A 57,671-nucleotide genomic window follows, 5' to 3' on the forward strand; every position below is an offset into this window, starting at 1 on the left:
GCCGCTCGTGTACCCCGAAGGGCCTTACCGCTCGACTTGCATGTGTTAAGCACGCCGCCAGCGTTCGTCCTGAGCCAGGATCAAACTCTCCGTTGAAGACTCTAGATTTCACAGGCGAACCTGCTAATCAGTCATAGACATCGAGTCAAATCACTAGCATTCAAAAACTCAAACTAGCTTCAAACACTGACCCCTCTCCGACGGAAGAAGGAAAAGAGCCAGCAAATACCCACACCAAATGGTGTGGAGTACCAAAATTTGGCACTGACATTCATCGGCACACTGTTGAGTTCTCAAAGAACACGCACACACCATCACCACCGAGAAACTCGTTCTCGGCCGCTCCGGGGCAACTGTTCCAGCCTATCTCATCGAGCAGACCCGGTCAAAACCGGCCCCGCCACAGTAAGAAGGCAGTGAAGCGCAACCGATCGAAACCGGCTACAACTCCTAGGATTGTCTGGCGCCTACGTCCAACCTCGTGTCCCGCGCCTCTCGGCCGGGTCGGTGTCCGTGTCGCTCTGACTCGACAAAAGTTACGCGAACAAGAACACAGCGTCAAATCCCCAGGTCAGCTGCGCGTGTCGCGGAACTCCCGCAGGTCGCGGGCCGCGCGCACCGCCCTGGGGGCGCGAATCCATCGAATCACATCGATGTGACCCGCGCCACCCCTGACGATCGACTCAGGCGGGCAGTACCTGGATGCCGGCGAAGTTCCGCTTGCCGCGACGGATGACCAGCCACTGTCCGTGCAGCAGATCGGTGGCCTGCGGCTCCCACTCCTCGGCGCTGATCCGCTGGTTGTTCACCGAGGCACCACCCTCCTTGATGGTGCGTCGCGCCGCACCCTTGCTCTCACAGAGACCGCTGGTCACCAGCAGGTCGACGATGGTCGTCGCGTCGCCCGGCCGCACCTGCGCGACGGCCGCCTCGGTCAGCGCCGCGGCGAGGGTCGACTCGTCCAGCTCGGCCAGCTCGGCCTTGCCGAACAGCGCCTGGCTGGCGTGCTCGACGGCGGCGGTGTTGTGCTCGCCATGCACCAGGGTCGTCATCTCGGCCGCGAGCCGGCGCTGTGCCGCCCGGGCCTGCGGCCGCGCGAGCGTCTCCTGCTCAAGCTCGGCGAGCTCCTCCTGGGTGAGGAAGGTGAACCAGCGCAGGTACCGGACGACGTCCGCGTCCGCGGTGTTCACGAAGTACTGGTACCAGGCGTAGGGACTGGTCATCTCCGGGTCGAGCCACAGGCTGCCGCCACCGGTCGACTTGCCGAACTTCTTGCCGTCGGCCGAGGTGACCAGCGGGACCGTGAGCGCGTGCACCGACTCCCCGTCGACCCGTCGATTGAGCTCGACGCCCGCGATGATGTTGCCCCACTGATCGGACCCGCCGACCTGGAGCGTGCAGCCGTACTCGCGGCGGAGCTGCAGGTAGTCGTTCGCCTGCAACAGCATGTAGCTGAACTCGGTGTACGACATGCCGTCCGAGTCGAGCCTGCGCTTGACCGTGTCCCTGGCCAGCATGACGTTGACCGAGAAGTGCTTGCCGATATCGCGTAGGAAGTCGATGGCGGTCAGCTTGCCGGTCCAGTTCATGTTGTTCTCGATCACGGCTGCACCGGGACCCTCGAACTCGACGAAGCGCTCGAGCTGGGCGCGGATGCGGCCGGCCCACTCGGCGACGGTGTCGGCGGAGTTCATGGTGCGCTCCCCCACGTCGCGCGGATCGCCGATCAGTCCGGTCGCACCGCCTGCGAGCACAATCGGCCGATGGCCGGCCATCTGGAATCGCTTCAGCGCCAGCAGCGGCACCAGGTGCCCGGCGTGCAGGCTTGGACCGGTCGGGTCGAAGCCGGCATAGAGCGTGACCGGACCGGCATCGGCGTCGCGGCGCAGCGCGTCGAGATCCGTGGATTGCTGGATGAGGCCACGCCAGTGGAGTTCGTCGATGATGTTCTCAGTCACGTCCTCGATTCTCCCGTACCAGGGACGACGGACGCACGCGGGCTGCGGCGGTACGCGGAAACCGCTGACGAGGTGGGATCCCACAGTCGCCAGGGCCACTCGGCCGCCCGGCTCACCCCGACGCGTGGCCCCTCCTCATGATCGAGCAGCGGATCGAGCCGCAACCTGATCGCGGACCCTCTGGCGAAAAGGTCGGTTCCGTTGTCCGCCAGGGTGATTCCGAGCGCCTGCCCGAGGTTTCCCGGTCCCCTTGCCAGGTCGCGATGGCGCTTGTCCGGACCACGGCGCCGCCGCACGATGTCCTCGCCGTCGATCACCTCGGCCGCCCTGAGCAGGACAGCGCCCGCGGTGCCGACGCCCGCGCAGGAGACGTTCATGCACAGATGAAGGCCGTGACTGAGGTAGACGTACAGCCTGCCCGCAGGCCCGAACATCACGGCATTGCGTTGAGTCGGCCCTGGATAGGAATGCGCGGCCGGATCCGGCCACGGCCCCGCCGGGTCACTGCCGTACGCCTCGACCTCCACGACTCGCATCGTGACCCCGCCCGCGCTGAGTCGGGCCCCGAGCACCAGACGTGCCGCCGTGAGGGGATCCGCGGCGGCCAGCTCTCGCTCCGACATCTCGCCGATTGTGCCTCGAAGTCGTGCCCACCGGGGTGTTGACACCCACCCACCATGGGCAGAGAATTCATCCAAGGATGATTTCATCACTCGATGAAATGAGGCTTCGATGCCCGGATCGACGACCCGCCCAGCGATCGAGATCTCCGATCTCGTCATCCGGCGAGGCAGAAACGAAGTGCTGCACACGCTGAACCTGAGCGTCAAGAGCGGATCCATCACCGGGCTGCTCGGCCCATCGGGCTGCGGAAAGACGACACTGATGCGGGCGATCGTGGGGACCCAGATCGTCGAATCGGGCTCGGTCACCGTGCTCGGCGAACCCGCCGGATCGGCCTCGCTGCGCCACCGGGTCGGGTACGTCACCCAGTCCCCCACCGTCTACCTCGACCTCTCGGTCCGCGACAACGTCCGGTACTTCGCCGCCCTGTACGGCCGCCCGGCGGCCGCCGCGGCCGAGGCCATCGACGCGGTGGCGCTCGGCGGCTACTCGGACCAACAGGCCGGACAGCTCTCCGGCGGCCAGCGCGCCCGCGTGTCCCTCGCCTGCGCACTGGTCGGGAACCCCGAACTGCTGATCCTGGACGAGCCGACCGTCGGGCTCGATCCGGTGCTGCGCGCCGACCTGTGGGATCAGTTCGCCGACCTGGCTGCCGCGGGCACCACGCTGCTCGTCTCCAGCCACGTGATGGACGAGGCCGAGCACTGCCCGGAGCTGCTGCTCATGCGCGAGGGCAGCCTGATCGCCCAGCTCAGCCCCGACGAACTGCGTACCGAGACCGGGCAATCGAGCCTCGAGCACGCATTCCTCACCCTGATCCGCACCCGCACCGTAGGAGCGCAGCAGTCATGAACGCGCGGATCTACACCGCCAGCACCGGACGGATTCTCCGCCAGCTCCGTGCCGACCACCGGACGGTCGCGATGATCCTGCTGGTCCCCGCACTGCTGATGACGCTGCTCTACTTCCTGTACGTGAACGTGCCGACGCCACCCGGCCAGCAGCCGTTGTTCGATCGGATCGCGGTCACCATGCTCGGGATCCTTCCGTTCGTGGTGATGTTCCTGGTCACCTCCATCGCGATGCAGCGCGAACGGAGCTCGGGCACCCTCGAACGACTCCTCACCACGCCAATGTCCAAGCTGGACCTGCTCGGCGGCTACGGCACCGCGTTCTCGCTGGCCGCCGCGGCGCAGGCGATCGTCGCCTGCCTGGTGACGTTCGGGCTGCTCGGCCTGACCACCTCGGGGAGCGTCGGGCTGGTCGTGCTGATCGCGGTGCTCGACGCGACCCTCGGCGTCGCGCTCGGTCTGCTCTGCAGCGCCTTCGCCCGGACCGAGTTCCAGGCGGTCCAGTTCATGCCGGTGATCGTGATCCCGCAGCTGTTCCTGTGCGGCCTGCTGGTGCCCCGCGACCAGTTGCCGCAGTGGCTGGAATGGATCTCGAACGTGATGCCGCTGAGCTATGCCGTCGAGGCTTTGCAGCAGGTCGCGCGGTACCCCGGCAGCACCGCGGTGATGTGGCGCGACCTCGGCGTTGTCGCCGGCTTCGCGGTCGTGGCCCTGTGCCTCGCCGCGGCGACGCTGCGCAGGCGAACGCCATGACCTCTCGCGGCCCCGCCACGACGGCGGCGCGGTCCGGACGCAGGCCCGGTAACCCGGACACCAAGGAACTCATCCTCACAGCTGCCCGGAATCAGTTCGCGGACAGCGGTTTCGAGAGGACCTCTGTGCGCGCGATCGCCGCGGAGGCCGGTGTCGACTCGGCGCTGGTGCACCACTACTTCGGCACCAAGCGCGCGCTGTTCCTCGCCGCGGTCGACATGCCGGTGGATCCCCAGGTGATCCTGGGCGCGGTGCTCGACGCCCCGATCGAGGAGATCGGCGAGCTCCTGCTGCGCGGCGTCCTCGGGGTATGGGAGTCGCCGCAGGGCACCGCCGTGCTGGCCGCCTTCCGCGCCGCCATCTCCGGCGAGTCGACCGGCCTGGTGAGCAACTTCCTCACCGAGGTCATCCTGCGCGAGCTCGTCGGGCGGTTCGACGACCCACCGGGAAGCGGCCCGCTGCGGGCCACCCTTGTCGCATCGCAACTGTCCGGACTGCTGATCACCCGGTATCTGCTCCGGCTCGAACCGATCGCCTCGCTGTCCGTCGACGAGGTGGTCGTCCTGATCGGACCGACGGTGCAGCGCTACCTGACCGGAGCGGTGACCTGACCTAGTCGGTGGCAGGTCCGGTGGCGCGCGCGAGCAACGCCTCGTGCTCGTCGTCGCCCACCGTCCGCGCCTCGTCCACCAGCAGGACCGGGATGCCGTCCTCGATGGGGTAGGCGCGGTGCAGCCGAGGGTTGTAGAGCAACTCGTCGTCGACGAGCAGCAGGGGACCCTTGTCCTGCGGGCAGGCCAGGATGCTCAGCAGGGTGGGATCAAGCGCCACGGAAAGGTCCTCTCGAGCGTGCGAAGGGCGGGGGTCGGCCACAGCCGATGTCGTCGGTAACGCTACCCGGCTATCCGGTCAGTGCCCGACTCCCCTGCTCCTTCAGCTCCGCGATCACCGCCCGGGTCAGGCGGCGATAGCCGTCCTTCTCCGGGTCGTAGTACCACGAGCGCACACCGGGCTTGGGCAGTCCGGCCGCCTTGAGGGCGCTGCGCCTGGGCCGGTACGAATTGCTGATTGCGATCTCCGGGACGACGTGGATCAGGTCCGGGCGCTGCGCGGGTTCGAGATCGGCCAGGGCATCCGCCAGATCGACTGCGCTGAGCGAACTGTCGGGGAGCAGCGTCAGCGCGGCCACCGCCAGCTCCTCGTCCCCGACGGCGACCCCGTAGGCCACCGCGTTGTCCACGCGCTCGATCCCGCCGAGGGCGTCGACGATCGGCTGCCCGAACACCGGCCCGCGCTTGGCCCGGACCACGGCGTCCTTCTCGTCCATCATCCAGTAGTCGCCGTCGGCGTCCATGGTGAACAGGTGCTCGGTCGGCACCCAGGCATCGCCTGCGCCGAACACCCCGCGCATGGCGCCGCTGATCGCCTCGTTGTGGGTCGCGTGACCGAGCAGCAGCCCGACCTCCCCGACACCGCACTCACGAACCAGCCCCTGCTCGTCGACCAGGTATTCGCCCCGGATCGGGTCGTACGCGGCGATCCGGACCGGGGTGCTGCCGGGCAGCGGGCGTCCCTTCGAGCCCGGCTTGGCACCCGAGACGTTCGCGAGGACCACCGCGCCCTCGGTGGAGGCATAGAACTCGAGCACCTGAGCCGGCTCGAATCGCTCCATCGTCCGCAGCCACAGCCCGCGCGGCATGCCCGAACCGATGAACAACCGGATCGGGTGCCCGGGGCCGATGGGCAGGTCCTCGCAGTTCACCAGCTCACGCATCATCGTCCACGTGTAGGCGACCACGGTCACGCCGTAGCGGTGCACCTCGGCGGCGAACTGCGCGGGATCGAGTCCCCTGGTGAGCGCGATCCTGGATCCACCGGCGATCGCGCCGCCGAGCGTGGCCAGGAGTACGGACGAATGGTAAAGCGGGGCAATCGAATACACCGTGTCACCACGGCCCAGGTTCGCCGCGGTCGCGGTGCCGAAGGCGGACAGCGCCCAGCGGTGATTGGTGATGTGCTTCGCCTCGAGATGGCCGCCGGACCGGCTCAGCAACACGAAGGCGAGCTCCTGTGCGCGTCCGGGATTCGGTCGGTACCACGCGGGCAGCTTCACCTTCGACGGGTCGATCTTCTCCAGATCGATTGTGGCCGAGTCCGGTTCGGTGTCCAGGACCCGTGACTCGCCACCGCCGAGGACCAGCACGTCGACCCCGAGCGAGGTCGCGGAACGCAGATTGTCCGGGTCCGTGATGATCGTCTGGACCCCGCCGAGGCGCACCGACGCGGACAGGTCGGCGGTCGGCGGCAGCATGACGACGACGGCGCCGATCCGCGACAGCGCCGCGATCGCGATGAGCGCGCTCGGCCTGGTCTCCATGAGCACGCCGATGCGCTCCGCGGGACGGACACCCGTCGAGATCAGCCCCCGCACCACGTTGTCGATCCGGGTGTTGACGGCCTCGTTGGTGTACACGCGATCGTCGAACAGGAAGCATTCGCCCTTGGGCGACTTGGCGCCGGCCTCGGCCAGCAGCTTGCCGAGCGAGATCGTCGTGTGCGGCTGGATCTGCCCGAGCCGGGCCAACCGGGGCAGCACCCGGATCGCCTCGGCGGACAATTCCCTTGTCCCACGCATCGTGTGCGAGGTGATGTCCAGCACGCCCCTGGTGATCCCGACGCCCACCTCGGCGATGGACGCCCCGGTGTGCAGGATCCGGTCACTCACCGAGACCCCGGTCTCCGTCGCCGGCTGATCCTCATAGGTCATCTCGTCGACGGTCTCGGGGCGGGGGCCGAGCCCCTCCCGCCAGCGCACCCATTCGCCCGCCGTCGGCCAGGTCTGGGTGGCCGCGGCGGACCCGACGACGAGCCCGAAGTGGCCTGCACGCAAGGTGGACTCGAAGACCTCGGCACGCGGTGCCGCCTTCCTGATCCCGCGCACCGCCACCGGCTGGCCGATGTCGTCGACCTCACCCACGAAGGCCAGGATCGGGCAGCTCAGCTCCGCGAGGGTGACCAGTCGCTCCTGGATCACGAAGCCACCGGACATCATCCGGTTGTGCACGATGAACTGCTTGAGCAGTTCCGCGACGGCCGGGCCCGACCAGGCGACCCATCCCTCCGTGGCAAGGAAGCGCCGCTGCTGCTCGCGCGGCAGCAGGGCCTCCCGATCGTGCAGCTGACGCAGGAAGTCGAGCCTGGACTTCGCGGTCTTGACGGGGTCGAGCAACTGAAAGCCCGTGCGCGCCATCCATCCCGCGATCGAGAGCCGGGTGAACACGTGATCGGCGAGGAAGTCGGCGGCCCTGGTCGCGACGCCCTCGGGGATGCCGAGCGGGAGCGCCGCGAGCGTGTCGACGGGCGCCCCGAAGGTGATCACACTGGCCAGGTTCTTGCACCGCCGATAGGCCGCGGCCTGGTAGCAGAACATTCCGCCCTGGGAGTATCCGGCGAGGTGCACGTCCCGGCCGGTGTGCTCGTGCACCCGGTCGATGATGTCGCTGATGGCGACGACGTGGTCGGCCAGTGTGCGGTTCCAGCCGCCGTCCTCGCTGTCCGGCGACCCGAAGTCGACCACCCACGGATCGAGACCCATCGCATGCAGGACTCCGACCGCGCCCTGGTCCTGCGCGACGTCGTACACGTCCGCCGACATCATCATCGGCGGCACGAGCACGATCGGCGGCCGCGAGCCGTCGGTGGCCTCGTCCGCGAAGTACCGGCGCAGCCGGAACATCGGCTCCCGTTCGACCACCCGGAACTGCGAGGGACGGGCTTCCGTCTCCAGGCCACCCAGCCGAATCACCTCGAGGCCGTTCTGAGCGGTGGCCACGACACGACGCACCGAGCCGTTCAGAACCTCTGGATACCAACTCACTTCTGCGTCCCCCAAGGGATGATCGATGGTGACTCAGGTCACACTATATTCCCCGCGCGCAGCCGGTGAACGCACCCCGCCGCACGCTCTCCTTCGGGGTCACCTACCTGTCGATCCAGGCACGCCGCACGCGCGAGGACTCGCGGACGCCGCCGAGCTGACGGGCGACCTGTACACCGGCGGTTCCACCCCGCGCGTTACGTGAGGCAATCGAACCGGCGACCGTGAGGACCTCCCGCACCGCGGGGTCAGCGCCGGATCCACTGCCGCCAACTCCTCGTCGGTCAGCTCCTCGAGCCCGACTCCCCTGCCCTCGGCCACCCGGACGCAGGCACCGGCCGCCTCGTGCGCGACCCGGAACGGAACCCCCTGCCGCACCATCCATTCCGCGATGTCGGTGGCGAGCGTGAACCCGGCCGGGGCCAGCTCCGCCATCCGGTCGGTGTGGAACTCGAGGGTCGAGACCAGTCCGGTGATCGCGGGCAGCAACAGCTCGAGCTGCGCCACCGAGTCGAACACCGGCTCCTTGTCCTCCTGCAGATCCCGGTTGTACGCCAGCGGCTGAGCCTTGAGCGTCGCCAGCAGGCCGGTCATGTTTCCGATCAGTCGGCCCGCCTTGCCGCGCGTCAGTTCCGACACGTCCGGGTTCTTCTTCTGCGGCATGATCGACGAACCGGTCGACCAGGCGTCGGCGAGCGTGATGTAGCCGAACTCAGGGGTGCTCCAGATGATGACCTCCTCGGCCATCCTGGAGAGGTCGACCGCGATCATCGCGAACACGAACGCCGCCTCCGCCGCGAAGTCCCGCGACGAGGTGGCATCGATGGAGTTCTCCGCGGAGGAGTCGAAGTTCAGCTCCGCCGCGATGGCCTCCGGATCGAGCCCGAGCGACGAACCCGCCAGTGCCCCCGAGCCGTACGGGGACACCGCCGCCCGCTTGTCGAAGTCCTCCAGGCGCTGCACGTCGCGCAGGAGCGGGTGCGCGTGCGCCAGCAGGTGGTGCGCGAGCAACACCGGCTGCGCGGCCTGCAGGTGCGTCTTGCCGGGCATCACCGCGTCGGGATGCGCGGCCGCCTGGGTGGCGAGGGCGTCGACAACGTCGAGCACCCCCGCCGCCACCCGGCGGGCCGCGTCGCGCAGCCACATCCTGAACAGGGTGGCCACCTGGTCGTTGCGGGAACGGCCCGCGCGCAGGCGTCCCCCGACCTCGGTGCCCACCCGTTCGATCAGGCCACGCTCGAGGGCGCCGTGCACGTCCTCGTCTGAGTCCGCAGGCACGAACGCCCCGCTGGCCACGTCGTCCGCCAGACGGGTCAGCCCGTCGAGCATCGTCGCGAGGTCGGCGTCACTGAGCAGGCCGGCCTTGTGCAGCACCCGGGCGTGCGCCTGCGAGGCGCGCACATCGTAGGGCGCGAGCACCCAGTCGAAGTGCGTCGACTTGCTCAGCGCGGCCATGGCCTCGGCCGGACCGGAGGCGAACCGGCCGCCCCACAGGGCGCCTTCATTCGTACCGTGCGAACTCTCCGACATGCCTACAGACCCAGGTCCCGCTTGGCCGCGACCTTCGAGGACAGGCCGTGGATGTTGACGAAGCCCTTGGCGTAGGACTGGTCGAACGAATCGCCCTCGTCGTAGGTGGCGAGGTTGAAGTCGTAGAGCGACTCCGGGCTGCGACGTCCGTTGACGGTGATCGCGCCACCGTGCAGGAACAGCCGGATGTCACCGGTGACCCGCTCCTGGGTCTTGGCGACGAACGAGTCCAGCGCGTCCTTGAGCGGGGAGAACCACAGGCCGTCGTAGACCAGCTCGGACCAGCGCTGCTCCATCTGACGCTTGTAGCGACCGAGCTCGCGCTCGAGGGTGACGTGCTCGAGCTCCTGGTGGGCGGTGATGAGCACCATCGCGCCGGGAGCCTCGTAGATCTCGCGGCTCTTGATGCCGACGAGACGGTCCTCGACCACGTCGAGGCGGCCGACGCCCTGGGCGCCCGCGCGCTTGTTGAGCTCCTGGATCGCCTCGAGCACGGTGACCGGCTTGCCGTCGATCGCGACGGGCTTGCCCGCCTCGAAGCTGATGATCAGCTCGTCGGGTGCGTTCCAGTTGACCGTGGGGTCCTGGGTGTAGTCGTAGACGTCCTTGGTCGGGGCGTTCCACAGGTCCTCGAGGAACCCGGTCTCCACGGCGCGGCCCCAGACGTTCTGGTCAATCGAGAACGGCGACTTCTTGGAGACGTTGATCGGGATGTTGTTCTCTTCGGCGAACTTGATCGCCTTCTCGCGGGTCCACGCGTAGTCGCGGACCGGCGCGATGACCTCGAGGTCGGGCGCGAGGGCGCCGAAGCCGACCTCGAACCGGACCTGGTCGTTGCCCTTGCCGGTGCAGCCGTGCGAGACGACGGTGCCACCGTGGGCGCGCGCGGCCTCGACGATGTGCTTGACGATCAGCGGCCGGCTGATGGCCGAGACCAGCGGGTACCGGTCCATGTACAGCGCGTTGGCCTGGATCGTCGGCAGGCAGTACTCGTTCGCGAACTCGTCGCGGGCGTCGACCACGACGGACTCCACCGCGCCGCAGTCGAGGGCACGCTGACGCACGACCTCCATGTCCTCGCCGCCCTGGCCGAGATCGATGGCGACGGCGACGACCTCTTTGCCCGTCTCCTTGCCGATCCAGCTGATGGCCACTGAGGTGTCCAGCCCGCCCGAGTAGGCGAGTACGACGCGTTCAGCCATGGTCTTTGTGCTCCTTCAGGTTGTAACTCTTCACAAGATCTTCAGTTGTCAGCCGGCGGATTCGAACCCGTCAGGCGAGTTTCTCGATCATCTCCGCCAGCTGTGCGCCGGTGAGTGGTTCGCGGGCGATAACAAGAATGGTGTCATCCCCGGCAATGGTTCCGACAACCTCGGGCAGCGAAGCCCGGTCGAGGGCGCTCGCGAGGTAGTGCGCGGCGCCCGGCGGCGTCCGCAAGACCGCCAGGTTTCCACTGGCATCGGTGGAGACAAGCAGCTCGCCGAGCAGCCGCGAGAGCCGGTCGGTACCCCCGGACACCCCGCGGACCGGACTGCCGTCCTCGGGCACGACGTAGACACCCGCGCCCCCGTCCGCGGCCCGCAGCTTCACGGCCCCGAGCTCCTCGAGGTCGCGCGACAGCGTGGCGTTGGAGACCTCGATGCCCTCGGCCGCGAGCAGCGCCGAGAGCTCCGGCTGGCTGCGCACCTCGTGCACCGACAGCAGCGCGGTGATCCGGGCCTGCCTGCCCGCTCGGGTCGGCGCGACGGCGACCTTCGCCGACGCGACCGCCATCGGCTTGGCGGTGGTCACGGCCGGTTCCCCGGTCCACCCTGCTGCTCGAGCAGCCACACCAGTAGCGCCTTCTGCGCGTGCAGCCGGTTCTCCGCCTCGTCCCAGACCGCGCTCTGCGGCCCGTCGATCACCTCGTCGGTGATCTCCTCGCCGCGGTGCGCCGGCAGGCAGTGCAGCACCGTCGCGTCCGGGGCCGCGTGCGCCAGCAGCGCGGCGTTGATCTGGAACGGCCGGAACGGTCCGACCCGGTCGAGGCCGTCGTTCTCCTGGCCCATCGACGTCCACGTGTCGGTGACCAGGGCGTCGGCACCCTTGGCGCCCGCGACCGGGTCGTCGGTCAGCGTGATCGTCGCGCCGGTCTGCCCGGCGCGGGACCTGGCCGCCTCGACGATGTAGTCGAGCGGCGCGAAGCCGGCAGGCGCGGCGATCGTGACGTCGATGCCCGCGGTGACGCCGCCGAGCAGCAGCGAGTGCGCCATGTTGTTGGCACCGTCGCCGAGGTAGGTCAGCTTGAGGCCCTTGAGCTCGCCCTTGCGCTCGGCGAGCGTCTGCAGGTCCGCCAGCACCTGGCACGGGTGGAACTCGTCGGACAACGCGTTGACGATCGGCACCGTCGCCCCCGCCGCCATCTGCTCGAGCCGCTTCTGCCCGAAGGTGCGCCACACCACCGCGTCGACGTACCGCGAGAGCACCCGACCGGTGTCCTGCAGCGTCTCCTCGCGACCGAGCTGGGTGCTGCGGCCGTCGACGACGACCGCGTGCCCGCCGAGCTGGGCGATGCCCATCTCGAAGGAGAAGCGCGTCCGGGTGGAGTTCTTCTCGAAGATGACACCGACCCCCCGCGGGCCCTCCAGCGTCCGCTTCGCGAACGGGGACCGCTTCAGCTCCGCGGCGAGCGCGAGGACCTCGGCCTGCTGGGCGGGCGTGAGGTCGTCGTCCCTCAAGAAGTGCTTGATGGTCGTGCTCATTTCTGTTCCTCCACCACATCGAGGATCGCGGGCAGTGCCGCGACGAATCCGTTCGCCTGCTCCTCGGTGAGGATCAGCGGCGGCGCCAACCGGATCACACCGGGCGCCGGCGCGTTGACCAGGAACCCGGCGTCACGGGCCGCGGCCTCGACCGCGGGAGCCACGTCCCGGGTCAGCACGACGCCGAGCAGCAGGCCTGCACCGCGGACGTGGTCGACCAGCGGGTGACCCAGGTTCTCGATCCCGTGCGTGATCGACTTGCCGAGGGTGTCCGCGTGGCTGATGAGGTCCTGATCGGCGACGGTCCGCAGCACGGCGAGCGCGGCCGCAGCGCACACCGGGTTGCCGCCGAACGTGGTGCCGTGCTTGCCGGGCCCGAACAGCTCGGCCGCCGCACCGGTCGCGATGCAGGCCCCGATCGGCATGCCGCCGCCGAGACCCTTGGCCAGGGTCATCACGTCCGGCACGATCCCGACCGCCTGGTGCGCGTAGAACCAGCCGGTGCGGCCGATCCCGGTCTGCACCTCGTCGAGGACCAGCAGCGCGCCGCGGTCCGCGGTGATCTGCCGGGCCGCGGCCAGGTAGCCGTCGGGCGGCACGACGACGCCGCTCTCCCCATGATCGGTTCCAGGAACACCGCGGCGGTGTCGGCGTCGACCGCCCGGTCGAGCGCCTCGATGTCGCCGTAGGGCACGTGCGAGACGCCGGGCGGCATCGGCTCGAAGGGCGCCCGCTTGGCGGGCTGGCCGGTGAGCGCGAGCGCCCCCATGGTGCGGCCGTGGAACGCATTCTCCGCGGCGATGATGTTGGGCCTGCCGGTGGCCCGCGCGAGCTTGAACGCAGCCTCGTTGGCCTCGGTGCCCGAGTTGCACAGGAACACCCGGCCGTGCACATCCCCCGTCGCTCCGCTCGCCCCGTGTGCACCGAGATGCGCGAGCAGCTGCTCGGCGAGCGCGATGCCCGGCTCGGTGGCGTACAGGTTGGAGGTGTGGCCGAGCGTGGAGAGCTGCGCGGTGACGGCCTCGACGATCGCGGGGTGAGCGTGTCCGAGGATGTTGACGGCGATCCCGGCCAGCAGGTCGAGATACTGCTTACCGTCGGCGTCCGTGACCACCGCGCCCTCGCCGCGGACCAGGGCCAGTCGCGGGACCCCGTAGGTGTCCATCAACGCGTTCGACCAGCGCTGCTGCAGAGGTTCGGTCATCACTGCCCTTCCTGATTCGTATGGGTGACCATGGTGCCGATGCCCTCGCCCGTGAGCAGCTCCAGGAGCACCGAATGGGCCACCCGGCCGTCGATCACGTGCGCGGACGACACTCCGCCGTGCACCGCCCGGAGGCAGGCCTCCATCTTGGGGACCATCCCGGCGTCGAGTTTGGGCAGCAGCAGTTCCAATGCGGCCGAGTCGATCTCGCTGGCGAGGGAGGAACGGTCGGGCCAGTCGGTGTAGAGGCCCTCGACGTCGGTGAGCATCACCAGCTTCTCCGCGCCGATCGCCTCGGCAAGCGCCGCGGCCGCGGTGTCGGCGTTGATGTTGTGCACGACCCCGTCCGCGTCGGGCGCGATCGTGGAGACCACCGGGATCCGGCCTGCCTCGATCAGGTCGAGCACCGCGTCCGGGTTGACCGTGGTGACATCGCCGACGAGCCCGATGTCGGTGGCCACCCCGTCGACCTGGACCGTGCGCCTGGTCGCCGTGAACAGGTGCGCGTCCTCGCCCGAGATCCCGACCGCGTACGGGCCGTGGCTGTTGATCAGTCCGACGAGCTCGCGACCCACCTGGCCGAACAGCACCATCCGGACCACGTCCATCACCTCGGGGGTGGTGACCCGGAAGCCCCCGCGGAACTCGCCCTCCATGCCGAGACGCTTGAGCATGGCATTGATCTGCGGGCCGCCGCCGTGCACCACGACGGGGTGGATGCCGACGGTGCGCAGGAACGCCATGTCCGCGGCGAAGGCCCGCTTGAGGTCGTCGTCGACCATCGCGTTGCCGCCGTACTTGACCACCACGATCTTGCCGTGGAACCGCTCCAGCCAGGGCAGCGCCTCCGCGAGGACGTGCGCCTTCTCGGTGGCGGTGATGTGCTCGATGCTGTCGATGTGCCCGGTCATGACGAGTACGCCGAATTCTCTTCGACGTACGCGTGCGAGAGGTCGGTGGTCCGGATGGAGACCTCCGCATCACCGACGCCGAGCTCGATCCGCAGCGCGATGTCGATGCCGGAGAGGTCGACCTCCCTGGCGCCGGGCGCGCCGACCCCGTCGATGCAGACCGGGTTCCCGTTGAAAGACACCGAGATCCGATTCGGGTCGAGCTCGATCGGGGCGATACCGACGGCAGCGAGGACGCGACCCCAGTTCGGGTCGGAACCGAACAGCGCCGTCTTGACCAGACTGTCGCGGGCAACGGTCCGCGCGGCAACGAGCGCGTCCTGCTCGGAGGCCGCACCGGACACCGTGACGGTGACCCGCTTGGTCACGCCCTCCGCGTCGGCCATCAGCTGGTCGGCCAGGTCGTCGCAGACCGCGAGCACGGCGGCGTTGAGCTCTTCCTGGCTGGGCGCAACGGAACTCGCACCAGAGGCGAGAAGAAGCACGGTGTCGTTGGTGGAGGTCGCGCCGTCCACGTCCAGCCTGTCGAAGGACAGCCGGGTCGCGTTGCGGAGCGCCTCGTCGAGCTGCTCGGCGGTGGCGATCGCGTCGGTGGTGACGACGCAGAGCATGGTGGCCAACGCGGGCGCGAGCATGCCCGCACCCTTGGCCATGCCACCGACGTTCCACTTGTTCGTGTGGTGCAGCGCAGCCTGCTTCGGCACGGTGTCGGTGGTCATGATCGCGTAGGCGGCGTCGGTGCCGCCGGAGATCCCGCCCGCCAGTTCGTGCACGATCTCGGTAACGCCCGCGAGGAGCTTGTCCATCGGCAGCCGGTCGCCGATCAGTCCGGTCGAGCACACCGCGACCTCCCCTGCGCCGGTCTCGGTGCCCCAGTCGCTCAGCGTCGCGGCCACGTGCTCGGCGGTCTGATGGGTGTCCTGGAATCCGGGCGCGCCGGTGCAGGCGTTGGCACCGCCGGAGTTCAGCACGACCGCGCGGAGCCTGCCGCCGGTCAGCACCTGCTGGGACCACAGCACCGGCGCGGCCTTGACCTTGTTGCTGGTGAAAACCCCGGCGGCGGCGGTGTCCGGGCCCTCGTTGAAGACCAGGGCCAGATCCTGGCGTCCGCTGACCTTGATGCCCGCCGCGATGCCTGCGCCGCGGAACCCGGCGGGCGCGGTGACGCCCTGGGTGCGCACGAGCTTGCCGCCGGCGACGGCGACCGAGTCGGGGATGACGGGGGTGGTGTTCACGGGGCTACTCCCACTGTCGAGAGACCATCGGTCTCGGGCAGGCCAAGGGCAAGGTTCATCGATTGCACGGCGCCGCCCGCGGTCCCCTTGGTGAGGTTGTCGATGGCGGCGATGACGACGAGCAGGCCCGCGTCGGCGTCGACCGTGACGCCGATCTGGGCGGCATTGGATCCGATCACCGCGCCGGTCTGCGGGAAGACGTGCTCGGGCAGTACGTGCACGAAAGGCTCATCGGCGTAGGCCTTTTCGTACACCGCGCGGGCCTCCGCCTCCGTGACGGTGGTCGGCGCGGTGCAGGTGGCCAGGATGCCACGGGGCATCGGCGCCAGCACAGGGGTGAAGGACACGGTGACCTCGGTGCCCGCGAGGGGCGAGAGGTTCTGGATGATCTCGGGGGTGTGCCGGTGCACGCCGCCGACCCCGTACGCCCTTGCCGACCCCATCACCTCCGACCCGAGCAGGTCGGCCTTTGGCGCGCGGCCCGCGCCGGAGGTGCCACTGACTGCGACCACGGTCACCCGCGGCTCGACGATCCCGGCCGCGACCGCGGGGCGAGGGCGAGGCTGGCCGCGGTCGGGTAGCAACCGGGGACCGCGATCCGGGTCGCACCGACGAGCTTCTCCCGGTGGCCCGGCAGCTCCGGCAGGCCGTACGGCCAGGTCCCGGCGTGCTCGCTCTTGTAGTACTTCTCCCAGTCCGCCGCACTCGCCAGCCGGAAGTCGGCGCCGCAGTCGATGATGACGGTGCTCTCCGGCAATTGCTTGGCGATCTCGGCCGAATTGCCGTGCGGCAGGCCGAGGAACACCACGTCGTGGCCGGCGAGCTGCTCGACGGTTGTCGGCTCGAGGACGCGATCGGCCAGCGGCAGCAGATGCGGATGGTGCTCGCCGAGCGTGCTGCCTGCGTTGCTTCCCGCTGTGAGCGCACCGATGGTCAGCGAGCCGTCGCGATAGGCGGGGTGACCCAACAGCAGTCGGAGGACCTCACCGCCCGCGTAGCCGCTCGCACCGGCGATGGCGACCCGGATCGGCGTGGATGCCGGGCCTGAGGGAGCTGCAGAAGTGACCATACGATTGATTATGCATCATCATGCAAGCCCATTCATAGCCAGGGCGGCGACGACGATCAGGCGACGAACGCCACCCAGTAGAAGGCCCAACACGACACCGCGGTCAGGGTCATGCCGATCGCGGCGATCCGAGCCCAGCGCCGGTGCCATGCACTGTGCGCCCCTGGCTGCGGCGAGCGGCCGAAGTTCCGCATCGCCCGAACGATCACCACGGGCCACAGCAGGACCGAGAAGACCGCGAAGACCAGGTGAACCGACAGCACCGACCACACCAGGCTCGACGCCGAGCCGCCGACCACACCCGCCGACCGCTCTTCCCATCCGTTGAAGCGCACGTCCAACTCGAAAAGGACGACGGCCACGAGCAGGGCGACGCCGAGCGCCAGCTGCACCGACCTGTGCAACCGGAAGCGCCTGCCGACCCTGACCTGATAGACGCTCCAACCGAGGACCGCGACCACCACCGCCATCAACAGCACCATCATGTCCATGGCCGAGGAGGCCCTCGTGCCGAGGAAGCCGTCGATCCCGCTGAACTCGTTCATCGTCGAAACCACACCCTTGTCCCAATCTTCCCGACACGGTGTCGGGAAGATGCGTGGTTCGCAACGTATCAGGCCACGGCAGCGGGCCCCGCGCCGGTCAGGACAGCACCGCCTCCCGGATCACGTGCTTGGTGAGCTTCCCCGAGGGATTGCGCGGCAGTTCGTCGACCACGACCAGCTCCCGCGGGATCTTGTAGCGGGCCAGCTTGTCCGCCAGGTAGTCCCGCAACTCGTCCAGCTCGAGGTTCGCGCCGCCGACGGTCGCCACCACCGCGACCACCGTCTCGCCCCACTGCGGGTGCGGCCGCCCGATCACCGCGACGTCGACGATGTCCGCGCGCGGGCGGATCGCCTCCTCCACCTCCTGCGAGTAGACGTTCTCGCCGCCGGTGATGATGACGTCCTTGGTGCGGTCGACGATGTAGAGGTAGCCGTCCTCGTCGACCCGCGCGACATCACCTGTTCGGTACCAACGACCCTCGAAAACCTCGTCGGTGGCCTCGTCGTTGTTCAGGTACCCGAGCATCCGGGTGTCCCCACTGAGCCAGATCTCGCCCGTCTCCCCCGGCTGGGCGTCGAGGCCGTCCGGCCGGACCACCCGCAGGTCGACGCCTGGCATGCCGCCGCGCCCGATCGACCCGGCCTTCGCGATCTGCTCGTGCGGGTAGAGCGCGGTGCCGGTCGGGCCCATCTCGCTCATCCCGTACACCTGATAGAAGTCCTCGGACCGGTATGCCTGCTGCAGCTGCCGTGCCACCTCGGCACCGATCGGCGCACCGCCGTAGGTCCATCGCCGCATGGTCGAGAAATCGTAGGTGGACATGTCGATGCCTGCGGCCCGGGCGACCTGCAGCGGAGCCAGGTACGCAATAGGAGCGCCGAAGAACGCGGTGATCTTCTCGGCGCCGATGATCTCGAGAAAGGGCAGCGGCGCGTACTCGCGCATCAACACCACCGTGCCGCCGAGGAACATCGTCGGGACGAACCAGACGTTGAGTGGGGCCGCGTGCCAGATCGGCATCGCGATCAGCACCCGTTCGTCGCGGTCCAGGCCGAGGGTGGTCGCGATGTACGGCGCGACGGTCGTGATCGAGCGGTGCGTGTGCAGACAGCCCTTGGGGCACTGGTGGTCCCCGACGTGTAGAGCACCTGGGCGATCTCGGTCTCGTCGACGGCGACGCCGTCCCACTCGTCGGCGACGTCCACGAGCGCGTCGAAGTCCCGATCCGCCTGCCCCTCGGCGTCGCCACCCAGCTCGGTCAGCAGCCAGTCCACCTGCGGTGCACCGGTCTCCGCGTTCGCCCGCAGGCCGGCGGAGACCACACCCACCTTCGCACCACAGTGTGTGAGCGTGTACTCGACCTCAGGGGCCGCCAGCTTGTGGTTGACCGGCACCAGCACCGCGCCCGCCCGCCACGCCCCGAAGGCCGCGATCACGAAGCCGGGGGTGTTGTACGTCATCACCGCGACCCGGTCACCGCGCCGGACACCCCGGCCACGGAGCACCTCGGCAGCCCGCTTCGACGCGGCGACGAGTTCGCGATAGCTGAGGCGCTCGGCCCCGTAGACCACCGCCTCCTTGTCCGGGAACTTCCGGCAGGTGCTCTCCAGCATCGTCGTCAGGTCCATGGGTCCTCCTCGGGTGGCGCCGGCTTACGTTGCGGCCGGATTGCCGTCTACGGCGATTCGTTCTACAGTCGGGTTAGTCAAGGATTGAATCACGATTCATAGTTTTGCGAAAGGCGCCGACGAGATGGCCTACCGAGCGACGGAGAAGACCCGCGCGGCCCAGGCGGAACGTCGGGAGGTGCTGCTCGCCGAGGCCGGGAAACTGGTCGCGGCGGGCGGATTCTCCGCGGCCTCGGTCAAGGCCATCGCGGAGAACTGCGGCGTGAGCGTCGGCTCGGTGTACTCGTACTTCGACGGCAGGTCCGACCTGCTGGCCGCCGTGTTCCGCCGCGGCGCCGACCAGGAACTGAACGAAGTGCGGATGGCCGTCGCCGAACACTCGGGCGCGGCGGACCGACTGCGCGCGCTCGTCGAGACGTTCGCCCGCCGAGCCATCCGGGGCCGCCAGATGGCCTGGTCGCTGCTGTTCGAACCGGTCGATCCCCTGGTCGACGAGGAGCGGCTCATCTACCGCGGCTCCTATGCCGAGCTGACCACCGCGATCCTGCGCGACGGCATCGAGGAGGGCGAACTGCCCGACCAGCACGTCGGGATCGCCGCGGCCGCGCTGATCGGCGCCATCAGCGAGTCCCTCACCGGACGGCTCTCCCCCATCCCGGTGGAGCTGCCCGAGACCTTCTCCGACGACGACATCGTCGACGCCATCCTCCAACTGTGCCTGCGCGCGGTCGGTTTCACCGCCTGACCGCAGCCGATACCCAAGAAGGAACCACCATGACGAACACAGTCGCCTCGCCGCACCGCACCCACGAGGTCTTCAATCAGGCGCCCCCACGGGTGGAGGTCAACGAGTACACCTCGAACGTCCCGCTCGTGGAGGGCGTACGCAGGTACGACGCCGACTGGGCGCACAACGATCTCACCGAGGTCGGCTCCCTTGTCGGCACTGAGGAGTTCCAGCACGACGCGGAGCTGGCCAACACCGTGCTCCCGACCCTGCACTCGCACGACAAGTACGGCCATCGTATCGACGAGGTCGAGTACCACCCGAGCTACCACCGGATCATCGGCGCGGCCGTCCAGCACGGCGCCCACACCTCCGCGTGGGCCGACCCGAAGCCCGGCGCCAACGTCGCCCGCGCCGCCACCTTCATGATGTTCGCCCAGGTCGAGCCCGGTCACTCCTGCCCGGTCTCCATGACCCATTCGGTGGTGCCCGCCCTGGACTTCTCCCCCGAACTGTCCGAGCTGTGGCTGCCGCGCCTCTACGCCCGCGGGTACGACGGCGGCCTCGCCGCGCCCGGCAGCAAGCCGGGCGTGCTGTTCGGCATGGCGATGACCGAGAAGCAGGGCGGATCCGACGTCCGCGCCAACACCACCCGCGCGGTCCCGAACTCCGACGGCACCTGGTCGCTGACCGGACACAAGTGGTTCTGCTCGGCGCCGATGTCGGACGGCTTCCTGATCCTGGCCTACTCGGAAGAGGGCATGTCCTGCTTCCTTGTACCCCGGGTGCTCGAGGACGGCACCAGGAACGTCTTCCGGATCCAGCGTCTCAAGGACAAGCTCGGCAACAAGTCCAACGCCTCGTCGGAGATCGAGCTCGACGGCACTATCGGACATCTGGTCGGCGAACCGGGCCGCGGCGTCCGCACCATCATCGAGATGGTCTCGCGCACCCGCCTGGACTGCGTGTACGGCTCGGCGGCCGGCATGCGCCAGTCTGTCGCGGAGGCGCTGTGGCACGTGCGCCACCGGGCCGCGTTCGGCGCGACGCTGATCGACCAGCCCGCGATGACTGCGGTCGCCGCCGACCTGGCGCTCGAATCGGAGGCCGCCACCGCGACCGCGCTGCGCCTGGCCCGCGCCCACGACGAGGACGCCGACGACGCCGAGAAGGCGTTCCGCCGGCTCGCCACCGCCGTCAGCAAGTACTGGATCTGCAAGCGCGGGCCGCATCACGCGTACGAGGCGCTCGAATGCCTCGGCGGCAACGGATACACCGAAGCGTTCCCGCTGGCGCGCCGGTACCGCGAGCAGCCGGTGATGGCGGTGTGGGAGGGTTCCGGCAACGTGATCGCCCTCGACGTGCTGCGCGCCATGACGCGCGAACCCGAATCGGTCGCCGCGTTCGATGCGGAGCTCGCGCTCGCGTCCGGGGCATCGAGGTTGTTCGACGACCACCTCACCCGGATTCGGGGCGCGCTCGCCGAGCTCGCGACCCTCGACACCGCGCAGGCCCAGCTGCGCGCGCGTCCCGTGGCCGCCGCGATGGCCCTCGGCCTGCAGGGCGCGCTGCTCCTGCGGACCGCGCCGTCCGCGGTCGCAGAGGCCTTCCTGGCGGCGCGGCTCGGGCCCGACCGCGACCTCGAATACGGCACGCTCCCCGTCGGCACCGACTTCGGGGCGATCCTGGACCGCCAGTAGTTCGAGGACGGCCGGCTCGGCGGGACCCAGGTCCGACCGCGCCGGCCGTTCGCGCTCACTCCAGGCGCAGTGCTGCCGATCGGCTCCGCCCGTCCGGCTCGTCGGGGAATCCGCGTGGCTTGCGCTGCCCGAAGTTCTCCCAGATCGACACGATGAAGAGCATCGTGACTCCGATGAGGACGACGGCCACGGTGGTGATGACGACCGCGAATCCGAACACGACCCCGATTTCCGACCAGACCATGGCGCTACCTCCACGACTTTGGATGGCTACACCGTACGCCGAGGGACCCCGGCGAGCGCCTCGAATCCGCAGGACTCTACGAGTCCGCCAGCCATGCCAGCATGCGGCCCCGCGACCAGCAGCGTCCGACGGCCTCGGCGCTGCGGACCGATCCGTCGAACACCGCCAGGCCGATGATGCTGTGGCCGGAGGCGCGGCGATCGCCGAGCGTCGGTATCGTCGGCGCGACTCCGACCCCCTCGGCCGACACCCACGCCACCGCCCGCCCGGCCGCCACCTCGTCGAGGCGGTGGAGGAAGCGCAGGCGGCTCTCGAGCGGCAAGCGCGACAGCGCCCACGTCGTGGTGACGACAGGCAGGGCGTCCGCCGACACACGGGCGAAGGCGTCGGGCAACACCTCGACGGCATCCCCGTGCAACAGCAGCGGAGGGGCCGTCGCCGCCAACGTCATCTCCGCTTCCAGCCTCGCGACCCGATCCGGCTGGTCCGGCCACAGGCAGGCGCGCAACCATCTGGCCTCGTCCGCGTCGGTCACGTCCACCGGATCGAGGTCGACCCCGACCCTGGCGACGACCTCGGGAATCGCCCGTGGCGGGACGGGCCGATCTCCCACGATCGACGTCGACAGCTGCACGGAAGATGACGGGTCGCCCAGCGATTGTCCGTTGCTGTAGGTGATACCGACGCGATCGACGGTGAGATTGAGCCCGGCGGAACAGCCCACGTCGATCAGCCCGACCGCATTCGCGCCCACCCGGTGCGCCGCCTCGGCAATGGCCGGATAGAGCACGCCGCCGTGTCCGGTCTCGTCGGTAGGCCTCGTGCGGCGCGTGGCGATGGCCACGACCGAGTCGGTCATCCGCAGCAGCGTGTCGATCGCCGCGTCCGCGGCCGCGTCGCCGTCAGTCGCGGCATAGGCCGCAGCAAGCGCCGGGGCGCGGCCGGCGAGGGCGAGGTCGTGCAACGCGGCGAGGATCAGGGCGGGGTGCCGTTTACGCGCCGGCGCCGCCTCGATGGCGCGCAGCGCCTCGTCGGACTCACTCAGCGCGACGGCGACGCGTTCGTACAGCGGCGATGTTCCTGCGGCGTCGACCTCACCGAAGCGTCGGTACACCTGAGCGAGGGTGCGGCCCCTGCCGGTGGGTGCGGCGCTGTGTGCGGTCGGTCTCGGCATCGAAGTCGATTCTGGCCAGTGGAACGACAGCCCTAGGAGTCCATGGTCTTTCGGATCTCGTCCAGCTTGTCCTTCGCCGCCTTCTGCCGCTCTTCCCACTGCTCCGCGACGGTGCGCCCCGCCGGGGACTCGGCGTCGAGTTCGGTGGCGCCGGCCGCGGTCCCTGCGCGGGTCTCGATCTTCTCGCGCACCGAATCGAATGTCGGCACACCGGAATCGGTGTAGTCGGGCGCGGGCATCGCTGTCGGCAACCCGGGCCCCGCCGTCGGCACGGGGAGGCCCGCCACCACCGTCGGGTCAGGCGGGATCGGCACGTCGGCAGGGAAGGGCACCTCCGCCGGGATCGGCACATCGGGCGAAGGCGGGATCTCGCCGCCGATCGCGTTCGCGGCAGCTGCGATCGACGCGAGCGCCGGTCGGCCCGCGGTCGCGGCGGCGATCACCCGCACCAGTTCCTGGTCGGTGAGCCGGCTCAGCCCATCGGCAACGCTCTGGGAATCGGTCATGACACCTCATTCCGTCGACTTGCCGCAAGGCTACGGCAGCCCGCGTCGAGAGTGCACCTGCCGGGCGGCCTACTCGGCCGATGCCCGGCAGGTGCACTCTCGACGGTTGGGATCAGGCCCGAAGCTGCGCACCCACCGCGGCGGAAGCCGCGGCGACCGCCGCGTCCCGTGCCGCGGAGGCCTCGTCCTCGGTGAGCGTCCGATCCGCGGCGCGGAACCGCAGCGCGAAGGCAAGGGACTTACGACCCTCACCGACCTGCGCACCCTCGAACACGTCGAACAGGCGGATCTCCTCGAGCAGCTCGCCCGCGCCGGAGCGCAGCGCCGCCTCGACGGTCGCGGCGGGCACGGTGGCCTCGACCACGACCGCGACATCCTGGAGGACCGCCGGGAACGGCGAGACCCGAGGCGCAGGAAGCGATTCGGCGATCGGCAGCGCGGTCAGGTCGATCTCCACCGCACAGGTACGCGGCGGCAACCCGCTGCGCTCGAGCACCGCCGGGTGCAGCTCACCCGCGTGCCCGACGACGATTCCGTCGACCAGCAGTTCGGCGCCGCGGCCCGGGTGCCAGGGCAGGTACTGAGCCGCCCTGCGCTCGAGGGAGACGCCCGCCGCCTCGGCGATCGTCTCCGCCGCCGCGAAGGCATCGGAGGCCTCGACAGCGCGGCCCGAGCCCCACGGCCCGCTCGGCACCCTGAGCCCGGTCAGCACCGCGGCGACGTGGGTCGGCTGCGCGGGCAGCGACCTCAGCAGATCGGCGATCTGGTCGTCGGTCGGGCGACGGTCCACCGGCAGTGCCTGCACCGGCTTGGTGTCGGGTCCCGGAAGGACCACCTGCGCGATGCCGAACAACGCGAGGTCGCGCTGGCCACGAGAAGTGTTGCGGGACAGGATCTCCAACAGCCCCGGCAGCAGGGTGCTGGCCAGCTCGGGGCGATCGGCCTCGAGGGGGTTGAGCACCTTCGAGGTGGTGCGGCGCGGATCGTCGGCGTCGAGGCCCCAGGTGTCGAACACCCCGGTGGGCAGGAACACCGTCGGCAGCACCTCGACGTACCCGTCGAACGCGAGCGCCCGACCGACGGCGCGGCGGCGACGCTGCTGCGGGGTGAGGCCGCGGCCTGCGGGCGCGGCGGGCAGCACCGACGGAATCTGCTCGAGGCCCTCGAGGCGCAGCACCTCCTCCACCAGGTCCGCGGCCTGTTCCAGGTCCGGCCGCCAGGTGGGCGGGGTGACGACGAGCTGGCCGTGGCCGGCCTCGCTGACGCCCACGTCCACGGCGCAGCCGACCTGCGTCAGCCGCCTGGCCGCGGTGCCGTTCGGGTACGCCACACCCGCCACCCGATCGGGCAGGTCGATGTCTATGCGGATCGGAGCGGGCTCGTTGACCCCGCCGACATCGGTCAGCACCGGTTCGATCCGGCCGCCCGCGATCTCCACCAGGAGCGCGGCCGCACGGTCGAGTGCGGCGACCGGCAGGGCCTGGTCCACCTCGCGCTCGTACCGCTTGCTGGCCTCGCTGATCAGCTTGTGCCTGCGGGAGGTCCGGAACACCGCGAGCGGGTTCCAGATCGCGGCCTCGAGCAGCACCTCGGTGGTCCCGGCGCCGACCTCGGTGCTGGCACCGCCCATGACACCGGCGAGGGAGACCGCGCCCGTTTCGTCGGCGATCACCACGTCCTCGGCGTCGAGGGTCCGCTCCACCCCGTCGAGAGTGGTCAGCTTCTCGTCAGCGGCGGCCCGGCGCACGACGAGGCCGCCGGTCAGCTTGTTCGCATCGAAGGCGTGCAGCGGCTGTCCCAGCTCGAGCAGCACGTAGTTGGTGACGTCGACCGCAGGGGAGATCGGGCGCACACCGGAGAGCAGCAGCCTGCGCTGCAACCACCACGGGGAGACCGCGGCGGGGTCGATGCCGGTGACGCGACGCAGCGCGAAGCGCGGCGATCCGGACTCGGGCAGCACGGTCAGCGGCCACGCCTCTCCGTCCGCCCCGTGTGTGGGCAGCACCGCGGGATCGGCGAACTCGAGGTCGAACCCGCAGGCCAGCTCCCTTGTCAGCCCGCGAACCGAGAAGCAGTACCCACGGTCGGGGGTGATGTTCAGCTCGATGATCGTGTCGCCGAGGCCGAGCAGGTCGTTGGCGTCGGCACCGGGCTCGGCAGTGCCGGGCTCGAGCACCAGAATGCCCGAATGGTCCTTGCCGATCCCGAGTTCCGCGACCGAGCAGATCATCCCGTCGGACACCTGACCGTAGGTCTTGCGCGCGGCGATCTTGAAGTCACCGGGCAGCACCGCGCCGGGCAGAGCCGCGACGATCAGGTCACCCTCGGCGAAGTTCCTGGCGCCGCAGACGATTCCGCGGGGCTCGGACTCTCCGACGTCGACCTGACACATCCGGATCGGCTTCTTGAACTCGGTGAGCTCGGTGATCGAAACGACCCGGCCGACCACCAGCGGCCCCGGCACCCGGTGCAGGACGTCGACCTCCTCGACCTCGAGGCCGACGCGCACGAAACCGGCGTCCAACTCCTCGGCCGTCACCTCCCAGTCGGGGGTCGCCCGCTGCAGGATCTCGGTCAGCCACGATTGCGCTACTCGCACGTCTACTCAGCTCTCTCGTTCTCGAGGTCTATTGTCTGGCGCATTCCGCAGGCTCCACGCCTATCAGGCACGCACACCGAAGGGCAGCGTGAATCGCACGTCGCCCTCGACGATGTCGCGCATGTCCGGGATGCCGTTGCGGAACTGCAGGGTTCGCTCCAGGCCCATGCCGAAGGCAAATCCGGAATACTCGTCGGGGTCGATTCCGCTGGCCCGCAACACCTTCGGGTTGACCATGCCGCAGCCGCCCCACTCGACCCAGCCTGCGCCGCCCTTCTTGCCGGGGAACCACACATCCACCTCGGCGGACGGCTCGGTGAACGGGAAGTAGTTGGGCCGCATCCGGGTCCGGGTGTCCGGACCGAAAAGCGCCCGGGCGAAGGCGTCGAGGGTGCCGCGCAGGTGCGCCATGGTCAGGCCCTTGTCGATCGCGAGACCCTCCAGCTGAGAGAAGACCGGCGTGTGCGTTGCGTCCAGCTCGTCGGTCCGGAAGGTGCGCCCGGGGCACACCACGTAGATCGGCACGTCCCGAGAGAGCATGGTGCGGACCTGCACCGGCGAGGTGTGCGTGCGCAGCACCTGCCGCGAGCCCTCGGGCGCGATGTGGAAGGTGTCCTGCATGGTGCGGGCGGGATGGTCCGGCAGGAAGTTGAGCGCGTCGAAGTTGAAGTGCTCGGTCTCGACCTCGGGACCCTCGGCCACCTCCCAGCCCATCGCGACGAACACGTCGGAGACCTGCTCGGAGATGATGGTGATCGGGTGGCGGGCGCCCACCGGACGGCGCTGGGCGGGCAGCGTCACGTCGATCGCCTCCGCGACGAGCACGGCGGCGTCACGCTCGGCCAGGAGCACCTCGCGACGGGCATCGAATGCGGTGGTGGCCCTGGTGCGCGCCGCGTTGACCCGCTTGCCCGCGTCCGCCTTCTCCTTGCCGGGCAACGCGCCGAGGGCACGCCGGACGAGCGAAAGCGGTGCCTTGTCACCCAGGTGGTCGATCTTCGCCTTGGCCAACGCATCGAGATCGCCTGCGGCCGCGAACGCCGCCTCGGCCCGCTCGGCCGCGGCACCGAGCGCGTCTTCGGTCAGAGCCTCGGTATCGATCGGTCCTGAACTCTCGGCCTCGTTCTTTGCCACGGCTGGTCAAACTCCTCGTCGATGGTCGTCGCGCCGTGCGCACCCGGCGCACGGCAGAACAATCCTAGGTTGTCGGTCGGTCCTGCCGATGCTGCACCCGCGCGCTCGCGTACAGGCAGATGGCGGCGGCGGTCGCCAGGTTCAGGCTCTCCGCGCGGCCGTGGATGGGAATCCGCACCCGGTGGTCGGCCCTCGCGGCGATCACCGGGTCCAGCCCGTGCGCCTCGTTGCCGAACAGCCATGCGGTCGGCAGGGCCAGCAACTCGTCCGCATCGTCGAGGTCGACCTCGCCGTCCGCCGCGGTCGCCAGGATCTGCACACCCGCGGCGGTGATCTGCTCGAGCACGAGGGCCACGTCCCGCTCCCGCGCGATCGGCAGGTGGAAGACGCTGCCGGCCGAGGAGCGCACGCACTTCCCGTTATGCGGGTCGACGCTGTCGCCTGCCAGAATCGCCGCGTCCGCTCCGACCGCGTCCGCGACCCGGATCACCGTTCCCGCGTTACCCGGCTCGGACACCGAGACGGGGACGGCCAGCAACCTGGGCGATCCGTCCAACGCCTCGCCCAGCGGAACGTCCAGGAGCCCGCAGACCGCGACAAGCCCCGGCGGTGTCACCGTGTCGCTCAGTGACCTGGCGGCCCGCTCGGTGATCGGCGAGACCCGCACGCCTGCGGCGGTTGCCCCGGCGATCAGGTCGCCGTACCTGCCTGCCGCCTCATCGGTGAAGAAGAGTTCCTCCACGCGACCGGTGGCGAGCGCCGCGGTCACCGAATTCGCGCCCTCGGCGAGGAAGCGCCCCGCCTTCTTGCGCTCGGCGCCGCGCAGCAGCTTGACAGCAGAAACGACCCGTGGAGTCCGCTCGGTGAACGGGTCCACGGGTCGCTCCTGGTTCAGCTTGCTCAGGCTGCTTCCCCGGCGGGGGCGTTCACGTCGGCAGGCAGAGCGGCCTTGGCGATGGCCACCAGGCCGGCAAACGCCTCGGCGTCGGAGACGGCCAGCTCGGCGAGGATCTTGCGGTCGACCTCGACACCCGCGGCGTTCAGGCCCTGGATGAAGCGGTTGTAGGTCATGTCGTTCGCGCGCGCGGCGGCGTTGATACGCGTGATCCACAGCTTGCGGAAGTCACCCTTGCGCGCGCGGCGGTCGCGGTACGCGTAGGTGAGCGAGTGGAGCTGCTGCTCCTTGGCCTTGGTGTACAGGCGCGAGCGCTGTCCACGGTAGCCCTTGGAGGCCTCAAGAATTGAACGACGCTTCTTCTGGGCGTTGACCGCCCTCTTTACGCGTGCCACTGGGAAATCCTGTCAATCTCGGAGCGCGACGGGCGCTCCTGGGTTGGTCAAAAAGTGCTGGTCTCGATCAGATGCCGAGCAGGCGCTTGATGCGCGGGGTGTCAGCCTTGCTGACGACGGCCTTGCCATCGAGGCGACGGGTCACCTTGGTGGGCTTGTGCTCGAGCAGGTGGCGACGGCCGGCCTTCTGGCGCAGGATCTTGCCGCTGCCGGACACCTTGAATCGCTTCGAGGTGCCGCTGTGGCTCTTCATCTTGGGCATGGAGTCCTCAGTTCTGTGTTTCTTCGGTACTGCGTTCGGTCGAGACGGTCTTGCTAGCTGGTCGGCGCCTCGGGTGCCGCGCCTTCGGCCGGAGCCTCGGGTGCAGCAGCGGCGGGGGCCTCCGGCACGGGCGGCGCCGAGGCGGGCCTCGGAACCTGGGGCACCGGAGCCTGCGCACTCTCCTGGGCCTTGACGCGGGTCTTCGCACCCTTGTGCGGGGCGAGCACCATCGTCATGTTGCGGCCGTCCTGCTTCGCCGAGGTCTCGACGAAGCCGAGGTCGGCGACATCGGCACCGAGGCGCTGCAGCAACCGGAAGCCCAGCTCGGGGCGGGACTGCTCGCGACCGCGGAACATGATGGTGACCTTGACCTTGGACCCGGCCTCGAGGAAGCGAACGACGTTGCGCTTCTTGGTCTCGTAGTCGTGGTCGTCGATCTTCGGACGGAGCTTCTGCTCCTTGATCACGGTCAGGGTCTGGTTCTTGCGCGATTCGCGCGCCTTCTGCGCAGCCTCGTACTTGAACTTGCCGTAGTCCATGATCTTGCACACCGGCGGACGGGCGTCGGGCGCCACCTCGACCAGGTCGAGATCGGCCTCGAGGGCCAAGCGGAGTGCATCTTCAACACGCACGATCCCGACCTGCTCACCGCCAGGTCCGACGAGTCGAACCTCGGGTACGCGGATGCGATCGTTGATGCGGGTCTCAGTGCTGATGGGGCCTCCTAGGTTGAGCGGCGTGGTCGTCCTGACCGCCGGCAGCCCGTTGCCCGCTCTCTCCCAACAAAAGAGCCCCGCTGGATTTTCACCATGCGAGGCCCGATGTCGACCGGTTCGATGTCCGCCGCGATCGCTCGCAGCCTTCATCCCTCACAAGAGGGAACCCGTCCCCTGACATGATCTCCACACGGAACACCGTGCCGAGGCCAAGCCCTGAGGGCGGGCGACCGGACCGCTGACCAGCGTGTTTGAGGCGCCAGATAGCGGTGGGAGTCGGACTCCACTTGCTGCCCCCAACGTCGTCGGGGGCGGTCGTGTATGGAAGTCTAGCAGGCATGACAGAGCAAACTCACACGGGCGACGTCCGCGAGCTGGCCGATGTGCCCGCAGTGGAGGTCATCAGCCGCGCCGCAGTGATGCTGATGAGCTCGGCCGCCGAGAAGCTCGGCCTCTCCTCGCCCGACCCCGACGAGAGCGACCACCTCGACCTGGACGAAGCCCGCCGGGTGATCACCGCACTCGCGGGCCTGGTCACCGCCTCGGTGGAGTACCTCGGACCGCACGCGGGTCCGATCCGCGAGGGACTGCAGGCACTCCAGCGCGCCTTCCGCGAGGCCTCAGCCCATCCCGACGAGCCCGGCAACGGCCCGGGCGAGAAGTACACCGGCCCCGTCTACTGATCCCCGCCCCCGCCGCCGTCGTCGAGTGACCCGTTCACACGATGGCGGCCGGGGTGAGCGGCGATACTGATCCCGTGGCGAACAAGACCCAGCCGACAGGTGCCGACGTCGACGAGTTCCTCGGCACGCTGACAGACGATGTGAAGCGCGCCGACTGCGAACGTCTGATCGACCTGATGCGCGCCGCCACCGGCGAGCCGGCCGCGATGTGGGGTTCGAGCATCATCGGGTTCGGCGACCGCACCTACCGCTATGCCAGCGGGCACACCGGCAACACGGCGCTGATTGGCTTCGCTCCCCGATCGACGGCCCTCACCCTCTATCTGAGCCTGAACCTGGATGACCACCGCGACGCCCTACAGCGCCTCGGCAAGCACCGGACCGGCAAGGGCTGCCTCTACATCAAGCGACTCGCTGACGTCGACGAGTCCGAGCTCCGCGCGTTGATCGAATCCTCGGTGCGCGCCGCCCGAGCGCTGTCCGCCGACTCCTGAGCCGGACGTGATCAGCGCGCCGAGCAGCACAGCGCCGCCGACCGCCGAACACAGGAGCCCTTTGTGATGGACCTCACAATTCTCCGCCCGAATCGGCCCCCAGATTCCGTACGCACGTCCAGTCCGGCTCGTGTACAAAGATTCCGGATCGGGGGATCACATTCGCTCTGCCCGCCCCAGTCGTCCTACCGGGGCATGGGGCAAACAGCTCGATTCGTCTCCAGCCCATGACGTCGCCGGCTCGCCGGCGACTCGGAACTGAACACCGCAGATCGCAATGAAGGAGCTCACATGCCCAACCCCAGTGACATCGACGCCCTGTTCGGATCGATTGCCAACATCATCAACTCCGCGCTCGCGGGCGGCTCGTCCGTTCCCACCGAGACCGGCACGGTCTAGCGAATAGTCGACTACAGACGGCAGTGCGGGCCGGGTCCTCGGGACCCGGCCCGCACTGCTGTCTGTGGCTACCTTCCGCGTCAGACCGCGGCCGCCGCCTTGCGCGGTGCCCTCTTGCGCTTCGGCTCGCCCGTCGCCTGCGCCTTGGCCGTGGCCTTTGACTTGGACTTGGCCGCATTGCCGTTGACGGCGGTGGCCTGCTGGTCGAGCACGTCCCGCAGGAACCTGCCGGTGTAGCTGGCGGGCACCGCCGCAATCTGCTCCGGGGTGCCTTCCCCCACGACGGTTCCGCCGCCCGATCCACCCTCTGGCCCCATGTCGACCACCCAGTCCGACGTCTTGATCACATCGAGGTTGTGCTCGATCACGATCACCGTGTTGCCCTTGTCCACCAGGCCGTTGACGACGCCGAGGAGCTTGCGGATGTCCTCGAAATGCAGGCCGGTGGTCGGCTCGTCGAGCACGTACACGGTGCGGCCGGTGGAACGCTTCTGCAGCTCGGCGGCCAGCTTCACCCGCTGCGCCTCGCCGCCGGACAGGGTCGGCGCCGGCTGGCCGAGACGTACGTAGCCGAGCCCGACCTCGACGAGCGTCTTGAGATAGCGGTGGATCGAGGTGATCGCCTCGAAGAAGTCGGCGGCCTCCTCGATGGACATGTCGAGCACCTCGGCGATGGTCTTGCCCTTGTAGTGCACCTCCAGGGTCTCCCTGTTGTAGCGGGCCCCGTGGCACACCTCGCACGGGACGTACACGTCAGGCAGGAAGTTCATCTCGATCTTGAGCGTGCCGTCTCCCGAGCAGGCCTCACACCGGCCGCCCTTGACGTTGAAGGAGAACCGTCCCGGCTGGTAGCCGCGCACCTTCGCCTCGGTCGTCGCGGCGAACAGGGTGCGGATCTTGTCGAACACGCCGGTGTAGGTCGCCGCGTTCGAGCGCGGCGTCCGGCCGATCGGCGACTGGTCCACCTGGACCAGCTTGTCGAGCTGGTCGAGCCCGTTGATCCGGGTGTGCCTGCCGGGGACCTGACGCGCGCCGTTGAGCTTGTTCGCCATCACGGTCGCGAGGATGTCGTTGACCAGCGTCGACTTGCCCGATCCGGAGACACCGGTCACCGAGGTGAGGACACCGAGCGGGAAGCTGACATCGATGTTCTTGAGGTTGTGCTCCTTGGCCCCGATCACCGTGACCTGACGCTTCTTGTCGACGGGCCTGCGAATCGCAGGCACGTCGATCGTGGACCGGCCGGAAAGGTATGCGCCCGTGAGGGATTCCTCGCAGGTCAGCAGCTCCTCGTACGGGCCGCTGTGCACGACCCTGCCCCCGTGCTCGCCCGCCAGCGGGCCGATGTCGACGACCCAGTCCGAGGTCCGGATGGTGTCCTCGTCGTGTTCGACGACGATGAGCGTGTTGCCGAGATCCCGCAAGCGGGTCAGCGTCTCGATCAGCCGCCGGTTGTCGCGCTGATGCAGCCCGATGGAGGGCTCGTCGAGCACGTACAGGACGCCAACCAGGCCGGAACCGATCTGGGTGGCGAGCCGGATCCGCTGGGCCTCGCCACCGGAGAGGGTGCCTGCCGCACGTGAGAGCGACAGGTACTCGAGACCGACGTCGAGCAGGAAGCCGAGCCGGGCCTGCACCTCCTTGAGGACCTGACCGGCGATGGCCTCCTCCCGAGCTCCGAGCGTGAGGCTGTTCAGGAAATCCGCGCAGTCCGAGATCGACAGCTCGGCGACGTCGGCAATGGACTTCTTACCGTGCTCGCCCGCCGCGATGGTGACCGAGAGGATCTCCGGCCGGAGCCGTGCACCGTCACACGCCGGACACGGCACGTCGCGCATGTACCCGTCGTAGCGTTCCTTCATCTGCTCGGACTCGGTCTGCTCGAGCCGACGGTGCAGGAAGGGCATCACGCCCTCGAACTCGGCGTAGTACGAGCGCGTCCGCCCGTACCGGTTCTTGTACTTGACATGCACCTGGTCCGCACTGCCCTCGAGCACCGCCTTGCGTGCCTTGGCAGGCAGTTCGTTCCAGGGGTCGACATCTCGAAGCCCATGATGTCGGCGAGTCCGGACAGCAGGCGGCCGAAGTACTCGGAGGTCTGCCCCATCGACCACGGCGCGATCGCCCCGTCCTCGAGGCTCAGCTCGGGATCCGGCACCACCAGGTCCGGGTCGACCTCCTTGCGGATGCCGAGTCCGGTGCACTCGGGGCAGGCGCCGTACGGCGAGTTGAACGAGAACGACCGCGGTTCGAGATCGTCGATCGAGAGGGCATGCCCGTTCGGGCAGGCCAGTGACTCGGAGAAGCGGCGTTCCCGGTCCGCCGCGTTCTCGTCCCGATCGACGAAGTCGAGGACGACGATGCCGTCCGCCAGGCGCAGCGCGGTCTCCACCGAGTCCGTGAGCCGCTGCTTCGAGCTCGCCTTGACCGTGAGGCGATCGATGACCACCTCGATGTCGTGCTTCTCCTGCTTCTTGAGCTTCGGCGGGTCGGTCAGCTGATGCACCACGCCGTCGACCCGTACCCGGGCGTACCCCTGGGTGTTGAGCTGGTCGAAGAGGTCGACGAACTCACCCTTACGGGTGCGGACCACCGGCGCCAGCACCTGGAAGCGGGTGCCCTCCTCCATGGCGAGCACCTGGTCGACGATCTGCTGGGGGCTCTGCTTCGCGATCTGCTCGCCACACACCGGGCAGTGCGGGGTGCCTGCACGGGCGTAGAGCAGACGGAGGTAGTCGTACACCTCGGTGATGGTGCCGACGGTGGATCGCGGATTGCGGTTGGTCGACTTCTGGTCGATCGACACCGCGGGCGAGAGGCCCTCGATGAAATCGACGTCGGGCTTGTCCATCTGCCCGAGGAACTGGCGGGCGTAGGCCGACAGCGATTCGACGTAGCGGCGCTGGCCCTCCGCGAAGATGGTGTCGAACGCGAGCGACGATTTGCCCGAGCCGGACAACCCGGTGAAGACGATGAGACTGTCCCGGGGCAGGTCGATGTCGATGCCTCGCAGGTTGTGCTCACGCGCTCCTCGCACGATCAAGCGGTCCGCCACTCGATGTCCCTTCTCGTCGACGCAGAGGCGATAGTCCTCACGCGCTGCACATGGTAGGCCGGGGTACCGACATCGTCGGTGGAGCCGCAATCGAACGACCCCGGGTCCGCCCGCGGCCGATCGCGTGCCCGAACCCTCGTCGGCACACATTCGACGGTAGCGTCCCCACCATGGACGGGCAGCAGATGACAATCGACGACCACTACACCGGAGAGCTCACGGCGGACTCGGATCCGCAGCGGCGATCCTTCGCGGGCGCCAGCATCACCAAGATCTCCGTCGGCCCCATGGACAACAACGCCTATCTGGTGGTCTGTTCCGAGACCGGCGAATCCCTGCTCATCGACGCCGCGAACGACGCGGACCGGCTCGTGAGCCTGGTCGGGGCCGCGGCGCCGACCCTCACCTCGATCGTCACCACCCACCAGCATCCGGACCACTGGCTGGCGCTCGCCGAGGTGGTCGGCAAGACCGGCGTCCCCACCATCGCGCACGCCCTCGACGCGGGCCCGCTCCCTGTCGCGCCCGACCGCACCGTGACCGACGGCGACCTGGTGGAGGTGGGCCGACTCTCACTCGAGGTCATCCACCTCGCGGGTCACACCCCGGGGTCGATCGCGCTGGCGCTGACCGATCCGGCGACCGGCCAGGTCCATCTCTTCAGCGGGGACTCGCTCTTCCCCGGCGGCGTCGGCAAGACCGCCGATGCGGAGAAGTTCGCCTCGCTCTACCGGGACGTGACGACCAAGCTCTTCGAGCGGTTCCCCGACGACACGGTCGTGTACCCGGGACACGGCAAGGACACCACGATCGGCGCCGAGCGGCCGTTCCTCGCGGACTGGCAGGAACGCGGTTGGTGACGCCCGCCCCTGGCTAGGGTGGAGTGAACCCGATCACGAGGGAGGCCACACCATGTTGGTCCGTCGAATCGCCCGCCCCCTGCTCGCAACGGTGTTCATCACCGGCGGCATCGATGCTCTCCGACATCCCGCCGGGAAAGCAGACGTCGCGGAGCCGGTCATCCAGCAAGCACATGGCGCTCTCCCAGACCGCGTCGCGGCGCTGGTGCCCTCTGACCCCACGAATCTGGTGCGCCTGAACGGGGCGATCCAGGTCGGTGCTGGCGCGTTGCTGGCCATCGGCAAGGCTCCGCGCGTCGCATCGCTGACCCTGGCGGGCAGCCTGCTGCCGACCACGCTCGCCGGCCATGCGTTCTGGAGGGAGTCCGACCCTGTGCAGCGGGCCGCTCACCGGACCCAGTTCTTCAAGAACATGAGCCTGCTCGGCGGTTTGCTGATCGCAGGCGTCGATACCGAGGGCAAGCCGTCGCTCGGATGGCGGGGCCGCCGAGCGGCCCGTCATGCCTCCGATGCGGTGCTGGCGGCGCTGCCAACGGCCAAGGAGAGTGAGGCGCACGGAGCGGTCGGTGAGCGACTCCAGTCCGCATCGGAACGGGTCCGTGAGCTCGCGGCCGAGGCGGCCGAACGCGGTGCAGCCCTTGCGGAGACGGCACAGGAACACGCCCCGGAACTCCTCGCGCTCGCCCGCGAACGCGGTGCAGCCCTTGCGGAGACGGCACAGGAGCGCGCCCCCGAGCTCCTCTCGCTCGCGCGCGAACACGGCGCCGAGTGGACCGAGACGGCCGCCGAGCGCGGCGCCCGACTCGGCCACACGGTCGGCGTTGGTACCGAACGCGCCGTGCGGCGGGCCCGACGGGCCGTCGCGGACCTGAACTCGTGATCCCTGCCCCGGAACCCCGGATCATCCGCGAGATCGAGGATCACCACGCGGTGCTCGAACGGTGGCTCGGGACCGTCGCGGACCCGGCGCTGCTGACCGAGTTCATCGGCGCCCACACCGCGGACTTCTCACTCGTCACGACCGACGGGCACGTCGTGTCCGGCGACCAGCTCGCCGATTCGCTCCGCGGGGCGGGGGGCGCGGTCCCCGGCCTCCGGGTCGTCATCACGGCGGTCGAGGTGCAGATCGCCACCGCCGAGGTGGCGATCGCCCGGTTCACCGAGACACACCACACCGAGACCGGAACCGGGTCCGGCGTCCGGGTGGTCACCGCCGTCCTGATCCCCGCGCCTGCCGCCCGCAACGGCCTCCGTTGGCGCTCGGTGCACGAGACCCTCCGCACCGACTGAACCACGCGCCGCAGGTGACGCGCCGGACGACGCTCTGACCTGGCCCTTCTGCGTCCGAGCCACCCGCCCACTAGACTCGCTTGGCACTTTTCCCTCCCCTACCGCCCGAGGAGACCACTTGCCGGACGAGGCGCTGCAGCACGACGAACGTGAGCGCGAGCAGCAGTACGTGTCGATGCTGTACGACCGTCTTGATTCGCTGCGTGACTACGCCGCGACCCGCCTGCGCAAGGTGCTCCTCGAGACCGGCGGTACCCCGCAGGCTCGCAGCGAGCGCGAGTCGTTCAGCCTGATGTACACCGAGGACATCGCCAAATACGACGCGGCGGAGAACGGCCTCTGCTTCGGGCGGATCGACCTCGACGGGCAGGATCCGGACGAGGAAGCGCCCGACGGCGACGCGCGGCGCTATATCGGCCGGGTGGGCATCCTCGACGAGGCCAACGACTACGAGACGCTGCTGCTGGACTGGCGCGCGCCGCTTGCCCGGCCGTTCTACCTGGCGACCCCGGCCGCGCCCGAGGGCGTCACCCGGCGCAGGCACATCAGGACCCGCAGCCGGAAGGTCACCGGGCTCGGCGACGAGTACCTGGACCTCGCGACCGCGGAGCGCGCGGGGGCCCTCGACGGCGCCGACGGCGTTGCGGGTGAGAGCGCCCTGCTCACCGCGCTGAACGCGGCCAGGACCGGCCACATGAACGACATCGTCGAGACCATCCAGTCGGAGCAGGACGCGATCATCCGGTCCGAGCACAAGTCGGTGATGGTCGTGCAGGGCGGGCCAGGAACCGGCAAGACCGCGGTGGCACTGCACCGCGCGGCGTACCTGCTCTACACCTACCGGCAGCAGCTGGCGAAGAGCGGCGTGCTGATCATCGGGCCCAACGACACCTTCCTCGACTACATCGGCCAGGTGCTCCCCTCACTCGGCGAGACCGGCGTGCTGCTCTCCACCATCGGCGACCTCTATCCGGGAGTGCGTGCCACGCATCAGGATTCGCTCGAGTGTGGCGAGGTCAAGGGCTCGCTCGCGATGGTCGAGGTGCTCAAGCAGGCGGTCAGGGACCGGCAGGAGACCCCGCCGGAGCCGATCCGGCTGAGGTTCGACTCCTACCCGATCTCCCTCGATCGCAAGGTCGTCACCCGCGCGCGCGGGCGGGCCCGCTCGTCGCGGCGCCCGCACAACCTCGCCCGGCCGATCTTCGTCTCGGCGGTGATCGAGGCCCTCGCCGATCAGCATGCGGCCCGGATCGGGTCGAACGTGTTGGGCGGGGCGAACCTGCTCAGCCGCGACGACATCGCCGACATCCGGGACGAGATGCGCGGCGACCCCGAGGTGATGGCCGCGATCGACGGGCTGTGGCCGCAGCTGACACCCCAGCGGGTGCTCGCGGACCTGCTCGGTTCCCGGAAGCGGCTGGACACGGCGGCACGCCAACTCACCGCCGCGCAGCGCGAACTGCTGCACCGCACCGGCGTCGCGGGGTTCAGTGCCGCCGACGCTCCCCTGCTCGACGAGCTCGCCGAGCTGCTCGGTGTGGACGATGCGGCGGAACGCGAACGCGCGGACCGCGAATGGCGGGCACAGATCGCCGATGCCCAGGGCGCGCTGGACATTCTCACCGGCTCGGCCCCGCAGGACCTCGAGGACGAGCTGGATCCCGAGATCCTGATGGCGTACGACCTGATCGACGCGGGCCAGCTCGCGCAGCGTCAGGACCTGCGGCAGTCCCAGACCGCGGCCGAGCGCGCGGCGGCCGACCGCACCTGGACGTACGGGCACGTCATCGTGGACGAGGCGCAGGAACTCTCGGAGATGGCCTGGCGAATGCTGATGCGGCGCATCCCGAATCGGTGGATGACCCTGGTCGGCGACACCGCCCAGACGGGCGATCCGGCGGGCAGCTCGTCCTGGCAGACGGTGCTCGAGCCGTACGTCGCCCGGCGCTGGAAACTGACCGAGCTGACGGTGAACTACCGCACGCCGTCCGAGATCATGGAGGTCGCGCAGGACGTGCTCGCCCTGATCGACCCCGACCAGACGGTGCCCCGTTCGGTGCGCGACTCGGGGACGCGGCCGTGGGCACGGCGGGTGCCCGAGGGCGACGTCGCCGAGCAGGTCCGTCGGCTGGTGGCCGCGGAGACCGGGCCAGGTCTCGTCGCGGTCCTGACCAGCGAGTCCGGGGTCGACGAGTACATCGACCTGATCTCGGATTCGGTGAGCGTGCTCTCGGTCCGGCAGGCGAAGGGGCTCGAGTTCGACGCGGTCCTCATCGTGGAGCCCGGTCAGATCGTGGACGAGTCACCGCGCGGGATGAACGACCTCTACGTCGCGCTCACCCGCGCCACGCAACGGCTCGGCGTCGTACATGCACACCCGCTCCCGGACGGACTCTCGAAACTGTCTGCACTCGAATAGTTTTCACGGGCGCAGTGACAAACCGCCCCCGTCGGCGAGGCCGGCGGGGGCGGGAGATGTTCGACGCGACTAGCGGACCGTGTGCACGATCAGGACGTCGGAGGTCGACTTACGTGCCGCGTCCGAGGGGACCGATCCGAGCAGACGCCCGGTCAGCGTGTTCAGTCCACGGTTGCCGATCACCAACAGGTCGGCCTCGACCTCGTCGATGAGCGCGAGCAGCGAGTCCACGGGAGCGCCGACGACGGCGCGCTCGACGATATCGGCCGCGCCTGCCGCGTGCGCCCGCTCGCGAGCGGTCCGCAGGATCTCGAAGGTGGGCGCGGAACCGGTGATCTGGTACGCGTCCTCACGGAGGGTGTCCTGCGCGGCCTCGATGTCCTTCGGGTCCGCGGGGTAGTAGGCGCAGGCGATGACCAGTTTCGCGCCGGCGTCCGCCGCCAACGACGCGGCCTTGTCCACTGCCTTCAGGGACGAATCCGAGCCATCGGTTCCGACGACGATGGTGCGGTAGGCGCTCATTCATTCCTCCAAGGTGCTCAGGTCTGACCGGAGCGCCGCAGAATCACGGACAGCCCGGCCGCTGGGAAAGACCCTAGCCGGATCGCGATCGGGTTAGGGGGAATTGCGGCACAACGCACATCGGCGCCGCATCGCTACATTAGATCTCATGCGAATCCCCCGGCCGCAGGGAATCAGGACCCGGATCGTCGTGGCCGTCGCCCTCGTTGCCGTCGGCGCCGGTGCCATCGCCGTGACCAGGTCGATCACCGAGCCGCCCGCGCCGGTGACCGAGGATGTCGCGGTGACGATGCCCGCGGGCCCCTCGGAGTCGGATCAGGTCAAAATCGATGCCCGCCTGTATCTTCCGCAGCACACCCCGGCACCTGCCGTACTCCTCGCGCACGGGTTCGGCGGCAGCAAGGACTCCGTCGCCGCCCAGGCGGGGGCGCTCGCGGAGGACGGGTTCGTGGTGCTGGCATACAGCGCCAGGGGTTTCGGGCAGAGCACCGGTCAGATCTCGTTGAACGACCCGGATCGCGAGGTGGCGGACGCTCGCGGCCTCGTCGACTGGCTGGCCGCGCGCGGCGAGGTCGAGCGGGACGGCCCCGGCGACCCGCGGATCGGCGTTGCGGGCGGATCCTATGGCGGCGCACTGGCCTTGATGCTCGGCGGACTCGACTCGCGTATCGATGCGATCGCCGCGGCGATCACGTGGAATGACCTGGGCCACGCCCTGTTTCCGAACTTCGGCACGATCGAATCGCCGCCACCGTCGACGCCGGCCGCGGCCGGGTACGGCGGCCCTGGTGTGCTCAAACGCGGCTGGGCCGGCATCTTCTTCGGCGCGGGCGCGGGCGCGGCCCCATCCGAGGCAGGAGCGGAGGCGGCCGAACCGCGGCCGGAACCGGGACCCTGCGGACGGTTCGCACTGGAGTTCTGTCGGGAGTACGCCGCGGCCGCGGTATCAGGGAAACCGAGCCGGGAGCTGCTGGACCTGCTCCGTGCGCACTCGCCCGCGGCGGTCGCGGGCGCGATCACCGCACCCACGCTGCTGATCCAGGGCGAACAGGACACGCTGTTCGGACTGGACCAGTCCGACGCGACCGCGCGCCAGATCGCCGCGGCAGGCACACCCGTCCAGGTGCGCTGGTTTCCCGGTGGGCACGACGCCGGGGGCGAGGGCACCCGCTTCAGCGAGTCCGCGACCTCGCGGTTCCTGTCCGAGCAACTCCGCGGGTCCGGCGAGGTGGATGAGGAGTTCGTCTTCTCGCTCCCTGGCACTCCGACCGATCAGGGTCGCCCCTCCTACCGGCGGATGACCGCGGCCGACTACCCGGGCCTGGTCGCGGACGCGCCGCCGACCCCGACGATCGATCTCCCGCTTGCCGGACCGGCATCGCAGAGCATCCTCCGACCGCCCGGCGCCGCGCCTGCCGCACTGTCGGCGGTGCCCGGCCTCGGCTCGGCGCTGTCGAACCTGAGTGCCGTTGGCGGGCCCGCAGCGGATCTGGTGGCCGACCCGCCCGGCCAGTCCGCCGCGTTCGCCACCGCACCGCTCGACCATCCGCTCACGATCACGGGTGTCTCCACGGCCCGGCTCACAGTCACCGCAGCCTCCGCGCCGGGGGACGCCGTGCTGTTCGCGAAGCTGTACGACGTGAGCCCCGACGGCAGGCGCACCCTGCCCGGCGGTGCGGTCTCCGCGATCCGGCTGCCCGACGGCCCCGGACCGCACCCGATCGCGGTGGCCCTGCCGGGTATTGCGTTCCAGGTGCCGCAGGGACACCACCTCGAAGTGGTCGTCGCCACCACCGACCAGGCCTACGCGAACCCGCTCAGCCCGGCGCAGTACTCGGTGGCCCTCGCCGACGACGCCGGGCTCCTGGTCCCGAGCGTGCCCGCCGCCAGCTCCAGCCGTTCGCTGCCGATCGGCCCGCTGATCGGGATCGCCTGCATCCTCGGAGGGGCGGCCCTCCTGGTCACCATCGGCGTGATCCGGCGCCGACGACGCGTGGCGGCCGAGGTCGACCCTGCCCTCGTCGACACCCCGCTGGTCATCACCGACCTGCGCAAGACCTACGACAACGGCTTCCGCGCGGTCGACGGGGTGAGCTTCACCGTCCGCCGCGGCCAGGTCCTCGGGCTGCTCGGTCCCAATGGCGCGGGCAAGACCACCACCCTGCGGATGTTGATGGGGCTGATCACGCCGACCGAGGGCGAGATCCGCGTCTTCGGCCACCGGGTCACGCCGGGTGCGCCCGTGCTCTCCCGGCTCGGGTCCTTCGTCGAGGGGTCCGGCTTGCTGCCGCATCTGAGCGGCATCGACAATCTGCGGCTGTACTGGGAGGCCACCGGGCGGCCTGCCGGCGAGGCGCGCATGGACGAGGCCCTCGAGATCGCGGATCTCGGCGATGCGATCGAACGGAAGGTCCGTTCCTACAGCCAGGGAATGCGTCAGCGGCTCGCGATCGCGCAGGCGATGCTAGGCCTGCCGGACCTGATGGTCCTGGACGAACCCACCAACGGGCTCGACCCGCCGCAGATCCGCACCATGCGGGAGGTGCTGATCAACTACGCGCGCACCGGGCGCACCGTCCTCGTCTCCAGCCACCTGTTGGCCGAGGTCGAGCAGACCTGCACCGACGTGGTGGTGATGAACCACGGCCGGGTGATCAGTTCCGGCACCGTCGAGGAGCTCACCTCCGCCGAGGGTGCCACCGAACTACGGGTCGACGACCCCGCCCGGGCGGCCGTGGTCCTCGAGTCGGTCGACGGCCTCGGGCCCGTACGCCTGATCGAGGGCGAGAATCCCCGGCTGCGGGTCGATCTCGGCGAAACCGACCCGGCGGCGCTGGTGCGCACCCTCGTCGGCGCGGGCATCGGCGTCCGGGGCCTGTCGAAGACGACCCGCCTCGAGGACGTGTTCCTCCGACTGGTGGACATCTCCGACCATCGCGAGCACGACAGGGAGGACGCATGACCAGCCATGCCGACGGCGGAGCCGTCACATCCCATGCCGACGGCGGAGCCGTCATGTCCCATCCCGACGGCCGGGCGGCCGGCTACCGGGCGACGCACACCCTGCCGCTGCGCACCGAGCTCAAGCGGCAGTTCAAACGCAGGCGCACCCACCTGGCGCTCGGCTTCCTGGCGTTGCTGCCGGTGATCCTCGCGATCGCGTTCGCCATCGGCGGGTCGGACTCCTCCGGATCCGGCGGGGTCGACCTGATCGCACTCGGCACCACGGGCGGGGTGAACTTCACCGTGTTCTGCCTGTTCATGTCGGTCGGTTTCCTGCTGATCGTGGTGGTGGCGTTGTTCTTCGGCGATTCCGTCGCGAGCGAGGCGTCCTGGTCCTCGCTGCGGTACCTGCTGGCCATCCCGGTCCCCCGCAGTCGGCTGCTGCAGCAGAAGGCCATCGTGTCCGCGGCGCTGTCCGCGCTTGCGATCCTGATCCTGTTCGGGGTGGCGCTCACGCTCGGCACCGCCCTGTACGGGACGGGGCCGCTCGTGACCCCGTTCGGCGATTCCCTCGGGTACCGCGAGGCGGTGGGACGACTGCTGGTCGCGCTGGCGTTCATCGCGGTGAACCTGACCTGGGTGGCGGGTCTGGCCCTGCTGCTCTCCGTGCTCACCGACGCCCCGCTCGGCGCGGTCGGCGGCACGGTGATGGTGTCCATCCTCGTGCAGATCCTCGACCAGATCACCGCGCTCGGGCACTGGCGCGACTATCTGCCGGGGCACTTCTCGTTCGCCTGGACCCGCCTCCTGGCACCGACGGTGGACTGGCACGACATCGTGGTCGGGTCGTTCTCGGCGCTGGCGTACGCGGCGGTGTTCGGACTGCTGGCCTGGCAGCGGTTCGCGGTCAAGGACATCACCAGCTGACCGCGCCCGGCCACGGTCAGCGCGAGACCGCGGACCCGTACACCCCGTCCGGGAACACCGCCTGGTCCACCAGGACCTCGCGCAGATCGGTGCCGAGTTCGAGCAGGCGCGCCGCGCCGTCCTCGCCCAGCGCCGCCCACGGGGCGACCGCCATCTCGTCGGTCAGTTCCTCGACGCACTCGCGCAACTCCCAGCCGGCACCGGTGAGCTCTCCGTCGTCCCCGAGCAGACCCCGGTCGGTGAGCGATTCCACCGCGCCGCGCCACTGCTCGTCGGACCAGCCGCGGCGGGACCTGGCGAACTGCTCCTGGAACCCGTTGCCGGTCGCGGTGTGCGAGACCAGCGCCTCGATCCCGGAGAGACCCGCGGTCTGCAGGGCGGCGATGTGTCCGTCACCTCGGTACTCGCGGAGCAGCGTCAGCGCGTGCCAGAGCACCAGGTGCGGCTCGGACGGCCACTCGATCTCGGCGTGGCCCGCGAACAGCGGACGACCGGCTGCCTCGGGGATGGCGCGCGCCGCGGTGGCCGCCAGACTCGCGGCCTCGTCGAACACCGATGAGCCGATCGCCTCTGCGCCGTAGATCCGCCGCATCGCCGCGTCCACCCCGCGATACCTGGCCTCCACGACGGCAGCAGGCCGTGCCTGCGTCCAAGCGGTCGGGATCACCGGCGCGATCGCCTCGGGGTTGAAGTTGTAGAAGGTCGCCGCGACCACCCCCGCCCCCACCGCGCCCATCGCGGCGGACCGTCCGGCGAAGTAGCACATGCGGCCCGGGGTCAGGCCCGCCGCGACGAGGCTCTCGTTCACCTCCGGCGCGAAATACGACATGCCGTGGATCAGGTCAAGGGTCCGGGCTGCCTGCCCCGCCGTCCGTGCGTCCATGTGCTCGACCGTAGCGGGCGCGCGCGGAACGTCACCGTCCGGTCGGTGAACGACCCGCGCCCTGCTCGCTCTACGAGAGGCCGGCGGCGTCCATCCCCCGAAGCTCCTTCTTCAGGTCCTGGATCTCGTCGCGCAACCGCCCGGCCAGCTCGAACTGCAGCTCGCGCGCGGCGTTCATCATCTGGTCCGTCAGTTCCTTGACCAGGTCCGCCAGCTCCGCCCGCGGCATCGACTTCACGTCCCGGCCCTCGTACACGCCCGCGCTGACAGCCCGGCCCGCCTCGCCCTGGGCGCGACGCCCGCGGCTGGCGTTGCGCCCCGAACCGCCGACGTCCACGCCCGCGGCCGTGTCATCGGCCTCCTCGTAGACCTGGTCGAGGATGTCGGCGATCTTCTTGCGCAGCGGCTGCGGGTCGACGCCCATCTCCCGGTTGTAGGCGATCTGCTTCTCGCGGCGACGATCGGTCTCCTCGATCGCGTGGGCCATCGAGTCGGTGATCTTGTCCGCGTACATGTGCACCTGGCCGGAGACGTTGCGGGCCGCGCGGCCGATGGTCTGGATCAGGCTGGTGGAACTGCGCAGGAAGCCCTCCTTGTCGGCGTCCAGGATCGCGACGAGCGACACCTCCGGTAGGTCGAGGCCCTCGCGCAGCAGGTTGATGCCGACGAGCACGTCGTACTCCCCCAGCCGCAGCTGTCGGAGCAACTCGACCCGGCGGAGGGTGTCGATGTCCGAGTGCAGGTACCGCACCCGGATCCCCAGTTCCAGCAGGTAATCGGTCAGGTCCTCGGCCATCTTCTTGGTGAGGGTGGTGACCAGGACCCGCTCGTCCTTGTCGGTGCGCTCCCTGATCTCGTGCACGAGATCGTCGATCTGGCCCTTGGTGGGCTTGACCACGACCTCCGGGTCCACCAGTCCGGTCGGCCGGATGACCTGCTCGACGAACTCGCCGCCCGCCTGGCCGAGCTCGTACTTGCCCGGCGTGGCCGACAGGTACACGGTCTGCCCGATCCGCTGGGTGAACTCCTCCCAGGTGAGAGGACGGTTGTCTGTTGCCGAGGGCAGCCGGAACCCGAACTCGACGAGGTTGCGCTTGCGGGACATGTCGCCCTCGTACATCGCGCCGATCTGCGGAACGGTGACGTGCGACTCGTCGATGACCAGCAGGAAGTCCTCGGGGAAGTAGTCGATGAGCGTGGCGGGCGCTGTGCCTGCACCACGGCCGTCGATGTGCCGCGAGTAGTTCTCGATCCCGGAGCAGAACCCGACCTGTTTGATCATCTCGATGTCGTAGTTGGTCCGCATCCGCAGCCGCTGCGCCTCGAGCAGCTTGCCGCGCCCCTCCAGGTCGGCGAGCCGCTCCTCGAGCTCGGCCTCGATGTCCTTGACCGCGCGCTCCATCCGCTCCGGACCCGCCACGTAGTGGGTGGCCGGGAAGATGCGCAGCGAATCGACCTGGCGGACCACGTCGCCGGTCAGCGGGTGCAGGTAGTAGAGCGCCTCGATCTCGTCGCCGAAGAACTCGATGCGGATCGCGAGCTCCTCGTACGACGGGATGATCTCCACCGTGTCCCCTCGCACCCGGAACGAACCGCGGGTGAAGGACAGGTCGTTGCGGTTGTACTGCACGTCGACCAGCAGGCGCAGCAGCGCGTCGCGGGGCACCTCGACGCCGACGTCGAGCTGGATCGACCGGTCCAGATAGGACTGCGGGGTGCCGAGACCGTAGATGCACGAGACCGACGCGACCACCACCACGTCACGACGCGAGAGCAGGCTCGAGGTCGCGGAGTGCCGCAGCCGCTCCACGTCGTCGTTGATCGACGAGTCCTTCTCGATGTAGGTGTCCGTCTGCGCGATGTACGCCTCGGGCTGGTAGTAGTCGTAGTACGAGACGAAGTACTCGACTGCGTTGTTCGGCAACATCTCTCGCAGCTCGTTCGCGAGCTGGGCGGCAAGGGTCTTGTTCGGTGCCATCACCAGCGTCGGCCGCTGCAACTTCTCGATCAGCCAGGCCGTCGTCGCCGACTTCCCGGTGCCGGTGGCACCGAGCAGCACCACGTTCTTCTCGTCCGCCCGGATCCGCTTCTCGAGCTCCGCGATCGCCGCGGGCTGGTCGCCTGCGGGCTGGTGCGGGCTCACCACCTCGAACCGGGCCTCGGAGCGTTCGATGTCGCCGACCGGCCGGAACTCGGAGTGCGCCACCACGGGATGCTCGGATGCGAAAGCCATGGAACCAGAGTAAGCCGGGGCACCGACATGCTCCCGGCATCGTCGTCGGGTGCCCGACCCGCCGGGTAGGTTCAACAGCCATGGAAGGCGAAGTGCACGCCCCGAAGATCGAGTCCTTCTCGCTCGCGGACAAGACCAACACCGATCCCAAGGGCTTCGTGCGACCGGTGGACCACTACCGGCTCGAACCGTGGGGCCTGTACATGGCCAGGACCTCGGACCATGCCCACTTCCACTACCTGGAGTCCTGGCTGCTGCCGGACCTGGGCCTGCGGGCGTCGATCTTCCACTACCACCCGTTTCACGCGCGGGATCAGAACCACTACGTCGACATCGGCGAGTTCACCGCGGCACCAGGGGTCTGGCGATCCGAGGACCACTACCTGGACCTGGTGGTGCGGACCGGGCGCGACACCGAACTCCTGGACGTGGACGAACTGATCGCCGCGCATGCGGCAGGCCTGCTCGACGCCGCGACGACCGAGCTGGCGATCCACCGGGCGGTGACCGCGGCGGACGGGATCGCCGCGCACGGTCACGATCTCGATGCCTGGCTCGCCTCGGTCGGGATGCCGATCAGCTGGCGCTGACCGGATGGGATGCCGAGCGGCCTGCGCCGACCGCGCCCCTCAGGAGAGCGACCAACCGCTCCGCTCGGCCCACTCCCAGGCCCGCTGGTAGCCGAGATCGAACCACGGCGCGAGCGCCGCGGCATAGGTCACGGTGGCCTCGTCCGTGTGCGCGTCGGCGGCGGCCCAGCGGACCGCAACCCTCTTGACCTCGAGGAATTCGGCCCGAGCAGCGGCGTCGGCGCGCAGCCAGTCGCGCAGCAGGAGCGCGAAGCGCTGGCCCGGCCAGCCGTCGACGCGCAGGCTGATCTCCACGGGCCTGCCGGGATCGGCGCCGCCGTGGATCCGCTTGTCCCACAAGGCCGGATCGGACTCACCTCCGATGGCGTAGTCCGGCTTCGGATCGTCGCGGGTGATCGACTCGATCCGCGGGAAACCGGCCGCGGCCAGCGGTCCCGCGAGCGCGTCCGCGGCGGCGATGCTCGAGACGGTGATCTGCACGTCGATCACGTCCTTGGCCTCCAGTCCGGGCACCGAGGTCGAGCCGACGTGGTCGATACGAAGGGCGCCCGCACCGCAGGCCAGCCACAGGCGCTCGATCAGCCGTCGGGCCTGGTCCGGCCAGGTCGGGTCGGCGGGCGCGAGAACTGGCCGAACCCGGACCACCGTTCCGGTCCGCAGGTTCTCCTCGAACGGCACCAGCCGCTGTTCCCACAAGGCCTTCACCTCGGCGTCGAGGCCGCCCTGGGGACCGCTGTTGTCCAGCCAGACATCCGCCGCGGCCCGCCGCTGGTCATCGGTCGCCTGCGCCGCGAGGCGCGCCCTGGCGTCGTGCTCCGGCATACCGCGGAGCTCGACCAGGCGTCGCACCCGCTCCTCGGCATCCACGTAGACGACCAGCACGAGGTTGAACAGCGCGCCCATCCGGCCCTCGACCAGGAGCGGAATGTCCTGCACCACCACCGCATCCGCCCCGGCGGACTCGACGAGCTCGGTGGTGCGCCTGCCGACCAGCGGATGGACCACCGCATTCAGCCGCGCCCGCGCCTCGTCGTCCCCGAAGGCCACGGCCGCAAGGGCGGGCCGATCCAGCCGGCCGTCGGGCTGCAGGATCGAGTCACCGAACTCCGCGACCAGCGCGGCCAGCCCCTCGGTTCCCGGTTCCACCACCTCGCGGGCCACCAGGTCGCTGTCGACGACCACGGCACCGAGGTCCGTCAGGATCCTCGATACGGTGGACTTACCCGCTCCAATACCTCCTGTGAGGCCGATTCTCAGCACGCACACCAGTCTGACATCTGAACACGCCGAAGCACACCAGCCCCAAATGCACCAGGTTTACCCGAGACTCGGTATCCTACGGACAGACGCGCCAGGCCACCCATCTCGAGACAAAGGGAATTCCATGCAAAGCCACTACATCCTTCAGGGTCGGCACCGTCTGGGCATCGTCAATGGTGTGCATTGCATCCTGATTCCCGAGGTCGCCACCGCTCTGGCCGAGCACCGTCGCAACTGGTTCACGCAGATGATCAGCCCCGCGCGCCACAGCTTCGCGACGATGCGCAAGCGCACCGCCGTGATGCAGAGCGCCTGGGCCCCTGCCGCAGTGAGCTGATCGGGCTCCCCCCGACTCCCCCACCTCCACGAGTGCCCCCGCCCGAATTCGGGCGGGGCACTCGTCTGTCATGCGTACGCAGATTCGAATGCGGTCGCCGCGACGGCGTCCTACCGTTGGTGACATGACTGTCAAAGCCGATGATCTGCGACTGCTGTTGGCCAGCTCCCTCTCGCAGCCCACGCTGGTGCTGGAGGAGGGCTCGCTCAAGGTTCTCTCGGGAGACGAGGTGGCCAAGCGGTCCTCGTGGGTGGTCGTCACCCTCGAGGACCTCCGCCGAGAACTACCGGACGGCGACAACCCCACCGAACACGATCTGGTGGAGAAGGCCGCCATGCTCGACGAACTCGTGTCCAGCCCGGGGGCCTGACCGGAGAGACAAAACAACCCCGGTCCTGTACGGACCGGGGTTGTTCTGTGAGACCCGGCTAGCGGGTCATCGTGTCACGCGTTGCCGGACAGCTTCTCGCGGAGAGCGGCGAGCTGCGCATCGCTGGCGAGCGAGCCACCAGCGGATTCCGGAGCGGCACCGGCGGACTCGCCGGCGTCGGCCGAACCGGTCTCGGAGGAGTAGCCTGCGGCGGCGTTGGCAGCCTCGGCGGCCTCGTCCGCAGCGGTCTTCTCCATCTGAGCGGTGTGCATCTTGTGGCGACGCTCGGCCTCGGCGTAGCGGCCTTCCCACTCTTCACGCTGCTTGTCGAAGCCCTCGAGCCATTCGTTGGTCTCGGGATCGAAGCCCTCGGGAAGATGTAGTTGCCCTGCTCGTCGTACGAGTCGGCCATGCCGTACTTGGACGGATCGAACTCGGCGTTGTAATCCTCGTTGGCCTGCTTCAGCGACAGCGAGATACGACGACGCTCGAGGTCGATGTCGATGACCTTGACGAGGGCATCGTCGCCGACGCCGACAACCTGGTCCGGAACCTCCACGTGGCGCTCGGCCAGCTCGGAGATGTGGACGAGGCCTTCGATTCCCTCTTCGACGCGCACGAAGGCACCGAACGGAACCAGCTTCGTGACCTTGCCGGGCACGATCTGGCCGATCGCGTGGGTGCGGGCGAACTGACGCCACGGGTCTTCCTGCGTCGCCTTGAGCGAGAGGGAGACACGCTCGCGGTCCAGGTCGACGTCGAGAACCTCGACGGTGACCTCGTTGCCGACCTCGACGACCTCGGACGGGTGATCGATGTGCTTCCAGGACAGCTCGGAGACGTGCACCAGGCCGTCGACGCCACCCAGGTCCACGAAGGCACCGAAGTTGACGATGGAGGACACGACACCCTTGCGGACCTGGCCCTTCTGGAGCTGGTGCAGGAACTCGCTGCGGACCTCGGACTGGGTCTGCTCGAGCCATGCGCGACGCGACAGGACCACGTTGTTGCGGTTCTTGTCGAGCTCGATGATCTTGGCCTCGATCTCCTTGCCGACGTACGGCTGCAGATCGCGGACACGACGCATCTCGACCAGCGACGCGGGCAGGAAGCCACGGAGGCCGATGTCGAGGATCAGGCCGCCCTTGACGACCTCGATGACGGTGCCCTTGACGGCCTCGTCCTTCTCCTTGAGCTCCTCGATGGTGCCCCAGGCGCGCTCGTACTGTGCGCGCTTCTTCGACAGGATCAGTCGACCTTCCTTGTCCTCCTTGGTGAGAACAAGAGCCTCGACGGCGTCGCCGACGGAAACGACCTCATTGGGGTCGACGTCGTGCTTGATCGAGAGCTCGCGGGAAGGGATGACGCCTTCGGTCTTGTAACCGATGTCGAGCAGGACCTCGTCGCGGTCGACCTTGACGATGGTCCCTTCGACGATGTCGCCATCGTTGAAGTACTTGATCGTGGCATCGATGGCGGCGAGGAAATCCTCGGCGGAGCCAATGTCGTTGATGGCTACCTGCGGCGAGGTAACGGTTGTGGAGGGCATGTGTTGAGTTGCTCCGGACGGTTGGGTAGTCGGTTGATGGTGTTCTGTCAGACTCACGAATCCCCACCGCCATACCGAATCCGGCACCGTACGGCAGACACTCGCGTGGATTAGGGTACGCGACCTGTAGCGAGCTGGGCAAACCCGGATGCACCGACGTCGGTGGGAAACCCTACTGTTGAGCCCATGCCGGGGTCGACGAATGACGCAACAGACATCACACCGCCGACCGATCCGGCCGACCGTCACGGCGAGGCCAATTCCATCCTCGGGACCAGTGGCGTGAGCCGCGACCGCCTCGACTCCGCCGACAGCGAGCGCGCGAGTCGCGCGTGGTGGGATGCCGATGCCGCCGACTACCACCGCACGCACGGCGACTTCCTGGGCGTCGACTCCGCGGCGGGCGAGTTCGTCTGGTGCCCGGAGGGCCTGCACGAGGGCGATGTCCGCCTGCTCGGCGACGTGGCGGGCCGGGACGTCCTCGAGGTCGGCTGCGGCTCGGCCCCCTGCGCACGCTGGCTCGCGGGCCAGGGCGCACGGGCGGTCGGGCTTGACCTGTCGATGGGCATGCTCACGCGCGGCATGGAGGCGATGGCCAAGGGCGGTCCGCGGGTACCGCTCGTCCAGGCGGGCGCGGAGTCGCTGCCGTTCGCGGACGAGAGCTTCGACATCGTCTGCTCCGCCTTCGGAGCGGTCCCGTTCGTCGCAGATTCCGCGCTGGTGATGCGCGAGGTGGCCCGGGTGCTGCGCCCCGGCGGGCTGTGGGTGTTCGCGGTGAACCACCCGATCCGCTGGATCTTTCCCGACGACCCCGGACCGAAGGGCCTGACCGCGACGATGCCGTACTTCGACCGGACGCCCTACGTGGAGGTCGACGACGACGGCACGCCGACCTACGTGGAACACCACCGCACGATCGGCGACCGGGTGCGCGAGCTCGTCGCGGCGGGCCTCGAGGTGCGCGACATCGTCGAACCCGACTGGCCGGAGTGGCTGGACCGCGAGTGGGGTCAGTGGAGCCCGTTGCGCGGCCAGATATTCCCCGGCACCGCGATCTTCGTCAGCCGCAAGCCCGACTGACCTCGCGCGGGTCAGTCGGGATCGCGGGGCCTGCGGCCGGCCTCGTCGAGCGCCCGCCGCAGCGCGTACTCCAGTTGTGCGTTGACGCTGCGCAGGTCGTCGGCCGCCCACTTGGCGATGGCGTCGTACACGGCGGGATCCAGCCGCAGCAGCACCTTCTTGCGTTCGGCCATGGGATCAGGAGTACAGCGAGCCCGCGTTGACGATGGGCTGGGTGGCCTTGTCGCCGCACAGGACCACCAGCAGGTTGGACACCATGTTCGCTTTGCGTTCCTCGTCGAGCTCGACGACGCCCTGCTCACGGAGGCGATCGAGCGCGAGGCCGACCATCCCGACGGCGCCCTCGACGATCATGGTGCGGGCCGCGACCACCTGGGCCGCCTGCTGACGCACCAGCATCGCCTGCGCGATCTCCGGCGCGTACGCGAGATGGGTGATGCGGGCCTCGATCACCTCGACGCCTGCCAGGTCGGTCCTGTCCCTCAGCTCGGCGGTGAGCTCGGCGGCGACCTCGGTGCCGTCGCGCAGGCTCGTGCCCTGCGTCTGGTCCGAGTCGTAGGGATGCGTGGTGGCCAGGTGCCGGACCGCCGCCTCGGACTGGATCGCGACGTACTCCTCGTAGTCGTCGACCGCGAAGGTCGCCTTGCCGCTGTCGACGACCTTGTAGACGACGACGGCGGCGATCTCGACCGGATTGCCCGCCGCGTCGTTGACCTTCAGCTTCGAGGTCTCGAAGTTGCGCACCCGCAGGGTGACCCGGCGCTTGGTGGTCAGCGGAAGCACCCACTGGAAGCCCGCATCGGCGACCGAGCCGACGTAGCGACCGAAGAACTGGACGACCTTGGCCTCGTTTGGGTTGATCACCGTGAAGCCGGTCGCCAGGAGCACGACCACCACCGCGAGCACGATTGCCATCACCACCCCCGCTGGGCCCGCGAACGCGGCCGCCGCGGCTACCGCCGCGAGCACCACCAGCCCGAGCAGCACCGCGAACCCGTTCAACCGAAACGCCCGACGCTCCATGTCCCCACCTTTGCTATCGAAGTGATATCACTACGATAGCAAGGTGGTCAGAGCAGCTTGGACAGGAACAGCTTGGTCCGATCGTGCTGCGGGTTGGCGAGCAGTTCCCTCGGGTTGCCGGACTCGACGACCACGCCACCGTCCATGAACACCAGCTCGTCGGCGACCTCGCGGGCGAAACCCATCTCGTGGGTCACCACGACCATGGTCATGCCCTCCTTGGCGAGGTTCTTCATCACCCCGAGCACCTCCCCCACCAGCTCCGGATCGAGCGCGGAGGTCGGCTCGTCGAACAGCATCAGCTTCGGGTCCATCGCCAGGGCCCGCGCGATCGCCACCCGCTGCTGCTGGCCGCCGGAGAGCTGCGCCGGATAGGCGTCCGCCTTCTCGCTAAGGCCGACCTGATCGAGGAGGTCGCGGGCGCGTTCGACGGCCTTCTTCTTGGGGACCTTCTTCACCTGCATCGGCGCCTCGATGATGTTCTCGAGCGCGGTACGGTGCGGGAACAGGTTGAAGTGCTGGAAAACCATGCCGATGTCCCGGCGCTGCCGCGCCGCGGCCCGCGGGTGCAGCTCGTAGAGCTTGCCGCCGCGCTCGGAGTACCCGACCAGGTCACCGTCGACGTAGAGCCGCCCGGCATTGACCTGCTCGAGGTGGTTGATGCAGCGCAGGAACGTCGATTTCCCGGACCCGGACGGCCCGACCAGGCACAGCACCTGGCCGCGTTCGATCTCGAGGGACACGCCCCGCAGCACCTTGAGGGCGCCGTAGTTCTTGCAGACCCGGTCCGCCTTCACCATCAGGGTCATCGTCGCTCGCCTCCAGGCGTGTCGGGCAGGGTGTCGGGCGCAGGCATGATCGTGACCGGTTTGCCCTTGGCGTCGGCGAGCGCCTCCAGCTGACGCGCGGTCAGCGTGCGCGAGACGCCACGCGAGTAGTACCGCTCCAGGTAGAACTGGCCGACCATGAGCACGCTGGTGATCGCCAGATACCAGGTCGCGGCCACCAGCAGCAGCGGGATCGGCTGGAAGTTCGCGCCCGAGATGTCGCGCGCGCGGCCGTAGAGCTCGAGGCTGAACGGGATCGCGGTGACCAGCGAGGTGGTCTTGAGCATGCTGATCAGTTCGTTGCCGGTCGGCGGGATGATCACCCGCATCGCCTGCGGCAGCACGGTCCGGCGCATCGTCTGCGACCACGACATGCCCAGCGCGGTGGACGCCTCGGTCTGGCCCTCGCTGACCGAACTGACGCCTGCGCGGACGATCTCCGCCATGTACGCGGCCTCGTTCAACCCGAGCCCGATGATCGCGAACAGGAACGCCGCCTCGAGGCCCTGCAGCTCGATGTGCGCGAACTGGTGCACGAACGGGATGCCCAGGTCCAGCGTCTTGTAGATGGACGAGAACAGTCCCCAGAACACCAGCTGCACGTACACCGGGGTGCCGCGGAAGATCCACAGGTAGACCCACGCCGACGTCCGCAGCACCGGGTTCGGGGACAGCCGCATCACCGCGAGCACGACGCCCAGCACCACCGCGAGCGCCATCGACAGCACCGTCAGCTGGATGGTCACCCACGCCGCCGACGAGATCCGTCGGTCGAACAGGTACTGGCCGTAGACATCCCATGCGAACGCGGGGTTGGTGGCAGCGCCGTACACGAACAGCCCCAGCAGGGTCACGACGACGATCGCGGCGATCCAGCGGCCGGGCCTGCGCAGCGGTATCGCCTTGATCGCCTCCGGCTCCGCCGAACCCCCTGTCTCGGGAGCGTCGCTCTCACTCAGTGCTGGCATCGGTGTCCACCTTTCCCGGCTCAACCGGCCGCCCCGTTGATCTGCGACTGCGTGATCGTGCCCGATCCGACGCCCCAGTTGTCCGCGATCTGCTGGTACTGACCGCCGTCGATGAGGTACTGCATGGCCCGCTGCAACACGGGCGCCAGGGGCGATCCCTTGACGAGCGGCCAACCGTACGGTGCCGAGTCGAACACCTCACCGGCCGCCTCCAGCCGGCCACCGCTGCGCTTGATCGCGTATGCGGTCACCGGCGAGTCGGCGGAGAGTGCGTCCACCCGACCGAGGATCAACGCGTTCGCGACGTCGTCCTGGCTGTCGAACTTCACCTTCTTGATCGGCGGTCTACCCGCCGCCACGCAGGCCTCGCTCTTCGCGGGAACCTCGTCGATGTCCTCGGTTGTCGTGGTCTGCACGCCGACCCGGAGCCCGCACGCGTTGTTCGGGTCCACCGGCTCGCCGGTCCGCTGCGCCCACTGGATGCCCGCGCGGTAATAGGTGACGAAATCGACCGACTCTTCGCGCTCCTTCGAATCTGTGAAGGACGACATCCCCATCGTGTAGGTGCCCGCCTGCACGGCGGGGATGATCTTGTCGAAGTCCGCCTGCTTGTAGTCGACCGTGAGTCCGAGGACCTTGCCGACGGCGTTCAGCAGGTCCACGTCGAAGCCGACGATATTGCCCGCCTCGTCCTTGAACTCGTTGGGCGCGTAAGGGATGTTCGTTCCGGCGATCAACCGACCGGACTCCGCGACCTCGCGCGGCAGGTCCGCGGCGATCTCGTCGACCTTGTCGACGTGCACGTTGTCCGCGACCGGGATCAGCCCCTCGTTGTTGGTCACGCACGAGGACAGCACCAGCGCCAGGAGCGTTGCCCCGACCACCGCACCGATGCCCCTGGTGCGTCTGCGTGCTCGGCGGCCGGCCCGAACGGGCGCCGCGGAACACGAGTTGGATCGAGGAATCACCAGGAAAGAGTACTGGGTCGGGAGCCAACCGGACGAAAGGTCGGGTCCCGCCGTCACCCAGCGGCGACACCGGCCACCGCGATCAGTGCCGGACCACCCTGGCGGTCACCGTCTCGGCGAACTCCGCTGTCGATGCCAACCCGCCGAGGTCCGCGGTCGCGACCCCTGCCTGAAGGGTGTTCGCCACCGCCGACTGGATCCGCTCCGCGGCCCGACCGAGCGCGGGGTCGCCGCCGCGGGAGCTCAACCAGTCGAAGAGCATGGCGGTCGAGAGGATCATCGCGGTCGGATTGGCGCGGTTGCGGCCCGCGATGTCGGGCGCGGCCCCGTGTGCCGCCTGCGCCATCGCCTTGGTCTCGGACGCGTTGAGCGACGGCGCGGTACCGAGCGAACCGGACAGCTCCCCAGCCAGATCCGAGAGGATGTCACCGAACATGTTCTCGGTGACCACGACATCGAAGTCCTCGCCCCGCCGCACCAGGTGTGCCGCCATCGCGTCGACGTGTTCGTTTCGCACCTCGACGCCCGGGTACTGCGTCCCGATCTCGTGGCACACATCCCGAAACAGTCCCGTGGTCAGCGCGAGCACATTCGCCTTGTGCACCACCGTGACCCGGCTGCGGCGCCTGGAGGCGAGCTCGAAGGCGGCGCGCGCGATCCGTTCGGTGGCCCGCCTGGTGACCACCCCGACCGCCATCGCCACATCGGGCGTGGGCATGAACTCGCCACTGCCGGTGAACATGTTGCGGTCCGCGTAGAAGCCCTCGGTGTTCTCGCGGACGATCACCAGGTCCATCTCGGGCGACACCGCGCGCACCCCGGCAAAGGCACGTGCGGGCCTGATGTTGGCGAACAGGTCGAATCGCTTGCGGATGGTTCCGCCTGGAGTCAACTGACCGCGGAAGGGATCCGGGTAGGAGGCGCTGTCGTGCGGGCCGAGCACCCAGCCGTCGAGGTCGGCGAGCGCCACCAGGGTCGACTCCGGCATCGGCGTGCCGTGCTCGCCGATGGCGTCGAGGCCGACGTCCAGGGGCACCCAGGTCACCGGCGTTCCGCCCACCGCCGCGACGGCAGCGTCCGCGATCCGCTGAGCCGCGGGCACGATCTCGTGGCCGATCCCGTCTCCCACCAGCAGGCCCAAGCGGGTCGGCTCCGAGGTCGCCTGCCGGGCCGGCTCCGATGTGATTGCGCTCGTCGGGTTCACCCGACAATCATTGCTCACCATGGTGCAGTCCGTGGAGTTGTTGCTCGACGACCGCCTCGACGCCGCGGTGCGCCGTGAGTGGCGCCAGGTCTCCGGAACCGGGATCCGCGGGCAGGACGCGGTCCGGCAGGTCTCGAACCGCCCGCACATCACGCTCGCGGTGGCCCAGCACATCGACCCCGAGACCGACCTCGAGCTGCAGCGGGGACTGCTCGCCCCCGCCCTCCAGGTCACGCTCGGCGGCCTGGTCGTGTTCGGCGGTCATCGAAAGACGCTGGCACACCTGGTCGTCCCGACCGCCGGCCTGCTGTCGCTGCAGCGGACCGTTTTCCGCCTGATGCGCCACAGCGAGGGGATCCCCGCGCACACCCACCCCGGCGACTGGACGCCGCACGTCACGCTGGCCAGACGGGTGCTCCCCGAGCAGATCGGGACCGCGATCTGCGCCGTCTCGGCCACCCACCTGACCGGACACGCGGTCTCGATCAGGCGGTGGGACGGCGAGGCCAAGCGGGAATGGCTCATCGCCTGAGCCGAGTTCTCCCTACCCTTGCCGAAGGCGAGTTATCCCTACTCTTGCCGAAGGCGAGTTATCCCTACCCTTGCCGAAGGCGAGTCATCCCACACCGGCGCGCCCCTGGCGGGAAGAATCGGACACGCGACCGCGTTGAAACCGGTCGATACGCATTGACGAGAGGATTCAGATGCCCACGCAGACCCTGACCCAGCAGAACTTCGACGAAGTCATCGGCGGGAACGATGTCGTCCTCGTCGACTTCTGGGCGTCGTGGTGCGGACCGTGCCGCAACTTCGCCCCGACCTTCGAGGCCTCCGCCGAGCAGCATCCCGACGTGGTGCACGCGAAGGTGGACACCGAGGCCGAGCAGGGACTCGCGGCCGCGGCCAACATCCGGTCGATCCCGACGATCATGGCCTTCCGTGAGGGCATCCTGGTCTTCTCGCAGCCCGGCGCACTCCCGCCCGCGGCGCTCGAGGATCTGGTGACCCAGGTCCAGGCGCTGGACATGGACAAGGTCCGCGAGCAGGTCGCGGCCGCTCAGGAATGAGCGCCCGCAGGCCGCGTCAGAGCGGTAGCGCCGTCTCCGCCAGCCCGGCGGGGGCACCCCGGCGCCGGAACCACTCCTGACCGAACGCGGCCCGCAGCTGCTCCTCCGGCATCTGCAGGAACGGTCCGAAGTCGCCGACCTGTGTCGCGTGCGCGTGCATCGCGGCCCGCTTGGCACCCATCGCCGCGGTCACGTCCACCACGGTCGTGATGTCCTCCTCCGGCAGGCCGAAGGTGTCGAGGTCCGGCGGCTGGGCGTCCTCCGACCACTCCGGATTGGCCGCCATCAGCCTACGGATGTGATCACGGCTGACGGCCGCCTCGTAGACGTGCGGCACCCCGGCGATCTCCGCCGCGCGCACGCCCACATGGTGCACCTGCACATGGTCCGGGTGCCCGTAGCCGCCGTTGGGGTCGTACACGGTGACCACGTCCGCGGATT

General features: G+C 69.2%; 50 protein-coding genes, 1 rRNA gene and 6 pseudogenes (2 of these 57 cut by a window edge). 19 read left to right on the forward strand and 38 right to left on the reverse strand.

The genetic code is table 11. From position 1 onward, the window contains the following. The 3 genes from BTZ20_RS14005 to BTZ20_RS14015 form a co-directional block, all read right to left on the reverse strand. Positions 1-96: ribosomal RNA gene (locus BTZ20_RS14005) — 16S ribosomal RNA — on the reverse strand; it reaches 1,419 nt to the left of the window's first position. 587 nt (positions 97-683) lie between these two features. Next, entirely contained in the window at positions 684-1,958 is a 1,275-nt protein-coding gene (gene tyrS, locus BTZ20_RS14010) for a tyrosine--tRNA ligase (RefSeq protein ID WP_077041787.1), read from the reverse strand. Continuing rightward, on the reverse strand, positions 1,955-2,581 hold the full coding sequence (locus tag BTZ20_RS14015) for a DNA-3-methyladenine glycosylase (RefSeq protein ID WP_083742677.1): 627 nt from the start codon (positions 2,579-2,581) through the stop codon (positions 1,955-1,957). Before BTZ20_RS14015 ends, tyrS begins: the two co-directional genes overlap by 4 nt. Before the next feature lie 109 nt (positions 2,582-2,690). On the opposite strand from BTZ20_RS14015, the gene BTZ20_RS14020 reads away from it, so the two are divergent. The 3 genes from BTZ20_RS14020 to BTZ20_RS14030 are packed head-to-tail and all read left to right on the forward strand — an operon-like array spanning position 2,691 to position 4,797. Then, complete coding sequence (locus tag BTZ20_RS14020) at positions 2,691-3,434, forward strand: ABC transporter ATP-binding protein (protein ID WP_077041789.1); 744 nt, start codon at positions 2,691-2,693, stop codon at positions 3,432-3,434. After that, a complete protein-coding gene (locus BTZ20_RS14025) occupies positions 3,431-4,186 on the forward strand; it encodes an ABC transporter permease (RefSeq protein WP_077041790.1) in 756 nt (251 codons plus the stop codon). The genes BTZ20_RS14020 and BTZ20_RS14025 overlap by 4 nt, the downstream gene beginning before the upstream one ends. Then, the gene (locus tag BTZ20_RS14030; protein WP_077043709.1) at positions 4,183-4,797 is read left to right on the forward strand and encodes a TetR family transcriptional regulator; all 615 of its coding nucleotides are present in this window, start codon (positions 4,183-4,185) and stop codon (positions 4,795-4,797) included. The genes BTZ20_RS14025 and BTZ20_RS14030 overlap by 4 nt, the downstream gene beginning before the upstream one ends. Position 4,798: 1 nt before the next feature. On the opposite strand, the gene BTZ20_RS14035 is transcribed toward BTZ20_RS14030, so the two are convergent. From BTZ20_RS14035 to BTZ20_RS14090, 13 genes and pseudogenes are all read right to left on the reverse strand, one after another. Continuing rightward, positions 4,799-5,017, reverse strand: a complete 219-nt coding sequence (locus BTZ20_RS14035) for a Trm112 family protein (protein ID WP_077041791.1) — start codon at positions 5,015-5,017, stop codon at positions 4,799-4,801. A 70-nt stretch (positions 5,018-5,087) separates the two neighbouring features. Next, on the reverse strand, positions 5,088-8,063 hold the full coding sequence (locus BTZ20_RS14040; RefSeq protein ID WP_077041792.1) for an acyl-CoA synthetase: 2,976 nt from the start codon (positions 8,061-8,063) through the stop codon (positions 5,088-5,090). A 103-nt stretch (positions 8,064-8,166) separates the two neighbouring features. Next, positions 8,167-9,593: pseudogene (gene argH, locus BTZ20_RS14045) on the reverse strand (argininosuccinate lyase). Between the two features lie 2 nt (positions 9,594-9,595). Next, the gene (locus BTZ20_RS14050; protein ID WP_027503207.1) at positions 9,596-10,795 is read right to left on the reverse strand and encodes an argininosuccinate synthase; all 1,200 of its coding nucleotides are present in this window, start codon (positions 10,793-10,795) and stop codon (positions 9,596-9,598) included. Positions 10,796-10,865: 70 nt separating this feature from the next. Further along, positions 10,866-11,366, reverse strand: a complete 501-nt coding sequence (locus BTZ20_RS14055; RefSeq protein ID WP_037178083.1) for an arginine repressor — start codon at positions 11,364-11,366, stop codon at positions 10,866-10,868. A 14-nt stretch (positions 11,367-11,380) separates the two neighbouring features. Beyond that, complete coding sequence (argF, locus tag BTZ20_RS14060) at positions 11,381-12,334, reverse strand: ornithine carbamoyltransferase (protein ID WP_077041793.1); 954 nt, start codon at positions 12,332-12,334, stop codon at positions 11,381-11,383. Beyond that, positions 12,331-13,538 (reverse strand): annotated as a pseudogene (locus BTZ20_RS14065) (acetylornithine transaminase). Before BTZ20_RS14065 ends, argF begins: the two are co-directional and overlap by 4 nt. Then, positions 13,538-14,449, reverse strand: a complete 912-nt coding sequence (argB, locus tag BTZ20_RS14070; protein WP_077041794.1) for an acetylglutamate kinase — start codon at positions 14,447-14,449, stop codon at positions 13,538-13,540. Before argB ends, BTZ20_RS14065 begins: the two are co-directional and overlap by 1 nt. Further along, positions 14,446-15,684: a bifunctional glutamate N-acetyltransferase/amino-acid acetyltransferase ArgJ gene (gene argJ, locus BTZ20_RS14075; protein ID WP_077041795.1), complete on the reverse strand. Its 1,239-nt coding sequence runs from the start codon at positions 15,682-15,684 to the stop codon at positions 14,446-14,448. The genes argB and argJ overlap by 4 nt, the downstream gene beginning before the upstream one ends. Next, positions 15,681-16,753 (reverse strand): annotated as a pseudogene (argC, locus tag BTZ20_RS14080) (N-acetyl-gamma-glutamyl-phosphate reductase). The gene argJ and the pseudogene argC overlap by 4 nt, the downstream one beginning before the upstream one ends. A 56-nt stretch (positions 16,754-16,809) precedes the next feature. Next, the gene (locus BTZ20_RS14085; protein WP_077041796.1) at positions 16,810-17,298 is read right to left on the reverse strand and encodes a DUF420 domain-containing protein; all 489 of its coding nucleotides are present in this window, start codon (positions 17,296-17,298) and stop codon (positions 16,810-16,812) included. Positions 17,299-17,395: 97 nt separating this feature from the next. After that, positions 17,396-17,824, reverse strand: coding sequence for a class I adenylate-forming enzyme family protein (locus tag BTZ20_RS29845; protein ID WP_411269151.1), 429 nt, complete (start codon positions 17,822-17,824; stop codon positions 17,396-17,398). A gap of 45 nt (positions 17,825-17,869) precedes the next feature. Beyond that, a pseudogene (locus BTZ20_RS14090) lies at positions 17,870-18,927 on the reverse strand (AMP-binding protein); the annotation flags it as partial. A 124-nt stretch (positions 18,928-19,051) separates the two neighbouring features. Here BTZ20_RS14090 and BTZ20_RS14095 point away from each other — a divergent pair. Both BTZ20_RS14095 and BTZ20_RS14100 read left to right on the forward strand, forming a co-directional pair. Continuing rightward, positions 19,052-19,672 carry a TetR/AcrR family transcriptional regulator gene (locus BTZ20_RS14095; RefSeq protein ID WP_077041797.1) on the forward strand — a complete coding sequence of 207 codons (621 nt, stop codon included), beginning with the start codon at positions 19,052-19,054 and terminating at the stop codon, positions 19,670-19,672. Between the two features lie 29 nt (positions 19,673-19,701). Beyond that, entirely contained in the window at positions 19,702-21,354 is a 1,653-nt protein-coding gene (locus BTZ20_RS14100; protein ID WP_077041798.1) for an acyl-CoA dehydrogenase family protein, read from the forward strand. Positions 21,355-21,409: 55 nt separating this feature from the next. Here BTZ20_RS14100 and BTZ20_RS14105 read toward each other — a convergent pair whose 3' ends face one another. From BTZ20_RS14105 to infC, 9 genes are all read right to left on the reverse strand, one after another. Next, entirely contained in the window at positions 21,410-21,598 is a 189-nt protein-coding gene (locus BTZ20_RS14105) for a hypothetical protein (protein ID WP_077041799.1), read from the reverse strand. 76 nt (positions 21,599-21,674) lie between these two features. Beyond that, positions 21,675-22,772, reverse strand: a complete 1,098-nt coding sequence (locus BTZ20_RS14110) for a DUF2332 domain-containing protein (protein WP_077041800.1) — start codon at positions 22,770-22,772, stop codon at positions 21,675-21,677. A gap of 32 nt (positions 22,773-22,804) precedes the next feature. After that, positions 22,805-23,278 carry a PspA/IM30 family protein gene (locus tag BTZ20_RS14115; RefSeq protein WP_077041801.1) on the reverse strand — a complete coding sequence of 158 codons (474 nt, stop codon included), beginning with the start codon at positions 23,276-23,278 and terminating at the stop codon, positions 22,805-22,807. Between the two features lie 112 nt (positions 23,279-23,390). Beyond that, a complete protein-coding gene (gene pheT / locus BTZ20_RS14120; protein ID WP_077041802.1) occupies positions 23,391-25,877 on the reverse strand; it encodes a phenylalanine--tRNA ligase subunit beta in 2,487 nt (828 codons plus the stop codon). Between the two features lie 63 nt (positions 25,878-25,940). Next, complete coding sequence (gene pheS, locus BTZ20_RS14125; protein ID WP_077041803.1) at positions 25,941-27,011, reverse strand: phenylalanine--tRNA ligase subunit alpha; 1,071 nt, start codon at positions 27,009-27,011, stop codon at positions 25,941-25,943. 64 nt (positions 27,012-27,075) lie between these two features. Continuing rightward, positions 27,076-27,888 (reverse strand): TrmH family RNA methyltransferase, encoded by an 813-nt coding sequence (locus BTZ20_RS14130; RefSeq protein WP_077041804.1) that lies wholly within the window; start codon positions 27,886-27,888, stop codon positions 27,076-27,078. Between the two features lie 23 nt (positions 27,889-27,911). Then, entirely contained in the window at positions 27,912-28,301 is a 390-nt protein-coding gene (gene rplT / locus BTZ20_RS14135; RefSeq protein WP_027503191.1) for a 50S ribosomal protein L20, read from the reverse strand. A 67-nt stretch (positions 28,302-28,368) separates the two neighbouring features. Further along, positions 28,369-28,563 carry a 50S ribosomal protein L35 gene (rpmI, locus tag BTZ20_RS14140; RefSeq protein ID WP_027503190.1) on the reverse strand — a complete coding sequence of 65 codons (195 nt, stop codon included), beginning with the start codon at positions 28,561-28,563 and terminating at the stop codon, positions 28,369-28,371. Between the two features lie 53 nt (positions 28,564-28,616). Further along, the gene (infC, locus tag BTZ20_RS14145; protein ID WP_077043710.1) at positions 28,617-29,324 is read right to left on the reverse strand and encodes a translation initiation factor IF-3; all 708 of its coding nucleotides are present in this window, start codon (positions 29,322-29,324) and stop codon (positions 28,617-28,619) included. A gap of 293 nt (positions 29,325-29,617) precedes the next feature. Here infC and BTZ20_RS14150 point away from each other — a divergent pair, with 293 nt between their 5' ends. Further along, positions 29,618-29,962, forward strand: coding sequence for a DUF1844 domain-containing protein (locus BTZ20_RS14150; protein ID WP_077041805.1), 345 nt, complete (start codon positions 29,618-29,620; stop codon positions 29,960-29,962). A gap of 74 nt (positions 29,963-30,036) precedes the next feature. Beyond that, the gene (locus BTZ20_RS14155) at positions 30,037-30,456 is read left to right on the forward strand and encodes a DUF1801 domain-containing protein (protein ID WP_223263335.1); all 420 of its coding nucleotides are present in this window, start codon (positions 30,037-30,039) and stop codon (positions 30,454-30,456) included. A 479-nt stretch (positions 30,457-30,935) separates the two neighbouring features. Here BTZ20_RS14155 and uvrA read toward each other — a convergent pair. Further along, a pseudogene (gene uvrA, locus BTZ20_RS14160) lies at positions 30,936-33,910 on the reverse strand (excinuclease ABC subunit UvrA). 170 nt (positions 33,911-34,080) lie between these two features. Between uvrA and BTZ20_RS14165 the strand changes: the two are divergent. From BTZ20_RS14165 to BTZ20_RS14180, 4 genes are all read left to right on the forward strand, one after another. Further along, entirely contained in the window at positions 34,081-34,770 is a 690-nt protein-coding gene (locus BTZ20_RS14165; RefSeq protein WP_077041807.1) for an MBL fold metallo-hydrolase, read from the forward strand. Positions 34,771-34,822: 52 nt separating this feature from the next. Continuing rightward, positions 34,823-35,650, forward strand: a complete 828-nt coding sequence (locus tag BTZ20_RS14170; protein WP_077041808.1) for a DoxX family protein — start codon at positions 34,823-34,825, stop codon at positions 35,648-35,650. Next, positions 35,647-36,060 (forward strand): hypothetical protein, encoded by a 414-nt coding sequence (locus tag BTZ20_RS14175; protein ID WP_077041809.1) that lies wholly within the window; start codon positions 35,647-35,649, stop codon positions 36,058-36,060. Before BTZ20_RS14170 ends, BTZ20_RS14175 begins: the two co-directional genes overlap by 4 nt. A gap of 118 nt (positions 36,061-36,178) precedes the next feature. After that, on the forward strand, positions 36,179-38,479 hold the full coding sequence (locus BTZ20_RS14180) for a HelD family protein (protein WP_077041810.1): 2,301 nt from the start codon (positions 36,179-36,181) through the stop codon (positions 38,477-38,479). 69 nt (positions 38,480-38,548) lie between these two features. Here the strand turns inward: BTZ20_RS14180 and BTZ20_RS14185 are convergent, their stop codons facing one another. Next, positions 38,549-39,001 carry a universal stress protein gene (locus BTZ20_RS14185; protein ID WP_077041811.1) on the reverse strand — a complete coding sequence of 151 codons (453 nt, stop codon included), beginning with the start codon at positions 38,999-39,001 and terminating at the stop codon, positions 38,549-38,551. A gap of 148 nt (positions 39,002-39,149) precedes the next feature. Between BTZ20_RS14185 and BTZ20_RS14190 the strand changes: the two genes are divergently transcribed. Further along, complete coding sequence (locus BTZ20_RS14190; protein WP_077041812.1) at positions 39,150-41,963, forward strand: alpha/beta fold hydrolase; 2,814 nt, start codon at positions 39,150-39,152, stop codon at positions 41,961-41,963. Next, positions 41,960-42,871 (forward strand): ABC transporter permease, encoded by a 912-nt coding sequence (locus BTZ20_RS14195; protein ID WP_077041813.1) that lies wholly within the window; start codon positions 41,960-41,962, stop codon positions 42,869-42,871. Before BTZ20_RS14190 ends, BTZ20_RS14195 begins: the two co-directional genes overlap by 4 nt. A 16-nt stretch (positions 42,872-42,887) precedes the next feature. On the opposite strand, the gene BTZ20_RS14200 is transcribed toward BTZ20_RS14195, so the two are convergent. Continuing rightward, positions 42,888-43,754 carry an SCO6745 family protein gene (locus BTZ20_RS14200; RefSeq protein ID WP_077041814.1) on the reverse strand — a complete coding sequence of 289 codons (867 nt, stop codon included), beginning with the start codon at positions 43,752-43,754 and terminating at the stop codon, positions 42,888-42,890. Positions 43,755-43,824: 70 nt separating this feature from the next. Then, positions 43,825-45,987, reverse strand: a complete 2,163-nt coding sequence (gene uvrB, locus BTZ20_RS14205) for an excinuclease ABC subunit UvrB (RefSeq protein ID WP_077041815.1) — start codon at positions 45,985-45,987, stop codon at positions 43,825-43,827. 80 nt (positions 45,988-46,067) lie between these two features. On the opposite strand from uvrB, the gene BTZ20_RS14210 reads away from it, so the two are divergent. Further along, entirely contained in the window at positions 46,068-46,577 is a 510-nt protein-coding gene (locus BTZ20_RS14210) for a DUF402 domain-containing protein (RefSeq protein WP_077041816.1), read from the forward strand. Positions 46,578-46,616: 39 nt separating this feature from the next. On the opposite strand, the gene coaE is transcribed toward BTZ20_RS14210, so the two are convergent. After that, positions 46,617-47,837 carry a dephospho-CoA kinase gene (gene coaE / locus BTZ20_RS14215; protein ID WP_077041817.1) on the reverse strand — a complete coding sequence of 407 codons (1,221 nt, stop codon included), beginning with the start codon at positions 47,835-47,837 and terminating at the stop codon, positions 46,617-46,619. Between the two features lie 124 nt (positions 47,838-47,961). Between coaE and BTZ20_RS14220 the strand changes: the two genes are divergently transcribed. Beyond that, positions 47,962-48,174, forward strand: coding sequence for a hypothetical protein (locus BTZ20_RS14220; protein ID WP_027502000.1), 213 nt, complete (start codon positions 47,962-47,964; stop codon positions 48,172-48,174). A 124-nt stretch (positions 48,175-48,298) separates the two neighbouring features. Further along, positions 48,299-48,544 (forward strand): hypothetical protein, encoded by a 246-nt coding sequence (locus BTZ20_RS14225; protein ID WP_077041818.1) that lies wholly within the window; start codon positions 48,299-48,301, stop codon positions 48,542-48,544. Positions 48,545-48,618: 74 nt separating this feature from the next. Here BTZ20_RS14225 and rpsA read toward each other — a convergent pair. Then, positions 48,619-50,093 (reverse strand): annotated as a pseudogene (gene rpsA, locus BTZ20_RS14230) (30S ribosomal protein S1). 186 nt (positions 50,094-50,279) lie between these two features. On the opposite strand from rpsA, the gene BTZ20_RS14235 reads away from it, so the two are divergent. After that, positions 50,280-51,173: a class I SAM-dependent methyltransferase gene (locus BTZ20_RS14235; RefSeq protein ID WP_077041819.1), complete on the forward strand. Its 894-nt coding sequence runs from the start codon at positions 50,280-50,282 to the stop codon at positions 51,171-51,173. An 11-nt stretch (positions 51,174-51,184) separates the two neighbouring features. Here the strand turns inward: BTZ20_RS14235 and BTZ20_RS27270 are convergent, their stop codons facing one another. The 6 genes from BTZ20_RS27270 to BTZ20_RS14260 form a co-directional block, all read right to left on the reverse strand. Next, positions 51,185-51,346, reverse strand: coding sequence for a hypothetical protein (locus BTZ20_RS27270; protein ID WP_169310583.1), 162 nt, complete (start codon positions 51,344-51,346; stop codon positions 51,185-51,187). Between the two features lie 4 nt (positions 51,347-51,350). Continuing rightward, entirely contained in the window at positions 51,351-52,196 is an 846-nt protein-coding gene (locus BTZ20_RS14240; RefSeq protein ID WP_077041820.1) for an SPFH domain-containing protein, read from the reverse strand. 47 nt (positions 52,197-52,243) lie between these two features. Beyond that, positions 52,244-53,005, reverse strand: a complete 762-nt coding sequence (locus BTZ20_RS14245) for an amino acid ABC transporter ATP-binding protein (protein WP_077041821.1) — start codon at positions 53,003-53,005, stop codon at positions 52,244-52,246. Next, entirely contained in the window at positions 53,002-53,991 is a 990-nt protein-coding gene (locus BTZ20_RS14250; RefSeq protein ID WP_077041822.1) for an amino acid ABC transporter permease, read from the reverse strand. Before BTZ20_RS14250 ends, BTZ20_RS14245 begins: the two co-directional genes overlap by 4 nt. A 20-nt stretch (positions 53,992-54,011) precedes the next feature. Continuing rightward, positions 54,012-54,884: an ABC transporter substrate-binding protein gene (locus tag BTZ20_RS14255; protein ID WP_077043711.1), complete on the reverse strand. Its 873-nt coding sequence runs from the start codon at positions 54,882-54,884 to the stop codon at positions 54,012-54,014. A gap of 157 nt (positions 54,885-55,041) precedes the next feature. Further along, positions 55,042-56,163, reverse strand: a complete 1,122-nt coding sequence (locus BTZ20_RS14260) for an isocitrate/isopropylmalate dehydrogenase family protein (protein ID WP_223263336.1) — start codon at positions 56,161-56,163, stop codon at positions 55,042-55,044. A 19-nt stretch (positions 56,164-56,182) separates the two neighbouring features. Between BTZ20_RS14260 and BTZ20_RS14265 the strand changes: the two genes are divergently transcribed. Together BTZ20_RS14265 and trxA are read left to right on the forward strand one after the other, a co-directional pair. Continuing rightward, a complete protein-coding gene (locus tag BTZ20_RS14265) occupies positions 56,183-56,695 on the forward strand; it encodes a 2'-5' RNA ligase family protein (protein ID WP_077043713.1) in 513 nt (170 codons plus the stop codon). 172 nt (positions 56,696-56,867) lie between these two features. After that, positions 56,868-57,230 (forward strand): thioredoxin, encoded by a 363-nt coding sequence (gene trxA, locus BTZ20_RS14270; protein ID WP_077041823.1) that lies wholly within the window; start codon positions 56,868-56,870, stop codon positions 57,228-57,230. 16 nt (positions 57,231-57,246) lie between these two features. Here the strand turns inward: trxA and BTZ20_RS14275 are convergent, their stop codons facing one another. Beyond that, positions 57,247-57,671, reverse strand: partial view of a PIG-L family deacetylase gene (locus BTZ20_RS14275; RefSeq protein ID WP_077043714.1) — the 3' portion only. It continues 349 nt past the right edge of the window; 425 of the gene's 774 nt are visible here — the last part of the coding sequence; its start codon lies off the right edge, out of view; it ends in the stop codon at positions 57,247-57,249.

Source organism: Rhodococcus sp. MTM3W5.2, assembly GCF_001984015.1.
Taxonomy (GTDB): Bacteria; Actinomycetota; Actinomycetes; order Mycobacteriales; family Mycobacteriaceae; genus Rhodococcus_G; species Rhodococcus_G oryzae.

Bases quoted from the DNA above. Each gene is read 5' to 3' on its own strand.
- BTZ20_RS14085 (WP_077041796.1), bottom strand. From the start codon at position 17,298: ATGAACGAGTTCAGCGGGATCGACGGCTTCCTCGGCACGAGGGCCTCC.
- BTZ20_RS14235 (WP_077041819.1), top strand. From the start codon at position 50,280: ATGCCGGGGTCGACGAATGACGCAACAGACATCACACCGCCGACCGAT.
- BTZ20_RS14265 (WP_077043713.1), top strand. From the start codon at position 56,183: ATGGTGCAGTCCGTGGAGTTGTTGCTCGACGACCGCCTCGACGCCGCG.
- rpmI (WP_027503190.1), bottom strand. From the start codon at position 28,563: ATGCCCAAGATGAAGAGCCACAGCGGCACCTCGAAGCGATTCAAGGTG.
- BTZ20_RS14240 (WP_077041820.1), bottom strand. From the start codon at position 52,196: ATGGAGCGTCGGGCGTTTCGGTTGAACGGGTTCGCGGTGCTGCTCGGG.
- BTZ20_RS27270 (WP_169310583.1), bottom strand. From the start codon at position 51,346: ATGGCCGAACGCAAGAAGGTGCTGCTGCGGCTGGATCCCGCCGTGTAC.
- BTZ20_RS14250 (WP_077041822.1), bottom strand. From the start codon at position 53,991: ATGCCAGCACTGAGTGAGAGCGACGCTCCCGAGACAGGGGGTTCGGCG.
- BTZ20_RS14055 (WP_037178083.1), bottom strand. From the start codon at position 11,366: ATGGCGGTCGCGTCGGCGAAGGTCGCCGTCGCGCCGACCCGAGCGGGC.
- BTZ20_RS29845 (WP_411269151.1), bottom strand. From the start codon at position 17,824: ATGCTCGGGTACCTGAACAACGACGAGGCCACCGACGAGGTTTTCGAG.
- BTZ20_RS14170 (WP_077041808.1), top strand. From the start codon at position 34,823: ATGTTGGTCCGTCGAATCGCCCGCCCCCTGCTCGCAACGGTGTTCATC.
- BTZ20_RS14210 (WP_077041816.1), top strand. From the start codon at position 46,068: ATGGAAGGCGAAGTGCACGCCCCGAAGATCGAGTCCTTCTCGCTCGCG.
- BTZ20_RS14245 (WP_077041821.1), bottom strand. From the start codon at position 53,005: ATGACCCTGATGGTGAAGGCGGACCGGGTCTGCAAGAACTACGGCGCC.
- BTZ20_RS14095 (WP_077041797.1), top strand. From the start codon at position 19,052: ATGGCCTACCGAGCGACGGAGAAGACCCGCGCGGCCCAGGCGGAACGT.
- BTZ20_RS14200 (WP_077041814.1), bottom strand. From the start codon at position 43,754: ATGGACGCACGGACGGCGGGGCAGGCAGCCCGGACCCTTGACCTGATC.
- BTZ20_RS14015 (WP_083742677.1), bottom strand. From the start codon at position 2,581: ATGTCGGAGCGAGAGCTGGCCGCCGCGGATCCCCTCACGGCGGCACGT.
- BTZ20_RS14100 (WP_077041798.1), top strand. From the start codon at position 19,702: ATGACGAACACAGTCGCCTCGCCGCACCGCACCCACGAGGTCTTCAAT.
- BTZ20_RS14110 (WP_077041800.1), bottom strand. From the start codon at position 22,772: ATGCCGAGACCGACCGCACACAGCGCCGCACCCACCGGCAGGGGCCGC.
- BTZ20_RS14025 (WP_077041790.1), top strand. From the start codon at position 3,431: ATGAACGCGCGGATCTACACCGCCAGCACCGGACGGATTCTCCGCCAG.
- BTZ20_RS14165 (WP_077041807.1), top strand. From the start codon at position 34,081: ATGGACGGGCAGCAGATGACAATCGACGACCACTACACCGGAGAGCTC.
- trxA (WP_077041823.1), top strand. From the start codon at position 56,868: ATGCCCACGCAGACCCTGACCCAGCAGAACTTCGACGAAGTCATCGGC.
- BTZ20_RS14105 (WP_077041799.1), bottom strand. From the start codon at position 21,598: ATGGTCTGGTCGGAAATCGGGGTCGTGTTCGGATTCGCGGTCGTCATC.
- BTZ20_RS14195 (WP_077041813.1), top strand. From the start codon at position 41,960: ATGACCAGCCATGCCGACGGCGGAGCCGTCACATCCCATGCCGACGGC.
- argB (WP_077041794.1), bottom strand. From the start codon at position 14,449: ATGACCGGGCACATCGACAGCATCGAGCACATCACCGCCACCGAGAAG.
- BTZ20_RS14220 (WP_027502000.1), top strand. From the start codon at position 47,962: ATGCAAAGCCACTACATCCTTCAGGGTCGGCACCGTCTGGGCATCGTC.
- BTZ20_RS14115 (WP_077041801.1), bottom strand. From the start codon at position 23,278: ATGACCGATTCCCAGAGCGTTGCCGATGGGCTGAGCCGGCTCACCGAC.
- BTZ20_RS14150 (WP_077041805.1), top strand. From the start codon at position 29,618: ATGACAGAGCAAACTCACACGGGCGACGTCCGCGAGCTGGCCGATGTG.
- BTZ20_RS14225 (WP_077041818.1), top strand. From the start codon at position 48,299: ATGACTGTCAAAGCCGATGATCTGCGACTGCTGTTGGCCAGCTCCCTC.
- BTZ20_RS14030 (WP_077043709.1), top strand. From the start codon at position 4,183: ATGACCTCTCGCGGCCCCGCCACGACGGCGGCGCGGTCCGGACGCAGG.
- BTZ20_RS14020 (WP_077041789.1), top strand. From the start codon at position 2,691: ATGCCCGGATCGACGACCCGCCCAGCGATCGAGATCTCCGATCTCGTC.
- BTZ20_RS14050 (WP_027503207.1), bottom strand. From the start codon at position 10,795: ATGGCTGAACGCGTCGTACTCGCCTACTCGGGCGGGCTGGACACCTCA.
- BTZ20_RS14185 (WP_077041811.1), bottom strand. From the start codon at position 39,001: ATGAGCGCCTACCGCACCATCGTCGTCGGAACCGATGGCTCGGATTCG.
- uvrB (WP_077041815.1), bottom strand. From the start codon at position 45,987: ATGGCTTTCGCATCCGAGCATCCCGTGGTGGCGCACTCCGAGTTCCGG.
- argF (WP_077041793.1), bottom strand. From the start codon at position 12,334: ATGAGCACGACCATCAAGCACTTCTTGAGGGACGACGACCTCACGCCC.
- BTZ20_RS14190 (WP_077041812.1), top strand. From the start codon at position 39,150: ATGCGAATCCCCCGGCCGCAGGGAATCAGGACCCGGATCGTCGTGGCC.